This is a genomic window from Streptomyces sp. x-80, from assembly GCF_046549095.1.
In the GTDB taxonomy this organism is placed as follows: domain Bacteria; phylum Actinomycetota; class Actinomycetes; order Streptomycetales; family Streptomycetaceae; genus Streptomyces; species Streptomyces celluloflavus.
This window is the reverse complement of record NZ_JAJPWM010000009.1, coordinates 111196-166829: the sequence shown is the minus strand read 5'-3', so window position 1 is coordinate 166829 and position 55634 is coordinate 111196. Positions and strand designations below refer to the sequence as shown.

General features: G+C 67.1%; 58 protein-coding genes and 3 pseudogenes (2 of these 61 only partly in view). 27 read left to right on the top strand and 34 right to left on the bottom strand.

Going from position 1 to position 55634, the window contains the following annotated elements; all coding sequences use genetic code 11:
• The 5 genes from ACLJWH_RS20135 to ACLJWH_RS20115 form a co-directional block, all read left to right on the top strand.
• Positions 1-462, top strand: the 3' portion of a protein-coding gene (locus ACLJWH_RS20135) for a class I SAM-dependent methyltransferase (RefSeq protein WP_411143108.1). 162 nt of this gene lie to the left of the window's left edge; only the last 462 of its 624 coding nucleotides appear in the window; the start codon falls outside the window, past its left edge; its stop codon occupies positions 460-462.
• A gap of 100 nt (positions 463-562) precedes the next feature.
• Positions 563-1486, top strand: coding sequence for a hypothetical protein (locus ACLJWH_RS20130; RefSeq protein ID WP_411143107.1), 924 nt, complete (start codon positions 563-565; stop codon positions 1484-1486).
• Positions 1487-1593: 107 nt separating this feature from the next.
• Positions 1594-2076, top strand: a complete 483-nt coding sequence (locus ACLJWH_RS20125) for a hypothetical protein (RefSeq protein ID WP_411143106.1) — start codon at positions 1594-1596, stop codon at positions 2074-2076.
• Positions 2073-2816: a hypothetical protein gene (locus tag ACLJWH_RS20120; RefSeq protein ID WP_411143105.1), complete on the top strand. Its 744-nt coding sequence runs from the start codon at positions 2073-2075 to the stop codon at positions 2814-2816. Before ACLJWH_RS20125 ends, ACLJWH_RS20120 begins: the two co-directional genes overlap by 4 nt.
• 120 nt (positions 2817-2936) lie before the next feature.
• Positions 2937-3164 (top strand): helix-turn-helix domain-containing protein, encoded by a 228-nt coding sequence (locus ACLJWH_RS20115; protein ID WP_411143104.1) that lies wholly within the window; start codon positions 2937-2939, stop codon positions 3162-3164.
• Positions 3165-3338: 174 nt separating this feature from the next.
• Here the strand turns inward: ACLJWH_RS20115 and ACLJWH_RS20110 are convergent, their stop codons facing one another.
• Genes ACLJWH_RS20110 through ACLJWH_RS20080 form a run of 7 tightly spaced genes read right to left on the bottom strand, consistent with a single transcriptional unit; the run spans position 3339 to position 9802 of the window.
• Positions 3339-4166 (bottom strand): shikimate dehydrogenase, encoded by an 828-nt coding sequence (locus ACLJWH_RS20110; RefSeq protein WP_411143103.1) that lies wholly within the window; start codon positions 4164-4166, stop codon positions 3339-3341.
• Complete coding sequence (locus tag ACLJWH_RS20105; RefSeq protein WP_411143102.1) at positions 4163-4894, bottom strand: coenzyme F420-0:L-glutamate ligase; 732 nt, start codon at positions 4892-4894, stop codon at positions 4163-4165. The genes ACLJWH_RS20110 and ACLJWH_RS20105 overlap by 4 nt, the downstream gene beginning before the upstream one ends.
• Positions 4891-5958: a hypothetical protein gene (locus tag ACLJWH_RS20100; RefSeq protein ID WP_411143101.1), complete on the bottom strand. Its 1068-nt coding sequence runs from the start codon at positions 5956-5958 to the stop codon at positions 4891-4893. The genes ACLJWH_RS20105 and ACLJWH_RS20100 overlap by 4 nt, the downstream gene beginning before the upstream one ends.
• On the bottom strand, positions 5955-6842 hold the full coding sequence (locus ACLJWH_RS20095) for a hypothetical protein (protein ID WP_411143100.1): 888 nt from the start codon (positions 6840-6842) through the stop codon (positions 5955-5957). The genes ACLJWH_RS20100 and ACLJWH_RS20095 overlap by 4 nt, the downstream gene beginning before the upstream one ends.
• Positions 6839-8065, bottom strand: a complete 1227-nt coding sequence (locus ACLJWH_RS20090) for a methionine adenosyltransferase (RefSeq protein ID WP_411143099.1) — start codon at positions 8063-8065, stop codon at positions 6839-6841. The genes ACLJWH_RS20095 and ACLJWH_RS20090 overlap by 4 nt, the downstream gene beginning before the upstream one ends.
• Entirely contained in the window at positions 8016-8951 is a 936-nt protein-coding gene (locus ACLJWH_RS20085; protein WP_411143098.1) for a Gfo/Idh/MocA family protein, read from the bottom strand. The genes ACLJWH_RS20090 and ACLJWH_RS20085 overlap by 50 nt, the downstream gene beginning before the upstream one ends.
• Positions 8948-9802 (bottom strand): sugar phosphate isomerase/epimerase family protein, encoded by an 855-nt coding sequence (locus tag ACLJWH_RS20080; RefSeq protein WP_411143097.1) that lies wholly within the window; start codon positions 9800-9802, stop codon positions 8948-8950. Before ACLJWH_RS20080 ends, ACLJWH_RS20085 begins: the two co-directional genes overlap by 4 nt.
• Before the next feature lie 342 nt (positions 9803-10144).
• On the opposite strand from ACLJWH_RS20080, the gene ACLJWH_RS20075 reads away from it, so the two are divergent.
• A complete protein-coding gene (locus tag ACLJWH_RS20075) occupies positions 10145-11323 on the top strand; it encodes a hypothetical protein (protein WP_411143096.1) in 1179 nt (392 codons plus the stop codon).
• Positions 11324-11491: 168 nt separating this feature from the next.
• On the opposite strand, the gene ACLJWH_RS20070 is transcribed toward ACLJWH_RS20075, so the two are convergent.
• The 21 genes from ACLJWH_RS20070 to ACLJWH_RS19970 all read right to left on the bottom strand — a co-directional run bounded on the left by ACLJWH_RS20070 (position 11492) and on the right by ACLJWH_RS19970 (position 30313).
• Positions 11492-11986 carry a hypothetical protein gene (locus ACLJWH_RS20070; RefSeq protein WP_411143095.1) on the bottom strand — a complete coding sequence of 165 codons (495 nt, stop codon included), beginning with the start codon at positions 11984-11986 and terminating at the stop codon, positions 11492-11494.
• 11 nt (positions 11987-11997) lie between these two features.
• Entirely contained in the window at positions 11998-13332 is a 1335-nt protein-coding gene (locus ACLJWH_RS20065) for a type IV secretory system conjugative DNA transfer family protein (protein WP_411143094.1), read from the bottom strand.
• Between the two features lie 165 nt (positions 13333-13497).
• The gene (locus ACLJWH_RS20060) at positions 13498-13746 is read right to left on the bottom strand and encodes a hypothetical protein (RefSeq protein WP_411143093.1); all 249 of its coding nucleotides are present in this window, start codon (positions 13744-13746) and stop codon (positions 13498-13500) included.
• Positions 13746-14213 carry a DUF6238 family protein gene (locus ACLJWH_RS20055; RefSeq protein WP_411143092.1) on the bottom strand — a complete coding sequence of 156 codons (468 nt, stop codon included), beginning with the start codon at positions 14211-14213 and terminating at the stop codon, positions 13746-13748. The genes ACLJWH_RS20060 and ACLJWH_RS20055 overlap by 1 nt, the downstream gene beginning before the upstream one ends.
• Positions 14156-15592: an ATP/GTP-binding protein gene (locus tag ACLJWH_RS20050; protein WP_411143091.1), complete on the bottom strand. Its 1437-nt coding sequence runs from the start codon at positions 15590-15592 to the stop codon at positions 14156-14158. Before ACLJWH_RS20050 ends, ACLJWH_RS20055 begins: the two co-directional genes overlap by 58 nt.
• On the bottom strand, positions 15589-17115 hold the full coding sequence (locus tag ACLJWH_RS20045; protein ID WP_411143090.1) for an SCO6880 family protein: 1527 nt from the start codon (positions 17113-17115) through the stop codon (positions 15589-15591). Before ACLJWH_RS20045 ends, ACLJWH_RS20050 begins: the two co-directional genes overlap by 4 nt.
• Before the next feature lie 4 nt (positions 17116-17119).
• A complete protein-coding gene (locus ACLJWH_RS20040) occupies positions 17120-18742 on the bottom strand; it encodes a hypothetical protein (RefSeq protein WP_411143089.1) in 1623 nt (540 codons plus the stop codon).
• Positions 18723-20042, bottom strand: coding sequence for a hypothetical protein (locus tag ACLJWH_RS20035; RefSeq protein WP_411143088.1), 1320 nt, complete (start codon positions 20040-20042; stop codon positions 18723-18725). Before ACLJWH_RS20035 ends, ACLJWH_RS20040 begins: the two co-directional genes overlap by 20 nt.
• A 3-nt stretch (positions 20043-20045) precedes the next feature.
• Positions 20046-20393: a hypothetical protein gene (locus ACLJWH_RS20030; RefSeq protein ID WP_094795183.1), complete on the bottom strand. Its 348-nt coding sequence runs from the start codon at positions 20391-20393 to the stop codon at positions 20046-20048.
• A 51-nt stretch (positions 20394-20444) separates the two neighbouring features.
• Positions 20445-21425 (bottom strand): NlpC/P60 family protein, encoded by a 981-nt coding sequence (locus tag ACLJWH_RS20025; RefSeq protein ID WP_411143087.1) that lies wholly within the window; start codon positions 21423-21425, stop codon positions 20445-20447.
• 4 nt (positions 21426-21429) lie between these two features.
• Positions 21430-21627 carry a hypothetical protein gene (locus ACLJWH_RS20020; protein ID WP_411143086.1) on the bottom strand — a complete coding sequence of 66 codons (198 nt, stop codon included), beginning with the start codon at positions 21625-21627 and terminating at the stop codon, positions 21430-21432.
• A gap of 511 nt (positions 21628-22138) precedes the next feature.
• Positions 22139-24130: a SpaA isopeptide-forming pilin-related protein gene (locus ACLJWH_RS20015; RefSeq protein ID WP_411143085.1), complete on the bottom strand. Its 1992-nt coding sequence runs from the start codon at positions 24128-24130 to the stop codon at positions 22139-22141.
• A 430-nt stretch (positions 24131-24560) separates the two neighbouring features.
• Positions 24561-25121, bottom strand: coding sequence for a hypothetical protein (locus ACLJWH_RS20010; RefSeq protein ID WP_411143084.1), 561 nt, complete (start codon positions 25119-25121; stop codon positions 24561-24563).
• A 90-nt stretch (positions 25122-25211) separates the two neighbouring features.
• On the bottom strand, positions 25212-26357 hold the full coding sequence (locus ACLJWH_RS20005; RefSeq protein ID WP_411143083.1) for a DUF2637 domain-containing protein: 1146 nt from the start codon (positions 26355-26357) through the stop codon (positions 25212-25214).
• Complete coding sequence (locus ACLJWH_RS20000; protein WP_411143082.1) at positions 26354-26779, bottom strand: DUF6195 family protein; 426 nt, start codon at positions 26777-26779, stop codon at positions 26354-26356. The genes ACLJWH_RS20005 and ACLJWH_RS20000 overlap by 4 nt, the downstream gene beginning before the upstream one ends.
• On the bottom strand, positions 26776-27117 hold the full coding sequence (locus tag ACLJWH_RS19995) for a DUF4326 domain-containing protein (RefSeq protein WP_411143269.1): 342 nt from the start codon (positions 27115-27117) through the stop codon (positions 26776-26778). Before ACLJWH_RS19995 ends, ACLJWH_RS20000 begins: the two co-directional genes overlap by 4 nt.
• Complete coding sequence (locus ACLJWH_RS19990) at positions 27117-27758, bottom strand: ATP-binding protein (RefSeq protein ID WP_411143081.1); 642 nt, start codon at positions 27756-27758, stop codon at positions 27117-27119. Before ACLJWH_RS19990 ends, ACLJWH_RS19995 begins: the two co-directional genes overlap by 1 nt.
• Positions 27759-27841: 83 nt before the next feature.
• Positions 27842-28699, bottom strand: a complete 858-nt coding sequence (locus tag ACLJWH_RS19985) for a hypothetical protein (RefSeq protein ID WP_411143080.1) — start codon at positions 28697-28699, stop codon at positions 27842-27844.
• Between the two features lie 251 nt (positions 28700-28950).
• A complete protein-coding gene (locus ACLJWH_RS19980; RefSeq protein ID WP_411143079.1) occupies positions 28951-29520 on the bottom strand; it encodes a WhiB family transcriptional regulator in 570 nt (189 codons plus the stop codon).
• Between the two features lie 8 nt (positions 29521-29528).
• Positions 29529-29846, bottom strand: a complete 318-nt coding sequence (locus tag ACLJWH_RS19975; protein WP_411143078.1) for a hypothetical protein — start codon at positions 29844-29846, stop codon at positions 29529-29531.
• A 68-nt stretch (positions 29847-29914) separates the two neighbouring features.
• Entirely contained in the window at positions 29915-30313 is a 399-nt protein-coding gene (locus ACLJWH_RS19970; protein WP_411143077.1) for a helix-turn-helix domain-containing protein, read from the bottom strand.
• A gap of 329 nt (positions 30314-30642) precedes the next feature.
• Here ACLJWH_RS19970 and ACLJWH_RS19965 point away from each other — a divergent pair, with 329 nt between their 5' ends.
• From ACLJWH_RS19965 to ACLJWH_RS19925, 9 genes and pseudogenes are all read left to right on the top strand, one after another.
• Positions 30643-31089: a helix-turn-helix domain-containing protein gene (locus tag ACLJWH_RS19965; protein ID WP_411143076.1), complete on the top strand. Its 447-nt coding sequence runs from the start codon at positions 30643-30645 to the stop codon at positions 31087-31089.
• 179 nt (positions 31090-31268) lie between these two features.
• Positions 31269-31760, top strand: a complete 492-nt coding sequence (locus ACLJWH_RS19960; RefSeq protein WP_411143075.1) for an XRE family transcriptional regulator — start codon at positions 31269-31271, stop codon at positions 31758-31760.
• 348 nt (positions 31761-32108) lie between these two features.
• Positions 32109-32570 carry a hypothetical protein gene (locus ACLJWH_RS19955; protein WP_411143074.1) on the top strand — a complete coding sequence of 154 codons (462 nt, stop codon included), beginning with the start codon at positions 32109-32111 and terminating at the stop codon, positions 32568-32570.
• Positions 32567-33751 (top strand): MAB_1171c family putative transporter, encoded by a 1185-nt coding sequence (locus tag ACLJWH_RS19950; protein ID WP_411143073.1) that lies wholly within the window; start codon positions 32567-32569, stop codon positions 33749-33751. The genes ACLJWH_RS19955 and ACLJWH_RS19950 overlap by 4 nt, the downstream gene beginning before the upstream one ends.
• 8 nt (positions 33752-33759) lie before the next feature.
• A complete protein-coding gene (locus ACLJWH_RS19945; RefSeq protein WP_411143072.1) occupies positions 33760-34362 on the top strand; it encodes a hypothetical protein in 603 nt (200 codons plus the stop codon).
• Positions 34363-34424: 62 nt separating this feature from the next.
• Positions 34425-34880 (top strand): annotated as a pseudogene (locus ACLJWH_RS19940) (transposase); the annotation flags it as partial.
• A gap of 628 nt (positions 34881-35508) precedes the next feature.
• Positions 35509-36135 (top strand): RICIN domain-containing protein, encoded by a 627-nt coding sequence (locus tag ACLJWH_RS19935; protein WP_411143268.1) that lies wholly within the window; start codon positions 35509-35511, stop codon positions 36133-36135.
• A gap of 376 nt (positions 36136-36511) precedes the next feature.
• Positions 36512-36682 carry a helix-turn-helix domain-containing protein gene (locus ACLJWH_RS19930; RefSeq protein ID WP_411143071.1) on the top strand — a complete coding sequence of 57 codons (171 nt, stop codon included), beginning with the start codon at positions 36512-36514 and terminating at the stop codon, positions 36680-36682.
• Between the two features lie 148 nt (positions 36683-36830).
• A complete protein-coding gene (locus ACLJWH_RS19925; protein WP_411143070.1) occupies positions 36831-37265 on the top strand; it encodes a hypothetical protein in 435 nt (144 codons plus the stop codon).
• Positions 37266-37494: 229 nt separating this feature from the next.
• Here ACLJWH_RS19925 and ACLJWH_RS19920 read toward each other — a convergent pair whose 3' ends face one another.
• Positions 37495-38154, bottom strand: a complete 660-nt coding sequence (locus ACLJWH_RS19920) for an RNA polymerase sigma factor (protein ID WP_411143069.1) — start codon at positions 38152-38154, stop codon at positions 37495-37497.
• An 822-nt stretch (positions 38155-38976) separates the two neighbouring features.
• Here ACLJWH_RS19920 and ACLJWH_RS19915 point away from each other — a divergent pair.
• A pseudogene (locus ACLJWH_RS19915) lies at positions 38977-39739 on the top strand (transposase family protein).
• 221 nt (positions 39740-39960) lie between these two features.
• On the opposite strand, the gene ACLJWH_RS19910 reads toward ACLJWH_RS19915, so the two are convergent.
• The gene (locus ACLJWH_RS19910) at positions 39961-41397 is read right to left on the bottom strand and encodes an IS1380 family transposase (RefSeq protein ID WP_411143267.1); all 1437 of its coding nucleotides are present in this window, start codon (positions 41395-41397) and stop codon (positions 39961-39963) included.
• 475 nt (positions 41398-41872) lie between these two features.
• Here ACLJWH_RS19910 and ACLJWH_RS19905 point away from each other — a divergent pair, with 475 nt between their 5' ends.
• The 6 genes and pseudogenes from ACLJWH_RS19905 to ACLJWH_RS19880 all read left to right on the top strand — a co-directional run bounded on the left by ACLJWH_RS19905 (position 41873) and on the right by ACLJWH_RS19880 (position 47846).
• Positions 41873-42514 (top strand): hypothetical protein, encoded by a 642-nt coding sequence (locus ACLJWH_RS19905; RefSeq protein WP_411143068.1) that lies wholly within the window; start codon positions 41873-41875, stop codon positions 42512-42514.
• 10 nt (positions 42515-42524) lie between these two features.
• Positions 42525-42650: a helix-turn-helix domain-containing protein gene (locus ACLJWH_RS19900; RefSeq protein WP_411143067.1), complete on the top strand. Its 126-nt coding sequence runs from the start codon at positions 42525-42527 to the stop codon at positions 42648-42650.
• A 67-nt stretch (positions 42651-42717) separates the two neighbouring features.
• On the top strand, positions 42718-43209 hold the full coding sequence (locus tag ACLJWH_RS19895) for a transposase (protein WP_411143066.1): 492 nt from the start codon (positions 42718-42720) through the stop codon (positions 43207-43209).
• Positions 43210-43999: 790 nt separating this feature from the next.
• A pseudogene (locus tag ACLJWH_RS19890) lies at positions 44000-44208 on the top strand (cobaltochelatase subunit CobN); the annotation flags it as partial.
• A gap of 496 nt (positions 44209-44704) precedes the next feature.
• A complete protein-coding gene (locus tag ACLJWH_RS19885; RefSeq protein ID WP_411143266.1) occupies positions 44705-45073 on the top strand; it encodes a transposase family protein in 369 nt (122 codons plus the stop codon).
• A 73-nt stretch (positions 45074-45146) separates the two neighbouring features.
• Positions 45147-47846, top strand: coding sequence for a DUF4157 domain-containing protein (locus ACLJWH_RS19880; protein WP_411143065.1), 2700 nt, complete (start codon positions 45147-45149; stop codon positions 47844-47846).
• A gap of 397 nt (positions 47847-48243) precedes the next feature.
• Here the strand turns inward: ACLJWH_RS19880 and ACLJWH_RS19875 are convergent, their stop codons facing one another.
• Positions 48244-48321 carry a winged helix-turn-helix domain-containing protein gene (locus ACLJWH_RS19875; RefSeq protein WP_411143265.1) on the bottom strand — a complete coding sequence of 26 codons (78 nt, stop codon included), beginning with the start codon at positions 48319-48321 and terminating at the stop codon, positions 48244-48246.
• A gap of 433 nt (positions 48322-48754) precedes the next feature.
• Here ACLJWH_RS19875 and ACLJWH_RS19870 point away from each other — a divergent pair, with 433 nt between their 5' ends.
• Both ACLJWH_RS19870 and ACLJWH_RS19865 read left to right on the top strand, forming a co-directional pair.
• The gene (locus ACLJWH_RS19870) at positions 48755-48988 is read left to right on the top strand and encodes a hypothetical protein (RefSeq protein ID WP_411143064.1); all 234 of its coding nucleotides are present in this window, start codon (positions 48755-48757) and stop codon (positions 48986-48988) included.
• A gap of 17 nt (positions 48989-49005) precedes the next feature.
• On the top strand, positions 49006-50034 hold the full coding sequence (locus tag ACLJWH_RS19865; RefSeq protein ID WP_411143063.1) for an IS3 family transposase: 1029 nt from the start codon (positions 49006-49008) through the stop codon (positions 50032-50034).
• A gap of 604 nt (positions 50035-50638) precedes the next feature.
• On the opposite strand, the gene ACLJWH_RS19860 is transcribed toward ACLJWH_RS19865, so the two are convergent.
• Positions 50639-51109 carry a hypothetical protein gene (locus tag ACLJWH_RS19860; protein WP_411143062.1) on the bottom strand — a complete coding sequence of 157 codons (471 nt, stop codon included), beginning with the start codon at positions 51107-51109 and terminating at the stop codon, positions 50639-50641.
• A 514-nt stretch (positions 51110-51623) separates the two neighbouring features.
• Between ACLJWH_RS19860 and ACLJWH_RS19855 the strand changes: the two genes are divergently transcribed.
• Positions 51624-51989 carry a hypothetical protein gene (locus ACLJWH_RS19855; RefSeq protein WP_411143061.1) on the top strand — a complete coding sequence of 122 codons (366 nt, stop codon included), beginning with the start codon at positions 51624-51626 and terminating at the stop codon, positions 51987-51989.
• Between the two features lie 511 nt (positions 51990-52500).
• Here the strand turns inward: ACLJWH_RS19855 and ACLJWH_RS19850 are convergent.
• Positions 52501-53226 carry a DUF5324 family protein gene (locus ACLJWH_RS19850; RefSeq protein WP_411143060.1) on the bottom strand — a complete coding sequence of 242 codons (726 nt, stop codon included), beginning with the start codon at positions 53224-53226 and terminating at the stop codon, positions 52501-52503.
• Between the two features lie 318 nt (positions 53227-53544).
• On the opposite strand from ACLJWH_RS19850, the gene ACLJWH_RS19845 reads away from it, so the two are divergent.
• Both ACLJWH_RS19845 and ACLJWH_RS19840 read left to right on the top strand, forming a co-directional pair.
• Positions 53545-54072 (top strand): peptidylprolyl isomerase, encoded by a 528-nt coding sequence (locus ACLJWH_RS19845; RefSeq protein ID WP_052857304.1) that lies wholly within the window; start codon positions 53545-53547, stop codon positions 54070-54072.
• A gap of 192 nt (positions 54073-54264) precedes the next feature.
• Positions 54265-55182: a rhomboid family intramembrane serine protease gene (locus ACLJWH_RS19840; RefSeq protein WP_411143059.1), complete on the top strand. Its 918-nt coding sequence runs from the start codon at positions 54265-54267 to the stop codon at positions 55180-55182.
• Positions 55183-55419: 237 nt separating this feature from the next.
• On the opposite strand, the gene crgA is transcribed toward ACLJWH_RS19840, so the two are convergent.
• Positions 55420-55634, bottom strand: the 3' portion of a protein-coding gene (crgA, locus tag ACLJWH_RS19835; protein ID WP_052857306.1) for a cell division protein CrgA. Its footprint extends 40 nt past the window's final position; the window shows 215 of its 255 coding nt (coding positions 41-255); its start codon lies off the right edge, out of view; its stop codon occupies positions 55420-55422.

Sequence of the window (55634 nt, the reverse complement as noted above, 5' to 3'; positions counted from 1 at the left end):
TCTCGGCAGCTTGCCAGGTGGGGGCTGACCGTTACTGGTGTGGATTTCTCCGCCGTCGCCATCGACCAGGCCCGTCGGTCGGCCCACGGGAGCACCCGATACGAGCGCTACGAGCAGGCCGACGTGACTGCCGACGCGACCCCCGCATGGCTCCCACCCGCCGGCTTCGACATCATCGTGGCCCGCCGCTCCCTCGCACACCTCGACCAGCCCAAGTTCATGGCCTACGCGCGGCGCTGGCTGCGGCCAGGCGGGGCGATGTACGTACTGACCGCGCGCTCGTCCGACGGCAGGCCCGCCGGTTTCCGCAACTGCGGGATGACCGAGCAGCAGATCGACGCACTGGGCTGCGGGTGGGCCGACGTGACCCACCGGATGGTCAGCCGAAACTTCGCACTCATCCTGCGAGGCCCCCGTGGCGGGACAGGGCCGCACTGCCCGGCGGCATCGGACGGTCCATGACCGGTTCCACGGCCGGAGCCAGGCGGCCGACCGCGCCCGCGGTCGAGCAAGGCAACTCCGCCCGTGGGGCCATCAACCCCATACGACAACGGAGAACGAGATGCAGCACGCACCAACGGAAGGGGCTGCCGTGGCGGACCTGTGGGCCGAGTGCCCGGACGAGGCGCGTCAGGCCGCTGAGCGGGTCGTGGGGTCGCCGGCGAACTGGCAGCTGATGAGGAGGGGCAGCCACGGTACGGCCAAGTGGCGCGTATCGGGGCCGGGCACCCAGCAGGTCGTGGTGAAGGCCGGCGCCGGTCAGGCCGCCGATGTGGTGGCGCGCGAGATCACGGTGCTGGCGTACATGCAGTCCGCGGGCATCACGGCAACCGGATACGGCGACGCCCAGGGACTCACCAGCGACTACACCGCGTGGCTGGTACGGCCTTGGCTGACGGGCCTGACGACCTGGAGCGCTTTCCAGGCCGTACGCGATGGGCACCCCGACGTCGCCGACTACAAACGGGCGTTGACCGCGGCCGTGGACCTGTGTACGGCCGTTGGCGGACTGCACCAGCACGGTTGGGTGCACGGGGACCTCCAGCCGCACCACAGCGTGCACATGGCCGGCACTCGCACGGTGCAGCTGCTCGGCTGCACGTGGGCCTGGGCTCCGGAACTGGCCCCGTCCTCCGCCTACACCGGCGGCCTGGTGCACCTCGTAGCACCCGAAGTTGCGGCCGCGGCCGAATCTCCCACGCGGCCGGTGATCACGTCCAAGTCGGGCGATGTCTACGCCCTTGCGGCCTCACTGTGGTGGTCCGCCACTGGTGACTGGCCTGTGAACTACGCGGCGGCGGCGATAGACCCCACCGCACACACCGCGGCGGTGCTGCGGCGCATGATCGCCGCCCGGCGGCTGAGGATCAGCACGACGAGCGTCTGGCCCCAGCTCACGGAACTGCTGCGCGAGGTGCTCACCGCGGACGCGGTACAGCGCCCGACGGCCTTTCAGCTCGCCCAGTCGCTGCGCAGGCTGATGTGAGGGCACGGCCGCGCGGTGCCCGCCGTGTCGAACGGCGCTGCCGTCCGCCGCCCGCCTGAAGCCGACCGACCACCGCACATCACCACACCAGATACCCGGGACAGCCGATGACATCCTTACGCAAATCGGAGTCGAAGGCAGCCCTGGCCAGGGCACTGGTCGCTGTCCGGCAGCACATCCAGGACCAGTACTCACCCGGCGAACGTCTCCCTCCGACGCACGAGATCGCCGCCGGGCTGAATCTCCCGTATCACTATGCCCTCAGGGCGCTGCGTCAGCTGGACGCCGAGGGCGTCATCGCCCGCACCCATTCCTTCTCGTGGGTCCTCCACCCCGGTGAGCTCAACCCCCGCGACGCAGCGCTGGAGAAGACGGTGCGTGAGCGCATCAACTCCGGCCGCTACACCAGCGGCCAGCCCGTGCCCATCGGACTGCTGGGCACGGAGCACAGCCTCACCGGTGCGCAGGTGCAGCGAGCGTGCCGCCGGCTGATAGCCGAGGGAGTCCTGCGGCACGACGAGCACGGACGCCACGGCCCCGGCCTCTACATCACCGCGCACACCCCGATACCCGACCAAAGGAAGCCATGAAAAAGTCACCTGCCCTCGCAGCACTCGTCTGTGCAGTGGCGCTCGCGCCGCTGACCGCCTGCGGGCCGGACACCGGCCGGACCGCGGCCGACGGCAGCAAACCGCCACGGAGCACCAGCGACACCCGGCCGAACGGCATCAGCTCTCGCTCCGCCCGGGAAATCTATGAGGCGGGCACGAAAGCGAATGCCGCCTCGGGCTCTTTCCGAATGCAGTCCAAGAGCACCGAGACCGAGTCGGATATCAGGGTCTCAGCGACCGAGTGTGTAGGCAAAGTCCATCTGCTGAAAGACGGGGACGGAGTTATCAACGGAGCTTTCGAACTCATCCAAAAAGACAATGACGTATGGGCAAAACTCGACAAACGACTCAGCGAAATGTTCAATCAGGAAGGGGAAAAAATCCCTGCCGATGAATGGCTACACGGCACTCCCAACACTCCACTGCTGAAAATCACCCTCTCCCACTGTCAACGCAACAAACTCACCGCACCAGACCAGGGCGACAGTTACATGAAGAAGGGCTCCGTCGCCTCCATCGACGGAGTGCCGGTCATTCAAGTCACCAGCAGCGGCAGTGGTGGAACAGCCACATACTCCATCGCCACGACGGGAAAGCCGAATCTCATCAAGCGCGCCGTGGACCAGGACAAGCAGACGACCATCACCTATTCAAAATTCGGTGAACCAGTTGGCGCCAAGAAGCCAACCGGAACAATCACCGAAGCCCCCTCTCACTGACTGACGTGAGAGACGCCGGACCAGCCGGACTCCTCGCCGACGGTCGCGATGTGACGGTTGGTCCGGCGGGCGGTCGTCCGCGACCGCCGCAGGAAACCATGACGACGAGCCGTAGCCTCAATGGGGGAGGACCTTCCGATGTCCCGCAAGCGCTATCTGATGCCGGGCCCCGAACGCGACCGTGTCGCCGCCGTTTTGAAGGCGAAGTACGAGAGGGGCGGCACCTCGATCCGGGCGCTGGCCGAGGAGACCGGCCGCTCCTACGGCGGCGTGCACCGGCTCCTGACCTACGCCGGTACGACCTTGCGCCGACGCGGCGGTGTGCAGCGCGGGGAGTCGGCTTCGTGATTCTCCTGCCGCCGCACCGCACCAAGGGCGGCGTCATGCTCGGCGCCGCCGGCCCCGGGGGTGAAGGCCCCTTCGGACCATGGGGCGGGGCAGACCCGGAGACGGACGCGGAGGGGTCCGACGGCAGCAGCATCGGCCGGCCACCGTCGCACCGACCGGCGCGTCCAGTCTCGCCTACGCGCCCGGAGTGACGTCGTCGAGCGCGCCTTCGGCGGCTTTCCGCATCGCAGCCAAGGGCGCCGGGGTGCGGCCGGTTTGGATTTCGACCTGCCGGGCGGCCTGGTGCACGAGCATGGGCAGGCCGCCGATGACGGCGGCGCCTGCGCGGCGGGCGGCCTGGGCGAGCGGGGTAGGCCAGGGTTGGTAGACCACGTCGAGCAGCGTGCTTCCCGCCGCTGGCCACTGTGGCGCGAGCGGGTCGGCGGCGCCGGGTGGGAGGGCGGAGACGACCAGGCCCGCGTGAAGGTGCCGGGCGGCCTGGTGCCACGGCTGGATGCGCAGGGCGATCCCGATGCGCTCGGCCGCGTGCGCCAGTTCGCCGGCGCGGGCGGGATTGCGGGCGACGGCGGTCACCTGGCGGCAGCCGAGGGTGTGCAGGACGGCGAGGGCGGTGGCTGCGGTCGCGCCCGCTCCGAGCACGCAGGCGGATTCCACCCGGGTGATTCCGGCATCGAGGAGGGCCCGGAGCATGCCGTCGACGTCGGTGTTCTCTCCCAGGAGCCGGCCGCCGCGGACGGTGACGGTGTTGGCGGTGCCGGTCGCCGTCACCGTCTGCGAGACCTCGTCGAGCAGGGGGACGGCGGCGCGTTTGAGCGGCATGGTCAGCGACAGCCCTGCCCAGCTGTCGTCCAGGCTGGTGAGGAAGGTCGCGAGCTGGTCGGGGGTGCGGTCGATGGCACGGTAGCTCCAGTCGAGGCCGAGGGCCTGGTAGGCGGCGCGGTGCAGTACCGGCGAGAGGGCTTGGCCGATCGGGGAGCCGAGGACGGCGAGTTGCTTGGTCACGGCCGGTGGTGGAGCATCGCCGCCACGCCTTCGTCGCTGGGCACGTACGAGATGCCGCGCAGGACGGCGACCGGGGCGCCGCGTCCGCGCTGCCCGAGAATGATCCCGGCCGCCGCGGCGATGAGGTCGGTGAAGGTTTCTTCCTGCCGCTTGCCGCTGTGCTCCGTTACCCGCAGGGGGGCCACGCCGGCGGCGCCGATGGAGATGACGGTCGCTCCGCGCCGGTCGGCGCGGCCGTCGGAGTCCGCGATGACCACCGCGACCTCGGCGCCGGTGTAGGTGATCAGGGCGTCGCGCAGGGCGCGGGCGGAGGCGTCCGGGTCCACTGGCAGCAGCCAGGCGCCCTCGGTGCCTGCCCGGTCGATTCCGGCGGACGTGAGCTGGTAGCCCAGTCGGTGCGTAGCGATGATGGGGCCCTTCTCCGTGGCCAGGAAATGCTCGCTGGAGGAATCCAAGATCAACTGCACGATTTCGGCGGGCTTGCCCGTCTTGGCGGACAGCTCCAGGGCCTTGGGCCCGGGGGTGACGCTGGCCAGGTCGACGTACCGCTGCTCCGCGATGGACACGATCTTGGAGGCCACCACCACGATGTCGCCGTCCTGCAACTCGACGCCGGTGCGGGCCAGGACGTCGGTGATGGTGCCTGCCAGGTCGTCACCGGGCTGGAGCTCGGGGAACGGCTCCTCCAGGGCGAAGGCGGAGAAGCCAGAGGTCGGGGCGGCGGTCATCGCGAGGCTCCTGCGGGAGTGAGGACGGCGGTGTGCAGGCGGGCGTGCGCTGCGGCGAGCTGATCGGCCCGCTGCCGGATGGTGGCGTGCTGCCCGGCGGTGAGCCAGTCGCGGACGCGGTGCAGATAGTGCGGCCACAACCGGCGGGCTGCGTCGAGGGCCGGTGTACCGGAGTTGACGGCACGCCAGGCGTCTGCGACGGGCAGCGGCCAGGGCCCGTCATCGTATCCGTCCGGGGACGGGGCAAGACCGTCCAGCGTGGTCAGCATGGCCTGAAAGCGGTCAGGCGAGAGCACGCGGTCGGCGGCCCGGTAGACGGCGGGTCCGCTAAGGGGCGGTGTGGGCGGCGGGCTCCAGGCGGCGGTCAGGTGCAGCAGGACCGGGACGGCCTGGTGGAAGATGACCGGGAGGTGGGGGAAGGAAGCGGCGTGCCGTTTGGGCTCGTCGATCCGTACGGAGGCGATGGGGCCGGTCGCGGCGGCGGTCAGCAGCAGGAGCGCGTCGATGCCGTACCCGTCCACGCATGCCGACACCCCCGCGGGCAGAGCCGCGACAGCGCGGAGCGCGGCGTCCAGGGCAGCGTGGGAGAGGGCGAGGTCCCCGGCCAGCGGCTGGGGCACGTCGATCCCGGTCGTGGCGGCGATCAGCGGGCGGGCGAGATGGTTGGTGAGGTTGGCCTCGTCCCAGTGGCGCGGGTAGTCGGCGATGGCCAGGGCAGCCCCATCGTGTATCCGGTCCAGCAGCGCGCGGTAGACGGCCGGGTCCGGGTTGCGGGTGTCGGTGTCGAGGATCAGCACCGCCTCGGCGCCGGCGATCTCCGGGCGTCCGGTCGCGGTCAGGATCTGGGCGCCCTTGCCCCGCTCCAGCCCGGTCAGCCCGACCTTCCCGGCCCGCGTGGGGGCGGCGGCGAAGTGCGCGGCGGTGTCGGGGGCGTCGGAGGAGTCGGCGTGCACGATGACCGTCCGCGCACCGTCCAGCGCGCTGTCCACCGCGGCGGTGACGGCGGCGATGGTGGCGGGTTCGTTCCGGCTGGGCAGGATCGCGGCGGCGGACGTCTGTGTCACGTGTACTCCTCGGTGATGAGGTCGGCGGCGGTCTGCGGGTCGGGCGCGTACAGGTAGGTGTATGGCTGCTGTGCGAGCTGGGCGATCAGGTGGGTCCGCCAGCGGGCGAGCGGGAGGGTATCCAGCGGCCATACCGGCCCGTACGGGGTTCCGTTGGGGCCGGTCAGCGGGGTGGGAAGTCCGCTGATGTACCGGGCGAGAGCCTCGTGGAGGCGGAGTTGCTCGTTTGCGGAGAACGGTGTGGCCGGCACCAGCAGCGGGCGGGGAACGGCGGGGTGGACGGTGAGTCGGATGACCCCGGCCAGAGGAACGGGGGCGCGGAGGAAGGGGGTGAGGTTGACGACGGGCTTGGGGGCCTGCCACAGCTGCGGGTCCTGCGGGCGGACGGCCGCCGTCGCCTTGCCCGGCAGGATCAGCAGCTCGTCCTCGTGCTCGGCCAGGACGGTCAGGTCGTCACCGGCGTGGGTCCAGCCCCGTTCGCCGAGGGCCAGGGTCACGCTGGTCTTGCCCGCGCCCTTGTTGCCCAGCAGCAGGACGCCGCGTCCGCGCGGTGTGACGGCGGCGTTGGCGTGGAGGGTGAGCATCTGTCGCTCCTGGCGGGCCCGTTCCAGCGCGTTGTACGTCGTGTAGGCGAGCGTCGCGGACCGGGCGGTGGCGCGGGTGAGGCTCATGCGGATCGTCTGCCCGTCCACAGTGACCTTCGGCTCCGCGTCGGCGTAGGCCACCTCCAGGACCGGGCAGTCCCGGCTCTCGGGGCCCGGGGCGCAGAGGTGCCATCCGCCGGGGAGCCGGTTGGCCGCCGTGACGGCCGGGCCCGTGTCCAGCCCCGCAGGAAGCTCCAGGGCCGCGGTGAGGTGGCCGGTCGCCACGGCGGCCGGGTTCACGACAGCGTGGGCGGGTCGAGTTCGGCCAGCAGCTCGGGCACAGGCAGAACGGCGGGCAGGTAGCGCTGGTTGTCCACGAGGTCGGGCACCCAGTCGGTGCGGTGCAGCACCTCGCGCACCAGCTCGGCGTTCGCCGGGTCGGGGTGTGTGGCGGTGATGTCGAGCGAGGCGGGCTCGGGGTAGCGGCTTCCGTTGCGCCACATCACCGCGATGCGGCACGGCCCGCCGGCCTTCTCGGCGACTGTGCGGCTCGCCTCGTCAACCAGCCATCCGCCGACCTTGCCGACATGGTAGGCGGGATTCTTCCCGAACAAGGCTTCGTTGCCGGCCTGCTGGCCGGGGGCGATCAGCCCGGAACGTGCGTTGCCCCGGCCGACCAGCCCGTCCTCGCCGTAGTCGATCGCCGATCCGGAGACGGTGAAGTACTGGCCCGACAGCGGGCCCGTGCGGCTGTTGCGGGTGTTGCACACGACCTTGACCGGGCCGGGCAGACGCTCCAGGAGCTGGGTGGTGAGTTCCTGGGCGGCGTCGCTGACGGCGTCCTCGAACTCCGCGCTGCTGGTCAGGTGTCCGGCCACGGCCGGGACGCACACGGTGACGTTCAGCGCGTGCCCGTCGCGGATGACCAGGGCCTTGATGTCGCTGCCCGCCCACGGCTGCTGCCGGAACCAGGCTTCGGCGAGCAGCGCGACGGCCTCGGCCGTAGTGCGCGGCGCTGTGCCGACGAGGAACCCGGCGTCGTTCGAGAACGCGGTGGGGCGCTCCGGCAGGTCCTCAAGGCTCCGGGGAGCGAACCAGTGCGCGAACTTGGAGGAGTCGGTCGTCTCGTGCTGGGCCTGCCAGGTGATGTGCTCGAACCCCGGCAGGGCGGTGCGCAGTTGCTCGGCGGCGGCGGCTTCGAGGATCTCGCGCACGGGGATCGTGCGGCCGGCGAAGGATGCGGAGATCCGGCCGCCGAAGATCACGCGTACAGGGCGGTCGTAGGTGCCGTCGGCGTCCCCGAAGCGGGCGCGGCCGCCGAGGACGGCCACCTTGTCGAGGTTGTGGTGCAGGATGGCGCCGAACTCGCGCAGGCAGTATTCGCTGTAGCGGATCGAGGCCAGCTCGGCGATGGAGTCGGCGAGGGTGTCCGGATGCCCGACGCCCTTGCGCTCGACAACCTCGACGCCGAGGTCATGCGGCAGTACCGGCCTCAGAGACGGTGCGTGCGGTGCGGTAGGCATGGTCGATGACCTCCAGGGTGCGGCGGAGCTGAGCAAGCGGGAACAGGGACGGATGGCGCGGGTCGGCGTCACCGGAGGGCAGGGCCCGGTACATGGCCCGGCGCAGCTCCAGGTCGCCGGGCGCGGACAGCGGATCGCCGAGCCCGGCTTCGAGGTTCCGGCCGCGCACGTGCACCTGCTGTCCGTCGTCCAGGTGCAGCGTGACCTCGTGGCGCCGCGGCTGGTCGACGCTGTCGACCCGGGCGTCCACCATCAGGACCGCGCCGTCCTCGAACACCACCGTCGCGGTGATGCGATCCTCGGATTCGGCCCACCGCCGTTCGCGGTGCACCTCGGCGGTGCAGGAGCTGATGTGGGAGGGGGACAGTAGGCGCAGGGCGAGGGCCATGCCGTGAATCGCCTGCTGGTGCAGAACGCCCCCGGCGGTGGCGTACCGGGTGCGCCAGGTTCGGTAGTACGCGCGGTCTCGGCGGCACACCAGCGTCACCGCGGCCCGGCGAACCGCCGGTGCCCTATCGAGCAGCCCGGCGAGTCCGGGGGCGAAATGCGGCTGGAAGGCGACGAAGATCCGCCGGTCCAGCGGTGTCGGCGCCAGGTCCGCGGGATCGAGCGTGACCGGCTTCTCCACCAGGACGGCCGCGCCGCGCAGCGCGGCGGCGCGGGCGGCCACCAGGGCGGTGCCGGGCGGCGTGGCCACCACGACCACGTCCGGCGCGAACCTGTCCAGCGCTGTCTCCCACCAGGCGAGCAGCGGCACCCCGGTCGGCGGGGCAACGACCGGAGCGGGGTCGGCGACGCCCACCAGGGCCACCCCTTCGGTGCGGGTCAGGGCCTCGGCGTGCTTGGCTCCGACCTCTCCCGAGCCGATGAGCAGGACCCGCCTCACGCCAGACCGCCCGGCACCGCACGGCGCAGGAACGTCGCGCCGCGCGTCAGCGCGTCGCCCGGAGTCTCGCGCACGTGCGTCTCCAGCGCGTACGGCAGCGCCGGCCGCACCCGGTGCAGGACGGGAAGCAGGTCCGCGTACGGCACGTCGCCGGCGCCCGCGGCCACGAACTGCTTCATGCCGTCGTCGCGCGGTACGTAGTCCTTGACGTGGACGTACTCGACGTACGGGGCGAGGGCCTCGACGGCTGCCGCCGTGCCGTGGCCGACTTCGTACAGGTTTCCCAGGTCGAGCCACAGCCCCAGGCCGGTGTGCTCACGGAGCACCTCCAGGAGCGGTCCCGGCTCGGCGACCGTGCACACGGGCTCGTTCTCCAGCAGCAGCCGCACCCCGGCCCGCTCCGCGGCCTTGAGGGCGTACGTCAGCAGCGGGTCGTCCACGAACGTCTCCGTCTGCTCGCCCACGGACAGGTGGGAGAAGACGCGGACGCGGCCGGTGCCCAGGATGTCGGCGGCGGCGAGCGCACGGTCCACCCAGCGTTCCCGGTCCTCGGCCGGCACCTGGGTGGGGAAGCCGAAGCTGTCGACCTTGCCGGGTGTGACCTCGGGCCGGCACCACTTCCACAGCGGCGAGGCCAGCGCCGCCACAGTCAGGCCGCGCTCCTCGGCCAGGGCGCGGATGTGCCGCAGCCGGTCGACGGGCAGCGTCACCGCGTTGGCGCCCTCAGCCGAGCGGATCTCCAGATGCCCGATACCCAGCGTCACCGCCAGGTCCATGCCCGGCGTCGGGTCGGGGCCAAGCTCATCGGGGTTGAGTACCAGCGTGCTCGCCGGCGTTGCGTCCACGGCCATCTCCTTCTTCAGCGATGTGCAGGGTGGTGGGAACGAGGTGCCCCCGTGCCGGGGCGCACGTCCTCCGGCACGGGGGCAGTAGGTCAGGAACCTCAACAGGCGGTTTTCAGCCGCCGCCGCCCGGCGGAGGCGGCACCGGGATCGGCGGGGGCGGAGGCGGCGGAGGAGGAGGGGGCGGGGGCTGCGGCCCCCAGGTCGGGGCCGGTAGGACAGCGGCGTGCATATTCACCTCCAGCGGTGAGAATCGAGCCCCCACCATCCCCCCGGCCCCCGCTGGGACGACATCCCGCCAGCCGCCCCAAATCCCGGACAGATACCACCCGTTGGACAACCCTTGGACACATGCCTGTCCCCGCTCCCCGGCTCTCCCCCCAGCACGTACGCGCCGAGCTGCTGCGACTGCGCCAAGGCCCCGCCCTCGGCCACCCCGGGGCAGTCACCGCGCTCAGCGTCCAGCTCCGCGCACTGCTGCTCGCCCGCACCCCGCCGCTGTCCCACGCAGCGAGCGAGACCACACGCCTGGTGGCAGCCCTGCGCAGAGCCATCGACGCGCTCACCCCGCACGAGCGCCACTACGCCGCAGCCGACTTCAACCTGCTGGGCGAGCACTCCTGGCCGAGCCTGACCGAGCGACAGGAATCCCTCGCCCGCGTGCTGGGCTGCTCCACCAAGACCGTGCACCGCCACGCTGGACAGGCACTGGACACCCTCGCCCTGCTCATCTCCGACGGCAGTTACGTCACCGAACCACTCCCGCCGGGCAGCGACGCCCCCACCACCACCGCGGGGACGGCCACAGACGACGGGACGGGCCAGTTCTTCGGCATCACCGCTACCTCGCGCGTGGACGTGATCTGTTCCGCCCTCTCCACTGCGGACCGGACGCGAGCGCGGCCCAGCGACCCGCTGTACGCCCGCTACGCGGGCTTCGCCGACCTCGACGCCCTGCTTTACGTCCGCGTCCACCTAGCCCAGGGCTTCCCGGCCGCCACCATCCGCGACTTCCACCCCAGCGAGTACTACAACGCCGAACCCGACTGCCTGATCGTCCTCGGCGCCCCCGACCGCAACATCGCCTACGCCGAGGTCGGCCCCCACCTGCCCTACCGCCTCACCCCGCCTCCGGACCCGTCCATCACCTTCCCCGACCACGGCGACGTCCGCCTGGCCCCGAGCTGGGCGCCCGAGGGCGAACTCCTTGCCGACCTGACCGTCATCACCCGCCTCACCCTCGACCAGGGCACCACCGTGGTCCTCCTCGGCGGCTGCCTCACCCTCGGAGTTCTCGGCGCCGCCAAATGCCTCCTCAACGGCGAACGTGGCCGACGCAACACCGCTTACCTCGACGCCCTCGCCCCCGGCGGCGACCTCATCACCGTCACCGCCACCCGCAAGATCGGCGGCATCACCGACACCCCCGACCTCACCGCCGCCGAACCCCTCCTCCTGCTCACCCGCGACCAGGCAGGCGGCCGTTTCACCACCCGCCTGGACAACACCGCCCGCTACACAGCCAGATAACTGCGCCAGACGGCAGTTCTCCGCAGCCCAGGGTGTCTCACGCGGAACGGACACTACGTCGACGGGTACCTCCATGGCAGTGGTCGGGGTATCCCCCGGCGCCGGAGATGAACCGGCGCGGGATCTGGGCCGCGTGATCACGCTGGATGACGCCAGGGTGCGGGCTCATCAGATCAACTCCTTGATGGGGGCGCCGGCTTCCGGATCACCGGCATCCGCAGAGCCCCTCGCCGGCCAGGCGTCCAGTTGGAAGCGTGCCGGCCGGGCGTCGTGGCGGCCGATGCGGCATTCGTCTCCGGTCTTGCCGAGCGCGTTGTTCATGCGGATCAGGAAGCGGTCGTACTGCTCGTGCCAGAGCACCACTGAGCCCGCCTCCTGGTAGGCGTCGGCGCGGGCAAAGGCGAAGGCCGCTATTTCGTAGGTGAGATGGTCGTGCTCGGGCCAGCAAGGCGGGATGACGTGTTGGGGCTGCCAGGCGTAGGTAAAGTTCAGCCAGCGGCACACAGCGTCGAGCCATTCCGGCAATGGCGCGATCAGCTCGGCCGACAGGGCGCCAATATCCCACGGTGACGGGCCGTCCACTACCGACTCCTCCGTACTCCTTTCCGCGATGTACTCGGCGATCAGCGCGGGCGGCTCAGGGAAGGGCGCGAATCGAGCCAAGGGATTTACGGTCATACGGCAGCCCCGGTCCGGCGGTTCGCCCATGCGGCGGCGTGCGCGTCCGCCTGGCTCTTCTTCGCAGCGGCCTGCTGAGCGCGCACTGTCTCGTTCGCTGTGCGGAGTGCGCGGACCTGGGTTTCGATCTCGGGCCAGGAGTCCCAGGTCCACATGCCGTCGAGACGGGTGATGACGGGGGGCAGGTTGTCCGCGAGGACCAGTGCGTGTCCTTCGGCTAGGCCCTTGATCTCGTCGCTGCGAAGGACTGGTTCCAGTGCCGTGTGCGTCGCGGTTGACTGCCCTCCGCGTTCGCCGCTGGTGTTGGTCTTGGTGGTGCGGACACGTTCGACCTGGCCGCACAGGTCGGACATGTCCTTCAAGAACGCGGGGTCTTTCGCCCCGCCGAATACGACAACGTTGTTGGTGAAGGCGGCCAGTTCATTGGCTGTGTCCTCGCCGAAACGGGCGCGGGCTGATGCCCATCCCTGGAGGCCGTAGATCACGGTGATGCCGCGTCCGCGGCCGTCGGCGACGCGCTGTCGCAAGGAGGGGATGGGGGCCACGTTTGGTGCTTCGTCCAGGGCGCCGAGGAGGGGTGGGTCGAGGCGCCCGGCGGGGGAGGTGATGGCGTGTGCCTCCGCGATGTCCAACAGGTCCTCCGTCACTGCCGTGGTCAGCGGAGCGACGGAGTTCACCTCTGAATCCTTCCCCAGAAGGTAGAGGGTGCCGCCTGCGTCGAGGAACTCGCAGAAGTCCGTAGGGTCTTCTCCGTTTCCACGGAGGGCTTCGATCACCGACTGATGCATGAGGGGTTCAAGTGCCGCGTCGAGGGTCGAGGCTGTGTTGCCCACGGTCCGGCTGTCGCCGGTACTCGCCGTGCGGAGCATGTCTGCCCATCCGGGGCCGGTTCCGGGGTGGGCGTTCAGGATGCCGAGCGGGGCAGGGTCAGTCAGCTTCCGGGCCCACTTCAGCACCCAGTCGATGCCGGCTCCGTCGAGGGCAGCCGCATGAAGGAAGGCTGCGAGGACCTTGGCGGCCTGCCCTTTGTAGAAGGCGCTGCCCTCGCTGGACTGGCCCGCCGAGCCGGGGATGCGAGAGCCGGCGACGAATGCCTTGGCCCGCATCATGGCGATCTCGGTGTCCGCCGCTCCGGTGATCGGTGACCACCGGAATCTTGGCAGTGAGGGGGCGATGTTCTGCGGGTCGAATGCCAGGACCGGGCAGTCACCGTGTCGCCGGGCATCGAGGGTGAGTTCCACGAGGTCCGGCTTGGTGGAGGTGGCGACGACCGGCCCCGGCCACCGCCGGATGAGGGGGGCGAAGAACCGCAACGTTTTTCCGCTGCCCATGGGACCGATCACTCTGCATGCCTTATCGGCTCGTGACCACAGGTCGACGCCCTTAGGACGGCTGGAGGTGCCCAGGGCATAACCAAATTCGTAAGGAGAATGGCGCATGGCGATATTCCTATGGAGAGCGAGAAATGGTGACTGGAACGGGAGTTTCAAGGCCGATCAGCCCTTGGACAGCTCCACGGGAGTTGCGGGGCTGCCGGGCTTGCCATCGTCGGTAAACGACGGTCGTATCTCCGTGGCCCTGAGGGCTGCCTTGGCGGACAGTTGGCGCTTGAGCTGGCCTTTCGATGTGAATCCAGCATTGCGGCGGGCTCGCGCTGATGAGATCCACATGATCAGCAGCCCGATGCCGCAGACGGCGGTGACGGCGTAGAGGGCCACGGAGAGCCCGTTTGGCAGGAGATCCATCAGGACGCTTTCTTCGCGGCGCGCGCGGCGAGGTAACGCATCCTGCGAGCGCAGAGGCGGGAGAGTGGTGCGAAAGGCCCCGTGCCGCGCGGAGGTGCGTGGTGAAAGGCTGTGTGAAGCTCTTCCGCCGCGCGCCAGATGTGCCCCACAGCGGCCCGTGCGTGGCCGCCGGCTGCGTGGGAGTCGTTGAGGTCGAGTTGCTCGGCAAGGCGGGCAGTGTTGCGGGCAGCGCTGAGGAATTCAGCGTGCAGGGAATCGATGTCGTCCCGAACAGTCCGCACGTGGGTCTGTTCTGCTGCCGTCGGACGGGTCAGATTGCGGTCTAGGGCAGTGAGTGTCAACGGTTTCTCCCATTCATACAGAGAGCGGTCTTGAGGTCCGGCTGAGGAACGTGTAGTGCTGTCGGCTTTCAGCCCGTCTCCGGAGATGCGGTTGACAGATCCGCCATCGATCCGGAGGAGAAGCACAGATGCTGTTCGGCTTCCGTCAGGAGATGCTGGACACCCGGATAAATGACCTCTCCTACCTTCCATAGGGCGACGCCCCTGCGGAGGCGCATGATGTGCTCGGCTGTCCATGCAGGAAGCCCCAGCCTTCTCGCCGTATCTTCTGCTTCGGATTTCTTCATGCTGTACACGACGACGGTGTCTGCCATCTTCAGTGCGGCTTGTGTCTCCGGGCTGTCGTCAATGTCGGAAAGGTGATGGACGATGAAGAGACACGACAGGCCGTACCCTCTGGCGAATTTGAGGAATTTCTCCAAGAGGCCGGCGAGCTGGGGGGTTCCGAGGATGTGCCAGGCTTCCTCGCACACCAGGATGCGTTTGCGCTGGGTGTAGCGACGGCAGTCGGCCTCCGGGTTGGCGCCGAGTTCCCAGGCACCGGATGAGGAATCGACGGTTACCCGCTCGTGGTGGCTGGGCTCGGTGCCGCACTCGCACATGGGCCGCAGCCAGACTTCCTCCAGGAACACCGAGATGACCGCGACGAGGATGGTCATGGCGACGCCGCCGGAGGGGACTTTGGTGAGGTCGAAGACCACCATGTCCGCGTCCAGGTCGATGGACAGGCTGGTGGGCCCGTCCAGCATGCCGGTCAGGTCGCCGGTCGAGTCCTGGTCACTGCCGCACAGCCGGTCGAGAACGTAGGACGCTTCCAGGCCGTCAGCCAGCAGCTCTTGGCGGGTGCGCTGCTTGGCCCTCGCATCTGCCTCGTCCGGTGCCCGCAGGCACGCGGCGACGTCGGCTAGGACCGGCGGGCGGCTGGCTTCGGCGGCGCGTTGATGGGCTCGGCGGATGGCGATGCGCAAAGCGGATCCTGCGAATTCGTCCAGAGGCTTTCCCAGGCCGAGTTCGACAATGGTGCGGAGGAGTTCGATTTGGCGCTTTCCTGCGATGGCCGGGTCCATCGGATTGATACAGGAGGAGGTTGTTCCGCCGCCGGGTGCGAACTTCACGGGAGCGTGCCCCGTCAGTGAGCGTCCGAGGGCCGCCCATTCGCCTTCTTCCCGCTCCTTCTGCTCCTTTGTGTCGAGGACCACTACTTTGCGGCCGAGCCGGATTTGCCGGGCGGTGTAGGTCTTGGCCAGTGCGCTTTTGCCCCGTCCGGTATCGCCCATGAAGATCGCGTTGCCGCCGGGCAGCCCGTCGCCGAAGGCGAAGAAGGGGCAGTAGATGAAGGCTTTGCCGGAATAGAGTTCCCGGCCGATGACGGCGCCCGCTGTACCCAGAGTGGGAGGCGCGATCGGCAGATAGAGGGCCTGGCTGGTGGTGGTCTCCGTGTAGAGGGGGCGTCGGACGGATTCGTGCAGCGGTGTCAGCGGTGCGAGGTCGAGAAGGTTGGTCACTTGATGCCCCCGGCGAACGGAAGGGTGTTGGCGAATGCCCTCGCGTGCTCCAGATCGAGCCATTCGATGCGCAGATGGGCGCTTCGGGCGCGGGAGGCGGTGGTGCGTTTGGTCCGCGACAGCTCGTCCGCACTCCGGGCGGAGACGCTGATGTACCCGACGACCGCGGCACCGGCCGCGCCGGAGCTGGCGAGTGCCATGCCGCGTGAGCTGGTGGCGTCGGAGGCGATGCGGTCGCGCGGGTCGACGTTCTTGCCGCGCGTGGCGTTGCGGTGCATCTCCGCCTGGTTGTTGGTGTCCTCCCTCAGCATGCGCTCGACAGCCGCGTCGTTGGGCTCCAGGTTCTGGGTGATCGCCACAGTGCGGATCACGTCGGGCATGCCGATGAGCAGGGGAGAGAGGAAGTCGGGGCCCACGGGCGTGGTGGGCCATGACGTCACGGCGGCTGTCGCGTGGTACCAGCTGCTGGTGGATCCGGCGGCGCGGGTCGCCACATGTTCGCCCCCGCGGACATCGACGTTCCTGGGAAAGGCGTGCGCCCGGGGCAGATGGGTGTCCCAGATGGCGTGGTCGGGATCGTAGCTGTTACGGATGAAGGCGGTAAGTCTGCTTTCGTCAAGGGGGGCGATCACGGAGAGGTCGGCGTCCTCACACCGTTCCCACAGTTCTTCCATGTAGGAGCCCATCGCGGCGGCAACGCCCTCGTCGCCGGCACCGCGGGCCGACGCGTCAGCGGCAAAGTCATGACTGAACTTCGCGTGTGCGGTGATGTAGTACCGGTGTTCCTCGGCAGAGGTCGACACGGCGTTGGCCAACGTGTCGTAGGAGTCCTTGAGCCACTGGGGGGCGTTGGCGGTGGCGGCGGATTCGTCACGTTGGGCGATGAACCGCTGATGCGCGCTGGGGTCGCTCTTGAGCTGGCGGGCGAGCACCTGAATGCGCTTGACCGGGTGCTCCTCCGTGTTGCCGAAGGCATCGAGCAGCCCGCCCCACCGCTCCAGGGCCACTTCCTGCTCGCTAATCTCCTTGCCACCGAGGCCCGGGGAGGCGACCTCCAGCGTGGCGGTGACGCACCGGGATGCAGGCTGAAGCACCACAGTGGCCTCCTGCCCCCGTACCGTCACCGGCAGCCAGGTCATTCCGGCGATGCCTTCGGGCTCGGCGAGCGCGGCGTCCGGTGCAGTGCCATCCGGCCGGACTCCGGCCTCGATGGCGGGAGAGACCCACACGCCGCCAGTCCTCTGTAGAGCCTGACGGTGGTACCGCTTGATCCGCCACCAGCGGTACAGGGTCCGCCGCTGAGCGGTGCCCTTGGGCCGGTACGGCGCGTAGACGACGAGCAGCGCGAGCACGAGGGGCGTGACCAGGCCGAGCCCGGCCAGCACGGGAACAGCGGAAAGCGCATAGCCGCACACGAGCCCCGCCACGGCGCCGCAGCCGAGCACGACTTGTTCACCCAGGTCCCGGCGTCCGACGAGGCCCGTAGGGCGGTGCTTTCCAAACTGGTACGTACGAGCAGACATTTGATCACTGGTCCTTGCCGGTGGCGGGCTTGTGTGAAGCCGCCGGGCCGGACGGCTTCGTGGGCATCGGGATGGTGGAGGGACCAGCACCGGACGTAGTGCCGGAGCTGGCGGGAGGAGCCGCAGGACGGGGAGGCGGCGGGCTGGTGGCCGGTGGCCCCGCAGCTGTCTCCGAGCTGGGTCCGACGACCGAACCAGACGGCGTTCCTTGCGGACGTGCTGAGGCCGGAGCACTGGAGGCGGCCCGGCTGCTCTGCTGCCCGGTACTCGCACCACCGCTGGACGCCGCATCCGGCCCCTGGGCCCCTGGCGAGCTGGCCGCCTTGTTCTTCGCAACGTTCACACCGGCCTTGACTGCCGCCGCAGCAGCACCCACCGGTCCGGCAGCAGCAGCGCCGCCGCTGGCGCCCGAGCCGGCCGCGGCCTTGGCGCTGGCCGTACCCGCCTGACCGCCGCCCACCGTCGCGGAGTTGGCCGCCTTGCCGCCCGTTGCCTGCGCGCTGTGCTTGGCCCCGGCCGACTTGCCGCCCCCCACCAGCGAGTCCTGGATGTGCGTGGACATCGCCCTGTTCACGTGCTGGGCAGGACCGTCGACCGCGGCAGCGGGGCCGGAGGAGGAGGCCGCCTTACGGTCGTGATGGAGCTGAGCCATCTCATCGCCGAAGGACGGCACCCATTTGTAGAGCGTGGCGGATGCGAAGACCGCCAGCAGCAGGATCAGCGAGCCCACGAGGATCTTGGAGACCGCATCGCTCATGCTGCCGGTCGAGTCGCTGAGAATCGCGCCGCCCAGCCCCAGAAGTGCGAAGAGCACCGGTTTCGACAGTCCCAAGGCGAGGAGGGCACCGATCCACTTCTTACTCTTGCCCCACAGGTCCCGGTCGACCAAGCCTGCGTTGACCAGCGGTCCGAGTGCGACACCGACGTAGATGGCGGCACCGCGGATGAGCAGCTCGATCCACATGAGCAAAGCCCCGGCCAGCATGACCAGGTTGACCGTGATGAGCTGACCGAGGCCGTCACGGGGGTTCAAGGCCAAGATCTTGAGCAAGTTGGCGAGGAAAGGCGTGAAGTTCGCCGTCGCGTACGGTTCGAAGACCGCTGTGACCTCGTCAATCGCCCGCATGAGCAGAGCGATGGCGCCGGGAGTGATGGCGTTGACAACGAACTGGAGAACGAGGAAGCCCACCGCTTCGGACACAGCGGTGCCCAGGGAAACGCCGCGGACGGCCCGCTTCGCGACGGCGACCAGCCACAGGGCCGCGGTGAACAACGACGAGGCCGCGAAGATCATCGCGTACTGCTTGAGGAAGCCGGGACTCGTCAGATCGACCTTGGTCGAGTCCTGGATCAGCTCCAGCATCTTGCGCAGGAACCAGATGTTCGCCTCGGTCAGCTTCTGGAGCAGGAAGCCCAGAGGATCGCTGACGAAGTCGATCGCCGCCTTAGCCTCGCAGACGAACGGAATGGCGCAGAAGGGGTTGGCCACCGCCGACGGGACGAAGACGAAGCCGACGGCGACGTTGACCCACACGAGGGTGTGCAGTCGCCGGCCAAGGGTGCCGCGCGAGGGAGTTCGCTCCACCACCAGCAGACCGGGGGCGTCGTCACGCAAGCGCAGACGCATCAGCGACACCCCCCACGTCGGCGAAACGGCTGGCCGGTGCTGCCTGTTCTGCGGCCGGAGGCGAGGGAACCAGCGGCTCACCCTGAGTGACCGCAGTGGTCTTCCATGTGCCGTCGACCCAGACGAGGTCGACGTTCATCCGCTGAAAGGCCACCCGCGGGCGCTCGGACTCCTCCGCGCCGGCGATACCGCCGACCGAAACCGTCCACAGTTCGACGCTGGCAGCCTGGTCCGAGCCGGACAGGGACCGCGTCGCCAGGACGGCGGTCCGTGTGACGAGCTGCCCGCCGTCCGCGGTCTTTCCGTCATCGCCGAGCTGACGGTTGTCAGCGACCAGCTGCGCGGTGGAGTCCGCGTCCTCGATAACCGCCGCGCGGACGGACGGCGCAGTCGTGACGACGAGCATGCGGTGGCGCCAAGCGGCATCGGTGAAGAACCGCGGGTCACCGTAGAGCACGACAGCATTGGCGGCCGCAGCACGAGCGCCCCCGCTACCACGGGCATACGGGCCGGGCAGACCGCCTTCATCGGTACCCCTCAGGACAGGATCAGCGGCCTGGCCGGGCGCATACTCGGAGAAGTCCGAAGCCGCATTGGTGGCCTGCTGGGTGGAGAGAGGAGCCACGAGCCCGCTACCCGACGACAGCGAAGCCACCTTCCAATCACCCTTTTCCCACAGAAGGTTGACGGTGACCGACTGGAAACCACCCTTGGGTGGGGCGTGACCAGCGGCACTTCCCCGCACCGTCGTTGTCCACAAGCGAATTGCCGACTTGTGGATATCGAAGGCGAGCACACGGGACGACAGCACTCCCGTGCGACTGATCGCCTGCTGCGGATCCAGCTTCTTGGCGTCGCCGCGCAGCTCCGTGGCTGCACGGCCCGCCGCCTTGTCCGCTTCAGCGGTGGCGGAACGGTCCGCGGTCTGCGCGTTCATGACCGCGAGGGCACGGCGACGCGAGGAGGCATCCGTCAGGAAGCCGGTGCTCCCTCGCACGGTGGCGAAGTTGGCGGCGGCAGCTTTCGCGCCGGCCGCGGTGCGCGGATAGCCGATCGGGACTCCGTCGAGGACCTGCGCGGCGGCCACGTCCTTCTTCGGCTTCTGCCCCGCGGACGGTGCCGACACCGGAGCGGGGCCGGTCTCGCCGCCCGTGGAGAGGCTGACAGCGATGCCGAGCGCGGTGAAGACGGCCACCGCGCCCGCGGCGATTCCCCAGCCCTTTGCACTGGAGCGCTTCTTTGTGAAGTCGTCATGCGGAACGGAGGCGGGCCTCCGCTCGGGACGGGTGTGCGGAGGCATGGGTCACACACCCATGCTGTAGACGACCGTGACGAGCGTGCCGAAGGAAGCGACGAGGAAGAAGACCAGTGCCCCTCCGACCATAAGGCCCTTGCCCTCTGCGCTCGACATGGCCGAGTGGCCCTCACCGAGCCGGCCTCGCGACTTGGCCAACCCCATGAAGAAAGCGCCCGCCCCGGCGACCAGAGCGCATGCGGCCAGCACGCCGAGCAGGACCTTGGCCGTCGAGCCGAGCTTCCCGAAAGGCCCCCAGTCCGGCTTCACTCCGGAAACGACATCCACGCCGGCCGCCAGCGTCGTGAGGTGCTGGTGCAGGGCCGGGTCGGAAGCGGACACGAGAAGGTGGTGCATGGTGATTCCTTTGATCGCACAGAAAGAGGCAAATGGGTGTGAGTGGTTGAATTAGCCGATATGGCGCATGGCGAGGATCTGAGGCGTCCAGTAGCTGAGGGGCTTGATGCGTACCTGGGCTCCAGTGCGCGGAGCGTCGATGACCTGCGATCCGCCGATGTACATCCCGACGTGCTCGGGGTGAGCGGCCGATCCGACGGAGAACAGCAAGTCGCCAGGCTGGAGTTGGGACACGCTCTTGACCTCGGTGCCTATATGGACCTGGTCATAGGTGACGCGCGGAAGATTCACGCCGGCACTGCCCCACGCCATCTTCATCAGCGACGAGCAGTCACAGCCGCCTTGACCCGTAAAGGGCGATACACAGTTGCCGCCCCACCGGTACCACGTACCCAGAGCCGTCTTGGCAGCGGCGATGGCGCGCGCGGCCCCCTTGCCTGCGGGCAGCGGGTTCGGGCCCACGGCCGCAGCCCACTTCTCGGCGAGGTCACGGATCGCCTTCACGTAGCCGCGCGTCTCCGCATAGGGCGGCACACCGCCGTACTTGAGTACGGCGCCTCCGCCCGCGTTGTACGCGGCGAGCATGTTGTCCGTGCTGTCCCCGGGAACCTTCTTGACCTCATCGGCAAGGACACAGTCGTAATACGCCTGTGCGGCGATCGCATCTTCCGGGTCGAAGACATCCTTCTTGCCGTCCTTGTTGCCGTCCTGGCCGTACTGGGCCCAGGTCCCGGGCATGAACTGCGCGATGCCCAAGGCTCCGACCGGCGACTTGGCCCGGGGGTTGAACCCGCTCTCGCTGAAGAGCTGAGCGGCGAGCAGCGATTCCGTCACCTGCGGGCACTGGCCGGCGTGCTTGTGGATGACGGCCCGGACCCAGGCGGGAACAGGGGCATCCGCCTTCAGCCCCCCGCCGGGACCAGTCTCCGCCGCGGACGCGCTGCCCGAGACGCTGAACATCATCAACAGCCCGACACCGCCCACCGCCAGGCCCACGAACAGCGCGACGCACGCGCCTACGATCTTCTTCATCGCTTCAGGCCCAGGGCAGGGCGGTGACCCGCCAGCCGTCGCGGGTGTGCTCCAGCCGCAGGGCGAGTTGCTCACTGCTCCGTCGCGGGGAACCGGAGCCGGGTGTGAGGGTGAGGCGGTAGGCGACGCGCACCAGCGCGGAGGCGGCGGTCGAGGCAGGAGCACCGTCCGGAACCACCACCGAGACCACCTCAACGGTCACCCTCGCCTGCTCCTCACGCAACGCGGCCCACGGAGCGTCCTGCCCGCTGCGTTTCTGCGTCAGAACGCCGACCAGATCGCCGGACGCGTACCGCGCAGCACGGGCTCCGGCATCGGCATACGCGTGATCGCGGCCGTCGCGGGCATCGTGCTGCGCGAACGCCGTCGTGAACGCTTTCGCTGTTGCCTGTGCGCTGGGGGCAAGGACGTGGGGTGGTGCGGGGGAGGCCAGGCTCTCGGGCGCGGACGTCTCGGGGACAGCAGCGGAGGAAGAAGCAGCCCTCGGGCGTGTGGAATCAGTGCTGCCGGGAGGGCCACTGCCGCATGCGGTCGCCAGGGTGGTCAGAGCCACGACCGTGGCTGTAGCGGACGATATCCGCGCAAAGCGGGTGGATGAAGGCATGGGGAACCGCAACCTCTGACCAGGAAGAGCAAACGGGAAGTGGAGAGAAGAGCGGGTGTTGCGGCCCGGCAGCTGGATTGGGCCGCAACACCCTCGCAGGAGCTGGGGGTTACCCCTGCGGGCTGTTACCGGCGTTACCCGGCGCCTGCTGGCGACGGCGGGCCATCCACACCGTCCCGCCGCCTACGGTCAAAAGCGCGGCAGCTCCTGCGATGGCCCACGGCGTCATATCTGCGCCGGTGTGCGCCAGGGCGCCGTCCTTCTCCGGTGCTTCCGGACCCTTGGGCGGGGTGTCCTCGTGCTTCGCAGACGGCGGTGTGCTGCCAGGCGTTGAAGGCGTCGGGCTGGGAGGTATGGCCGTTTTGCTGTCCTGAGCCCGCACCATGACTTCGCTGTCCGCCCGCGCGGTGAAGGAGATGGGCTTGGCCAGCTTGTCGTACCCGCTGGGTGCCTTGGTCTCCGTAAGCAGGTACTCCGTACCAGCTTCCACGGCCGCATCCAGCTTGAGGGGCTTGGACTTACCATCGGCTTCCGTGACGCCGGACGCCACCTTGGTGCCCACGACCTTCTTGCCTGACGGATCCACCTTGATGGTGGAGATGTCGAAGCCCATGCCGGCGAGCGTCTTGCCGCTCGCCTTGTCGGTCTTCAGGACACGCATGGTGGCCGGGATCGGATCGTCGACCAGCGTTAGGTTGACGACCGCGCCGGCCCTGGCGATGAACCGCTCCGGCGTGCTGTTGAGCTGGTAGTGCGCAGGGGCCTTGACCTCCTTGGCCCAGTACGCGTTCCCCGCGCTGACGTCCACCCCGAGCTTGATCTTCGCCAGCCCGTCCTTGCCCGTGGTCACGTCCGCGACCTTCTTGCCGGGCCGGTGCTTCCCGGAGGCGTCAACCTCGTCTGCGTCGATCTCGACCACCGCGTTGGCGAGCGGCTTGCCCGTCGACTTATCCACCTTCTTGAGGACGAGTTCGGCGTCCCGGAACGGGTCGATCACGACAAGCGGCTTAGCCGAGCCGGACTGTCCGGCGACAATCACCACGTCCTGATCCGGCACCAGGCCGTGGATGTCGTCGCCCGTTGAGGTCTCGTGCAGCCGGTACTTGCCCGGCGCCAGGCCCTCGAAGGCCAGGACACCATCCTCGTTGGTCTTGCCCTCCGACACGGCCTTCCCGCCCGCGTCCAGGAGCTGGAAGGCGACCCCGACCAAGCGCGTCTCCTCCGGGTCACGCTTGCGGATCTCCAGTCCGCCGGTGGCCGACTTGACCGTGACGGCGGCCGAGTCCTGGACCGTCGACTTGTCCCCGGCCAGCAGCATCCGTTGAGCGCGGCTGTCGTGCGGGTCCAGGCTCTTCAGCTGTGATCCGGGGAGGTTGGACGAGGTGCCCTTGACCGTGGCCGTGCCAGCCTTGGACGGCGTGAACATCCAGGTCGCGCGGCCGTCGTTGCCCGTCGTGACGGTGACGTGCGACGAGCCCGTCCCGAGGTCCACTCTGACCCCGGGCACGCGCTCACCGGACAGCTTGGACGTGACCTCCACGTCCACCGACACGGACTTGCCTTCCGTGGTCTCCTTCACCTTCGGCCGGACGTGCAGCTCGTACGGCCCGGCCAGCCTCTTGGCCTCGGCGAGGTAACCCAGTGCCAGCGAACGAGAGTTGGAGGAGACACTCGGGTAGGAGAGACGGGTCTTTCCACGCGCACCGTTGATTCCGTACGGGCCGCCCGCGAGCAATTCGTACGTGGCGGCATCGACGGCTGCGGCCTGCGCATCGGAATGCGTCTGGCCGTACTTGCCGATGATGTAGGAGGCGTACGCGACATTGGCGTCCGGAACGCGCTGCCCGGTCTCCGACGATGTCCACTGTGAGACAGGTTTCGGCCCGAAGTAACCGCCAGCCGCATCAGGACCACGGCGAGAAGGGTCAGCACAGTACGTTTCGTAGTCACCCCAAACGCGTAGGCCCGGCGGCCCGTACGCGCCGATGTGACTCGCGGCTGCGTGCCCTTCGGAATCCGGGATCTGAAAGCCCGGACCGTATTTGTCGGACGCACCCGCAGTCGGGGCCCAAGCCAGGGTGCCCACCACCCCAGCAGCCACGGCGACGGCGGTCAGCCGGGATGGGGTGGGCATGCGTGAACGCATGAGGTCGTGCTCCTTACGTAAGCCCCCGGTGAGGAGGGCCTCGGGACGGGAGCCGCTTCAACCCGCCTGAGTCAGGGAACGGCTCCCCTTGCGAAGGACCCGTTCGCCGAGTCCCTTATCCGCCTGCGGCCGTGTGCTCGGAATTCTGCTCTGGAACACGTCGGCCGCCCTGCCTCATATCATGGTGAATCAACCCCTCCCAGCGCAGGGCAGATTGCGGGTATACGGAATCGGCACGGCCATCAGAACGCCTTTGGCATTGGCCGTGCCGAGATCCTGACACTGGTTTGGGGACATCTCGAATTGGCGAGATAAGTTGGAACTGCGTTCCATGAATGGAGTTCCAGCAAGTCAATCGCGCTGGGAAACCACCGAATTTTTGTCGCTACTGCGAGACCGGCACGAGATGCCGGATCGCCACACCAAGCCACGGCGCCGCAGCTCCGGACAGCAGCACCGGGGCACACACGCTGTACGAGAGCTCAAGTGCCTGGTGCTCGGGGCTGACCGTGATGCCGACTAGGAGAACGTGGTCGAACGGCAGCCAGGCGCCGAGCGCGTTGGCAGGGTTGATACGGAGCCCATCGGAGGTGAGGACGACGCGCGCCGGGGTGTGATCACGCCACCGTGCCTGAGCATCGGCCTCCGCCTGCTGGCGACGCCGGGCGTCGAGGCAGTGGTTGGGCACCCAACGCCGACCGAAGGTCGGGTGGTCCTCGAAGTACCCCGCGCCTCCCCGCGGATAGACGACCTCCGTTCCGTAGAACCGGGCCGTGCCGCACACCACGTCCGCGAACGCCGTTTCTCCAGCGTCGAGCACCAGCCCCGGCACAACGACCGGCTCCAGGAGACCGCCGGCCCGAAGGCGGAGTTCGAGGCGGGAGGCTGCTTCCACGGCCTCAAGTCGGGCGGCCTCCGCCGCTGCCGTGCGTCCGTATCGCCTCATGTCCTACTCCCTTCCTGGACACGACCCCGTGGATGCTGAGCCGGGAGAGATCCGGCGCGGCAACCACAGGGCGTCACCTACGAAATGAGATCACCACAGCGAACCGGCAGCGGAGCTCGGAGCCCCCTTCTCGGCCCTGTCCTCTGCCCCGCGCAGGACCGCGACCAGTTCGCCGAGGCGGTCGTTACTGATCGGCTGGTGGGCCCGGACAGCCTCCTTGATCGCGTCACGGCTGACCCGTCCGGCCCGGAGGGAAGCGTCCCGCGCGATGGGCAGCAACTCCTCCATCCACGCGTTCACGGCTTCCCGATCCGCCGGGGCTTCCTCCCCGTCCGGGACGGAGACCTTCTTGCCGTCCACAGGGGAGTCGGGCACCTCCGAAGCCAGCGATCCGCCGCCCGCTGGATCGGTGGGGAGTGAGGCCCCGTGCGGGCGGATTTCACCTTCCAGGTCGGCCTCTGCGTGTTGTCCGTCCGGGGCACTCTTCACATGCCCCCTTCCTGGGGACGGCGAGTTCGCAGCATCCCCAGGAAGGGCCGCACCAGCCTGAACAGCCTTGTCCTCACTGCTCTGTCGGCCGTCCGCCGGGGCCTGATCGCGGTTGTCCGGTGCGGACGGACCAAGCACCGGCACCAGGCCCTGTGACGCTATCCGGGTGCCGTCGCCTGGCTTGCTGTGCATCGCGTGCGCGCTCGTCCGCTCCGTCTGTACGGCGTTGCGGACCGGTCCTGGACGGCTCTTGGGACGGTCCGGGACGGACGATTCGGCCGTCCGCGCCATGATGATGTAGAGGTGCACCGAGCCCGCGAGTGCAAGCGGTGCGAGCATCGAGAGGGCGCCAACGACGCCGTCCCCAAGGTGCAACGGAGACTGTTCGGGCTGCGGACCATCATTGAGCGTGACCGCATGCAGTGCGTTCGCCCAGAGACTCGACCCGGTGGCCGCGAGGAAGAGAATCCAGGCGTACAGGCGGGCACCGAACCCGCTGTGCCGGAGCAACACCAGCGCCCTCACGCCGTATGCAATGAACCCGTCGATGAAGACCGGAAAGAGGTACGACAGCTGTGGCCGAGCGTGAATGGCGATGGCCACCTGACGCAGCGCGTCATACGAGAACGCGAAGCCGGCCGCACCGAGCAGAATGATCGCCGTGCGGTCCCAGACCGACATCCGGCGTAGCTGGTAAGCGGACCTCGCAGGCACCGCGGATGCCTTCTCTATGTGGTCGCTGCTCATGCCTGAGCACCACCGTTTCGAGGGTTGATTTCCTGCCAGGCGGGAGTCCGCGAAAGCAGCTGACCGAGCTGTTCGAGTGAGGTCACGTCGTCTACTTGCTGGCTGGGACACGAGATGCATGAACGCCGCAGCGCCAGCCGCTCCGTCCCATCACCGTTGCCGCTGTAGTAGAGCTCCAAGTGCTGTCCGCCCACCGTGTCCAGGGACACGAGCGCCTGGAGATGTTCTTCCAGCCGCAGCACTTCCAACGGCTCCCATTCGAGCGTCACAGCTTCGTCGCCCAGCACACTCCGGGCGTAGCGCGAGGCGGCCGTGACGGAGCGCGGGCCCCAGGTACGGAAGGCACTCTCCCGTGCCGCTGTCCGACGCTCCTCCGCCGTGATGAGCAGCTTCGCCGCAGCGAACATGATCGGGTGCGTCATTGAATTGGACCTTCCAAAGAGCGAGCGGTGCGGTGGGGAACGGAACCGTTCGCCAGGTAGAGCAAGACATCGGCATGGCAGGGGGCAGTGAGTGGACACGTGCACACGAGGTCGAGCCCGTGAAGCGCACGGGCGAAGTGCTCGGCGTAGCACTGGCCGACAGGCCCGCGAAGCGTGGCCGCGAACAGATCCACAGCCTCTTCCGCCGACATGGGCGTCCGGTGCTCGGAGGGGCTCGTGTCGCCGGCCCGGAAGGGGTTGGCGTAGCGGCTCCCCTGCCCGACGTACACAGATGTCGCGGGCAGCTGCGAAGCGGACCCGTGGAGACGGATTGGCATCATGCTGCCCCCCGTCCGCGGCGACGGTCGTCCCCGATCATCGGGACGAGTGCGGTCACCATCTCCGCCAGGCGGCTGGCCACTCGATCGCCGACGAAATCAGTCAGGTCGGGTCCGTCTGCGTCACGAGCGGGCAGGTTCGACGTGATGATCGTCGGAAGGCAGTGGTTGTACCGGTAGTTGATCAACCGGTACGTGATCTCTTCCGTCCACTCGGACGTCTTGGAGGTACCGAAGTCGTCGAGGAAGAGGTACTGCACCTTGGACAGGCGCCCCAGCTCTCGTTCCGAGGCGCCCGTGACGTGGCTCGGCCGCAGAGATCCGTACATGTCAGCGCTGTTCACGGCAACCAGCTCGAAGCGGTCGGGGCCGCCGGCCGCGATACGTAGCAGGGCTCCGTATGCCTGATGGGTCTTGCCCGTACCTGTGAGACCGGTCAGGAGCATGGCGCCCGCCGAAGCCGGGTCCGTGCGGGCCCGGTCTGCCCAGGCCCGGACCTCCGGAAGCGTCGCCTCAGCGTCGCGGAACCGGGGCGGGGTAGCAGTCTCCCAGCGCGTCATCGCGTACTCGACGCGAGCGCTGTGGTGCCACACCGCATCACCGGGGCCCGTCGCGTCGGGCAGCGGTGCGGGGTCGGACATGAGGTGAATTCCCTTCGCAGCGATGATCCGTTCAATGGCGCGCATAGACCCGGCGTGGCCTGCGCGTTGGGGCTCGGCCATGGTCAGAATCCGTTCTGGTAGGCGCTCGGCTTTGCCGGGTTGCGGTAGGGCTTCCAGGCGCCGGACTCGCGCCGGAGGGGGACGACGTTGCCCTGAGCGGCCTCGGCCGGAACCTGGGACGGCAGGTCATCCCAGATGCGGAGCAGGTAGCGGGCTGACTGCGGGGGCCGGGCAGGATCCCATCGCCGCGCGATGACCTCAACCAGCCGTTGAGCGCCCCACCGAGCCGACAGCGCTGTTACCCGGTCCCATTCGGCCGGGGAGAGCCGCCAGCCGACGAGCATCCCTGCACCCTCCATGGCCGCCACGACCTCGTGGGCAGTTGCTGGGACATCGACCACATCGGGCTGGTGCCGCTTCGACACGGTGACGGAAGCTTGCGAGCTAGCTTGCTTTTTGGTGGTGGTAATACTCCCGTAGGGAGTATTACCACCACGCGTACGCGAGGAAGAGATTTCCAACTTCACTGCATCAGATTTCCAACTCGCAGACTCTGCCGGACCGCTGCTGGAACGTGGTTCATGGAACCTTTTTCCGGGGTGGGGGTCGAGCGGGGGTGGAGTGAGACCTTCAGTCTCGGAGTGCACCGGCGTTGTCGACTCCTGGCCCAGCAGAATCGAGTAGCTATTGGTTTTATTTGCCCCGCCTTTTTCATGGCTCAGTTCCTCAAGCGAAGCCAACTCTTTAAGGCAATTGGAAATTCCGCGTACGGAAAGCCGGGTAAGTCGAGACAAGTCAACGAGTGACAGGCTTGCCTTTCCCTGGTCATTGGCTTCTTTGGCCAAGGCGAGTAGCACCAGCCGCGCGCCGCCGCGCGATTCTGACAAGCTGTAAACCAGGTCCGTGACGATTTCACTCATCGGGCGACTCCAGCAGCTCCGGCTATACTCCGTTGTCCAAGAAAGCCAGATGGTGGGGCGTCTTCAGGAACCTGCCCGTGAGGCGAAGGAGTGCGTACCGGTACTGCGGCGGGTGCCATTGCCTCGGCGGCGCTTACAAGTTTGGAGTGCATCCGGAAGGGTGCCGGCATTTCAGGCATGGGAGAGTGCTCCGGTAAATGGCACAAGATTTCTTGTGTAAAGGAATGAGTATGTCCCTGCCGCTCTGGGAATCAGGCAGCGGCGGAGGAGTTCTCCGAATCAGCAGCCGACACGAGGCTCAACCGATACCTGGATGCAAGCTTCGTCAGGTGCTTGTGCGAGACACCGAGCGCGCGAGCGACAGCAGCAGCATCGACTGCCGGATCGCAGGCGAAGCGGCCGATGACCTCTCTTCTCTCTGCGTCTGTGAGGAGGGCAGTAGCTCCGCGGAGAGCCGCAGCAACGGCCTCGCGGTCAATCCGCTTGTGCCACTGTTCCTGGAGTTCGACCCGCTCCGATGCCAGCAGCCCGGCCCGTATGCCGTACTCGTCATCGTGCTTGAGCCCATCGACCAGACACCGGGCCGCCACCGCCAGCGGGCATTCCGCACAGATGTTCAGAGCGCGAGTCAGAGAAATGCCGATTTTATCCCGCACGTGCTGCGGGTCCTGCCGCGGACCGTCGAGCCAAGGAACGAAGGTATCGATATCCTGGCCAGAGCACCGCGCATTCTCGGCCCAATGCGAACCCGGGGCCTTTGCGGCAGTGCTGAGCAAGGGGCGCCAATTACCGGTGCGGGCCGCCTGCACAAGACCGCTCACGGTTGTACTCACTGCGGTCCCCTCGTCGTGCCGCTTTCGGGCATAGAAGCCATTCCTACATACCGGGCGAACACCAGGAACTTTCCATCATTGGTCAGCGATTTAGCTTCGTAGGCACCCGCCGGCCGAAAGGCGGCCAGAATGCCATTCCGCACCTGATAGGCCGCTGTAGCGGCATCGCTCCTCTTGGTGCGCTGCTGAATCTGTGCCCACTGCCCGGGGTTCGCCCGAAGAAGCGTAGCGGTCTCGGAATGCCGATAATCAGCCCCTGAGGGGCGGCGATAAGGCTCGGGAAGGGCCTCGACAAAAGTAACTGAATGGGTCACCGGGGTACTCCTGGCGATTTGAGGAACCTTAAACCCTGCTAGGAAGAGGCTCCGAATAATATGGGAGATTAGCGGCGCGCGCGCGAACGTGAGCGAGAAGACGGCGTAAGGGCAGACAGGTTAATCCCGTCGTTTCCCTTGCCTTTCTCGGCTCCATTCGGGTGCACGGCGTACATCTCTGAAATCGCCTTGAGGTCTTCCTCGGAGAAAATGACATACCTTCCCATCTTTCGATGGGGAAGCGCACCGATACGGTCACGCAGCCAATTTTCAGGAATACCCAGACGCCGGGCAGCTTCCGCGTAGTCGACATGAAGCCGCGTATCGGCCAGCGTGGGGAGCCGACGGATCAGCGCTTCGATGCTTTCCGCTTCTGCGATCAGCCTCAGCATGGTGGCGAGCCCTTGCAGCTCCAGCCCGCCGGAGGCGAGAGCCTCCACAGTGGGTGCCTCCGTGGGGAGTCCCATGACACAATCACTCCTTGAGCAGGCGGGCATAGCCGCGCCTACTTTCGGTAGTGGCAGAGCGTCGCTCCGCCACTACTACCCAAGTGCGACCGCGGGTTGCTACGCCGTGTGCGGTCTGCACTGTTTCGTGTGGGGGCACTGCCCCCAAGTCTGGCTCACCGGTTTGGAGTTGCAGCTCCGGCCGGTGAGCCAAACGCGATTGACGGTGGCCGCCGATGGCGCCCACGAGTCGTTGTATCCGGACGGGAAGCTCCGCCCTTCAGTGTGATCACTATATCATCATTTCCGACCCATCATTTCCGTCTCTTGACTCGTGGGATACTGGCGGCGTGAAGAGCGTTGAGGACTTCAGCCCCGCCGCGCTCCGCGCTGCCCGCCTTGAGTGCGAACTGTCGCAGGCCGACCTCGCCAAGGTGATCGGGGTCTCCGTGAACACCGTATGGCGCTGGGAGAAGGGGAAGGGGGTCCCGAGTTCTCGACTCTTCGGGGCGCTCGTGGAGTGTCTCTGCGTCCCCCGCTCGAAACTGCTTGCCCCCCTGTCACCCGATGCCGACCTTGCGACATTGCGGGCCCGTGCCGGCCTGCGGCAGGAGGATGTGGCTCGCCAACTCTCTGTTCAGCGCTCCGATGTCTCCGAGATGGAGCTCGGAGTGGCGCCTATGAAGCCCGAGTGGGCGGTCGTGCTGCATGAGTTGTACGAGGCTCCCCTGGAACGGCTGGTGCGGGCTCAGGGGGTCACCGAGGCTCGGTGGCAGGCCCGGCGAGGCTCGCCGTGACGTAAGTTCACCGGATGACGGCACCCCCCGAGTGGCGGCCATCCAGTTGACTGGATGACCTGCTGAGCATAAGTCGATCACTTGTGCGCTTGTCAAGCAGACTTGATTGACAAATCATTCACTGCGGTATGTATTATCCAGTTGACCGGATGGAGCGATGGAGAGAAGTGTGAGCCGAGGTGACTGAGTCCTCGCTCGGTCAGAAGCTTGGGCATCTGATCGAGACGCTGCACCCTGCTGGTCGCGGGCCGTACACCTACAAAGAGCTTGAGACCTTGATCAGGCAGCGCGCAGGAGAGGGGGACCCCACCCCTTCGCACGCCACCATCCAGAGCATTCGCACCGGCAAGGTCACCAACCCGAGTGTGGACAGTCTGAAGGCACTCGCGATGTTCTTCGGAGTGCCCGTCGGCTACTTCCTCGACGACGCGGTCACTGAGTCTGTGGACAAGCGGATTCGAGAGATCAAGGAGTCCGCGGATCGCGCCCGAGCGGCTGACGAGCTTGCTGACGCCCTGGAGAACCAGGAAGTCAGGGCGGTTGCGTTTCGGCTCAGCGGCCTGTCGGCCCGGTCCCTGCGCGGCGTCAAGAGCATCGTGGAGGGGCTTCGTGAGGCTGAAGGGCTGCCCCCGGAACCACCCCACTCGCGGGGCAGCGGGCGCCGACGCTAGAGGCCGTTTGCTAGTGCGCTGTACCCGTTTGCTTAACTTTCGCCCGCTGCGCATAGGGTAGTACCGACTAAAAACGGAACATCACCTTCCGGATGGCAGCGGTGCCCGGTTGTGGGGAAGGGTGGGTCGACCATGGTGCGGCGGAGACGGCGACGTATCGCGTCCTCCCTACTCGATGATCTGTCGATCCCAAGCCCGTTTGACCTGCAAGTCTTCGTTGACTCCATTGCGCAACAGCGGGGGCGTCCACTGCTCCTGCTTCCGCTGGACGGCCCGGCACTGCCAGAACTGCCTTGCGGTATATGGCTGGGCCTCGATGAGGCGGACCTAGTCTTCTACGACGCTACGGTGTCTGATGTCCTGCGAACGCAGATCATCCTCCATGAGATCGCCCACATGCTCCTCGGGCACACCACTCCTGAGCTGACCGTGGCGGAAGAGACGAGCCCCGAAGAGCTCACCAGAGCGGGGGCGTACTTCGAGGAGATGCTCTCGCGCGTTTCAGGAGCTGAGCCCCCGGACATCCCTATCGCGGAGATCATCCGTGCCGAGGCTGCTCGGGCCCAGGTCCTGGCCGCAGCCGCTGACCCCGTTGACGAGTTCGGCGTGGCCACGGACCGCATCCTCAACCTGCTCGGCCGTACCGCGTTCAGCAGCGCTAGGGAGCGCGACGCTGAAAGCCTCGCAACGCTGATACACGAGCAAGCCAGCCGGCGGTCGGAAGTCACGGCAACCCAAGCTGATGCCGTCGGCACTCTCGGTCGCCTTAGCGACACATTTGGCCATCCCGCACGAGTCCGGAAGAAATGACCGCCATCAAGCTGACCATCGTCGTACTGCTGTGGATGGTTGCCCTGTGGCGCCTCCCCGCAGCAATCCGCCGACCCCAGCAGCGCTCCATGTGGGTCGCGTTCACCGGGCTGGCAGCCGCAATCACCTCATCCGTGCCGCTTCTGGCCAGCCAGATCGACAACGTGACCGGTGTCAACAACGCATCCGTGCTTGCCAAACACATGGTGGGGATCGTCGCCATCGGCGCCGTGCTCGACTTCGTCATAGCCATGGCCCACCCGCACCTGCTCAAAGCATCGCGCAAGCCCATCATGGTGATCAGCGCCTGCATCATGATCTTGATGGTGTCGCTGTACTCCGCGGTGCCCCAACCCACCCGAGTAGAGAACTTCTACGAGGGGTACCGAGACAACGCCTTCGCAGTGGGCTACTGCCTCACCTTCGTTGTCTACCTGGCACTCGCGACGGCTATGGCCTCTTGGATGTGCCTGAGCTACAGCCGCTACGCGGCCCGCAGCTGGCTACGTGCCGGCCTGCGGCTGTTGGGGGCGGGGACAGGCATCGGGGCCGTCTACAGCCTGTTCCGTGCCGCGCACCTCATTTCCTTGCTGTGCCGGTCCGGGTTTACCTTCAGCGACGCTCAAGTCCAAGTGATCGCCGACGCGATCGAATACACCGCCATCGCCCTGATCATCATCGGCAACTGCATCGCTCCCGTAGGTGTCCTGAAGGACACCGTCGCTGACTGGAACAATGTCCGTCGGCTGCGGCCCCTATGGGCTTCCCTTACCCAAGCTGTCCCCGAAGTGGTGCTCAAGACGACCCTACGGCGGCGCCCTAGGGTCATGCTCCACCGAGTCGTGATCGAGATCAGAGACGCAGCCCGCACTCTCTCTGCGTACATGACAGCCGAACTCCGGGACAGGGCCCACACCGCAGCGGCACCTCACGGCCACGAGGACGACCGTCTGGCGCTCATGACAGAGGCGCTCTGCCTGAAAGCTGCCCGGCAGGCCCGCCTGGATGGTCTGCCTGCTCTCGAAGAAGAGCGAGCTTCGAGCGCCGCTGAGCAATCTCGATGCCTGGACCTTGAAGGTACGGACTTTGACGCAGAGGTGGAGCGCCTCGTGCAGCTGTCCATCGCCTATCACTCACCCACCGTCAATACCTTCGCCACTCAGCTGACGACCGCTTCATAGGGCTTTCCATGACCAGTACCGAACCTCCAACCACGAACCCCGACCTCAGTACCGCGCGACGCATCACCGATGCGCTGGAGCCAAAGAACTGGCTGCTCGTCATCACCCTCGCCATCGGCTGGCACGCCGACCGATGGACAGGCATCGCATGGGGCCTGATCGCTGGTGTCTTCTCTGCCGTGCTGCCCATCCTCTGGATCAAGTGGGGCGGACGACGAGGCTACTGGGGAGACCGTCACATCAGGCGACGCCAAGACCGACTGGTGGTCATCCCCGGCATCATGGTTTCGGTCCTCTCCGGGATTGCCCTCATGCTGATCTTTGACGCACCAAGCGAAGTCCTGGCCCTGGTCGTCGCCATGATGGCGTCGCTCATAGTGTTCATGGCCATCACAGCCTTCTGGAAGATCTCGTTCCATACCGCCGTGCCCGCCGGCGCGATAGCCGTTGCAACGCTGGCCTTCGGTTCCTTGACGTTGCTCGCCTGCCCGTTCATCATCGTCGTCGGCTGGTCCCGGGTCGTCCTCAAGAACCACACCCTTGCCCAGGTCGTGGCTGGCGCAGTGGCTGGCGCCGGAGTTGCTGCCGTCGTCTTCAGCCTGCTGCGCTGAGTTGCACGTGGCCGTGCCCCAGGACCAGCGGCGCTCATCCGGCGCACGGCTGTCTCCGTCGGAGCGCGAACCTCCTGGTCCGCTACCTCAACCAGGAACGCGCCGAAGGTGACCGGCCCGTGACCACCCCCCGCCGCGCCACCCGGCTCCTGCTCACCCACCCCGAACACCTGCGCACCAAGGAGACCGCCCTCCTGGCCGCTCTCACCGCCGCCTGCCCCGAGATGGCCGAACCCGCCACGCGCGTCCACGAGTTCGCCGAACTGCTCACCCCGGCCACGGGCAACGACGCGAAGCTCACCGAGTAGATCACCGCAGTCCGGGCCGCCGACCTGCCCCACCCGCAGACCTTCTGCAACGGCCTCGAACTCGACCACGCAGCCGTCAACGCCGGCCTCACCCTGCCCTACCACAACGGACGCACCGAGGGCGTCAACACCCGCACCAAGAAGATCATGCGGCAGATGCACGGCCGAGCCGGATTCGGCCTCCTCCACCACCGCATCCTCCTCCAATGAGCAGAACGCAGCGTCACCACCGACTACGGAACAGAGCCGTTAATCAGACACTCCCCCCAGCGCCCGATCACGATGCGGAGGCGCGAGCAGTCGCGCCCGGCCACATGGTGTGGAGATCGTCGAGGACGTAGTCGTAGCTGTGGCGCCAGCCTTCGGTATGCGGTGCGGTACCGGTCAGGTGCGGGTGGTCGACGGCAAGTCCGGTGTGTAGGTGCGGTAGGACTTGTCCGGCCGATCATGTTCGGAGTCAGATGACGAGTGCTGCCGCGGTGGCGGTGCCGAGGAAGACGTAGCCGCCTCCTGTACCACTGCGAAGTGATCTCTATCAACGGCCCAGCCACCGGCTCAAGAACCGCCTCAAGGTCATCGAGCGGGAGACCGAAGTAGCCTGACAGCTGGGGACGTTCCTCCGTACGCCACGGGGGGCCCAAGGTCGTACTCCGACAGCAGGCCAGGGTGGAGGTCCCGGACCCTCTCGGACGCCATCGCCATCGCCTGTGAGACGGGGATCCTCGTGCGGGCATGGCAGGCGCACGACGGCGGGCGGGAGGGTTCTGGCGCTTCATGTGGTGCTTCCTGCGCCCCCGGCACGGGCGGTTTGGCTCATCTCCTCAGCGCTGCCCGTCCGATGACTAGAACGGCTCGGCCGTCCAGGTCCGGCGCCAGTTGTCAGCGCGGGAGATATCCCGCCGTGAACGAGGGAGGGATCCGAGTGATCGGCAAGATGAGTAAGGTTTCGTGGCGGTCGGTGGTCACGGCAGCCGCAACGACGGCAGTCCTGTCCGCCCTGATGGGGGTGCCGCAGGCCTCCGCAGCATCCGGGGCTTCCACCCAACAAGATGAGAGTTACCGGATCTTGACTTTCGCGGACAAGTGCTTCACGGTCCATAATAATAGCACCGCGGACAGTGCCATGATCGTCCAGTTCCGCTGCGAGGGCCTCAACTCGCAGAACTTCACCTTCCACCCGGTCGGTGACGGGCGGTTCGAGATCAAAACGTTCGCGGACAAGTGCCTGACGGTCCGGGAGGAGAGCACCGCGGACAGCGCTCGGATCGATCAGTTCCGATGCACGGACCTCTACTCACAGAAGTTCCGCATCCTCCCGCTCGTGGACGGGCGGGTCGAGATCCACACGTTTGTGGACAAGTGCCTGACGGTCCGGGAGGAGAGCACCGCGGACAGCGCTCGGATCGACCAGTTCCGATGCACGGACCTCTACTCACAGAAGTTCCGCTTCGTGTCGGCGTCCTGAGCACCCGTTCCTACGTGACAGCTGCGTCCGGCGGTGGAAAACAGTCCAAGGTCGCCGCGGCAGCGTAGGACGGGTGCAGGTGCGGAGGGGCCGTGCTGTGTCTGCCGCGCGGCCCCTCCTGTTTGCCTCGGTCATTTCAGAATGAGATAGATGTGTCGACTGGCGGCTGACGATCTTCATGGGCAGAGTCTGGAGGGTATCTGCTGGCCTCGTCCCTGATGAACTGCGGGAGTACATAGCTCCGTTGCTGCCAACACACTCGGCTCGCTAGACCGACATCCCGGCCAGCTTCGGGTACCCGACCGGGTCGTGCTGGACGGCATCGTCTACGTCCTGCGTAAGAGGTGGTGCACGTTCGCTTGTACGCCGACAGCAGGTGAAGATGTCGACGCTGGCCGCGTTGTGCACCACTCTGGAGTGCACCCCGAACGACCTCATCGAAGTCGACACCATCCCGGTCGAGCGGCCGGCGGCCCCGCCCCGGCTCGCCCCCGCTCAGCCCAATGCCGCAGGGTCCGCCCGGGGCCGGTCGATGCCACCCCTGTGACCTGCGGACTTCACCATGGGCAAGAAAGCAACGGGACTGCGTCACCTGCGGTGCCCCGGTCGGCTACCTCGACCGCGAGCAATGCTGCCGGTGCTGGCGGTCGATGAAAGTACAGGCCGCGAAGCAGACGTGCCCGTCGTGCGGCAAGGTGCGAGTCCTGCAGGCGGACACCGGCCGGTGCGTCATCTGCTTGCGCGTCTGCGAGCAGTGCGGCCATCCCGTTCGCACGGCCGGCAACCGTCTGTGCCGGAACTGCCGATGCAAGGCCGAGCAGCTGGAGGCCCAGCAGCCATGTCCGCGCGGCGGCAAGCCGGGCTATCTGCGCGAGGCGACCGGCTGGTGCGGGCCCTGTTCTCACCCGGGATCACCGAAGCAGCCGCCGCGGATCTGCCGCGAGTGCGGCCAACTGCGGTGGCATGCCGGGCTGGGACTGTGCTCCCCCTGCTGGCAGAAGCACCCCGGACGCCCCTTCATCCGCGGTGAACACCTCCGCGAAGGGCTCACCGAACTGCCCTCGTGGCTGGACGACTTCGTCGCCCATGTCGCCGCCTGCCCAAGGAGCCACGGGGAAGGGAAATTCTGACCGGCGTGCTCTACGGCAACAAGGCAAAGCCCCGCAACGGCTCCTGCACCAGACTGACCTGCGGGCTCAACGTCCCAACGGACAACCGGCATCAACGGGCGGGCGCCACGGCCATGTTTTCACGCCGGTCAAGGCGTTCCCCGACAGGGACCAGAAGGACTGACCTGCGAGAATTCAGGATGAAAGAGGCTCAGCGAGATCACCAGCCTGGGCCGCGGGACGAGTACCCTTATTGAGGCATGTGGAAATTTTGGCGCATTTGGGACCTGGCGCGATAGATGAGCATTTCCACGGCTTTGGGTGTTATCTTCAGAATAGTTGCGATATCGCGTTGCGGATAGCCGATCGCATATGCGATCAAGGCCAGGCGAGTGCGCTCATCGACTGTTGAGAGGATGTCATGAATAGCAAGTCGAGTCATGACAATGAATTCCGGGTCGTTGCTGTAGGTGCCGAGCAAGTGCTCGATCTCGGCTAGTGAGACATCCCTGAATTGAAGTGACTGGTTTTCCCTGAGCCAACGGCGATATTCGTTTGGGAAGCACAACAGGCATTGCCCGATGAAAAAGGTGCTCAGGGTGGACCCCTGAGACGGATCCCAGCCATGTCGGCTGCCGATATTGTTGCGGAATTTTTTCACGGCCACCGCTACGGTCAGGCCGGCGATTTCGCTGACCGTGTCTGGATCGTTGCGCAACGCCAGGAAGGGGAGGCGGAACGGTCCGATTTGGTGGAGCTTGCGAAAGATTGACCCGTCTGATATCCAAGCGCACATAATTCGATAGCTGCGCTCGACAAGTAGATCATCAAGCGTGTCAAGTTCATAATGTTCAAAAATGCTATTGTGTGCGGTTTCGGCGGGGCGGTTGACATCTTGCGCATTACCCATTCCTGCCTCCAGTCGCCGTCCTCGCCTGCCGGGCCATCCGCTACGGTGCATTCTCGCGATCGTCCTGATCACATAGATCCGCGACTGCCTCGGCACCTGGAGTGCAAAGCGGAAATGTTCACCTGGATCGCTATCACTGATGAAATCATCGTGAAAGTTCGTCTCGCACAGTGAAATGTCAGAAGGCTGGTTGCCGACAACTCGAACCGGCGCCGAGGAAATCGCGCGACACTAGCTTGCTGAAATGCCCGCTCAGGCGGCGCGGTGAGCAGTGGCTCACATAAGGTATGAAATTCGAGCGAGCGGTGTTCCAGTGGCGTTCGAATGCTTAAGCTGCCGCAGTGCAGGCCGGGGTGGCGGACGGAGGCTCATGATGTACTGGCGAGTGGCCTGCTGTTGCACTAGTGAAGTTCCTGGCTTGTAGGCCAATAGGAAGAAGGTTTCTGCACTGCGCCGAAGAGGCTCTTTGTGTATATCTGCATGAGATGCCCGACGGTCTGACAGGAATCTCGAAGCCTCTCGGAATCTTTTCATGATCCACGCCGTAATCGATCTTATTGGTCTATGTCTGACGCTCTTGCAAGCCCTCGACTTCCTGGATGTGGAGAAGTATCGACCGGTGAATCCACAACCAAACCAGTGGCGAGTTTGTCACAACATACTCTGACAATTCTGTCTGTCGAGGACCTGCCCTGCCAGGACGATGGTCAAGGGGGTGTGGCCACAGCTGGCTCATACGGATGTCTTCGCCATCTTGCGGCCGACCTGACCAGCGCTGAGGGTTGTCCCGTAACTGCTGGTCACGGTTGAGGTGGTCTTGGTGTGGCTGGTGTGGTCACGGCGTCGGAGCCGTCTTGGTCAGCCCCGTTCACCGGGTTGAGCCCGCGCGCTTTCGGGAAGCTGGTGACGGTTCTGCGGCGGGAGGGTGCGGACGCGGTCCGCAGGGGGCCGGCCGTGGAGTCTTCCGCTGGAGGACCGGGCGCTGTTGGTCGCGGCGTACTGGCGCACGAACCTGACCATGCGCCAGCTCGCCCCGCTGTTCGGGGTGTCCAAGTCGGCGGCGGACCGGATCATCGACCACCTGGGGCCGATGATCGCGCTGCAGCCCCGCAAGCGGTTCGCCAAGGACACTGTGCTCACCGTGGACGGCACCTTGGCTCCCACCCGCGACCACACTGTCGCCGAGCAGTAGAAGACTACCGGTACTCCACCAGCCATCAGGTCGTCATCGACGCCGGCACCCGCCTGGTCGTCGTGGTCAGACGACCGCTCGCAGGAAACCGAAACGACTGCAAGGCGCGGGAGGAGTCCGGCGCCAAGGCCGCCGTCGGCAAGACCCTCACGATCGCCGACGGCGGCTACCCGGGCTCGTCATCCTGCACCGCCGCGAACGCGGCCAGAGCGAACTCCCGGACCGGAAAGAGGAACACAACACGTCCCACAAGCAGGTCCGAGCCGCATCGAGCACGCCTTCGCCCGTATGAAGACCTGGAAAATCCTCCGCGACTGCCGCCTCACAGGCGACGGCGTCCACCACGCCATGCCCGGCATCGCACGGATGCACAACCTCGCCCTTGCCGGATAAGCCAGCGGGCCGTACGACGTCCCGCCGTACCCGAGGCAGCTCGAAGAGCATTTACGGGACAGCCCTTAGCCTCGCCGTTTCGGTTGGGGTCATGAGATGTCGCTGATCGGCAGCTGTCGGGTGGGCGACGCGATTTCAGTGCTCGGGCATGGTGGGGGCCCGGCGCGGTGGTCGGGTTCTCCAGGTCCTTCGAGTCGTGGGCGGTCAGGGGAGGTTGCCGGTCAGCCGGCCGGTCGGGGCAGCGTGTCGAGGCGACGGAAGGCCGTGGCGAGTTCGTCTTTCCAGGGCCAGGTGGCTGATATCCGCAAGTGCAGACGGCGGCCGCCGCGGGTGAGGCGTGCGGCGACGTGCAGCAACCGGTAACGGAGCTTCTTCGGCTCGGCAGCCGCGAGTTCTCCGTCCAGCAGCAGGACGCGCATCCACGACAGGAGGTCGATCGCCGTGAGGCTGAGTTCGAGCCAGGCGGAGTTGATGTGGAAGTCGCGGGAGGGGAAGCGGCCGAAGCCGGTGGTCTTGCCGCACCGGATGTGGTCCTCGACGGTGGCGTGCCCGCGGTGGCGGACGTCCAAGAACTGGGCGGAGCCGCCACCGGAGTAGGAGGTGTCGGTGAGAAACACCTGATGACGCCGGCCCTCGTCCTGGTCGAACAGGGACAGCTGGGCTCCGGGGTGCGGCCGTTCGCGGCGCACGATGACGCGGGTGCCGTTCGGATAGCCGTCCAGATCGATCATGCCTGTCAGCTCGGCGACCTCGGCGCCCTCACGCAGCGTTCCGTCCTGGTCCAGGGCGGGATACCAGAGGCGGTCGGGCATGGCCCGAATGGCGCGGCGGAGCGGTTCGGTGATGGCGTATCCGACCGAGAAGAAGGTGTGGATTCCTCGTTTACGCAGGTCGCGGACGTGGGCGAGGAAGGCCTTCGCGGATCCGGCGCCGTCGGTGCGGATGAGGATGTCGGTGCCGTGCCGGTGGGCGTCGGGGATCTGGGCGAGTGCCTGATCGAGCACGGTGATGTGGTCGGCGGCGGTGTTGGCGCCGGCGTTCCCGGGCCGCAGCCGGCCGGACAGTGCCTCGCCGGTGTTGGCCAGGAAGCACAGCAGCGGGTGGAAGCCGAAGCCGCCCTTATAGGTGGGTGCGGCCTGCGCCTTCTCGGAGTGGCAGGTGATCAGTGTGGCGTCGAGGTCCAGGACCAGACCGGGCAGCGTGCGTCCTGCGGCCCGGGCCGCGGGGATGCCCTCACCGTGTTCGGTAGCCTGCAGCCAGGCGACTTCCCGGGTCTGGGCGCGGGCAGAAGCCAGCGAGGCGAGGACCGTCTCGTCGACATCGGCGAGCAGCCGCCATGCCGTCGGTGTCGAGGCGATGGGGCCGAAGACTGCTGCCTGGTTCCGCAGTACGGCAAGGTCAGCGATGGCCTTGCCGCCGTCGGCGAGCATCACCGCCAGGTCGGTGGCGATCCGGCCTGGATCATGTCCGGTCCCGCGCGGCCGAAGCGGCCTGAGAGCGGTGGAGTACGCGGCGGTCAGCCCGGTGGCATCAGCGAGATCCGCCAGCAGCCGTGCCCCGGCATGCCCGACCACCCCCGAACCATCGGCACTGACCTGAACCTTGGGACGCAACCCGATAGCCTGCACTTGGAAAGTGCCCTCCGCCTGGACCGACAGAACCCCTCAGCAAGGTTCATCGTCCCAGGTCAGGAGGGCACTTTCGCATTTTCGCCTCAACAGCTGTCGTACCCAAGCGAAACGGCGAGGTTAGCCATGAGACGACCAGCCCCCAGAGGCCGTCAGGAATCGGCCGCCCCGACAGCGTTCTCGCCCGAGGACACGACTGGGAGAGCAAGATCTTTTGACACCTGCTGCGCGCCGGGCGCGCAGCAGAGCTCGCGCGCCCGGCGCACGCTTCGAACCGGTGCCGCCTCCTGACCACACCGCACTCGTTTCGGCGCGGACCTTCCTCGAGTGCCACGCCGCGCCTGCAGAGTGATGAGCCCGTGATTGATCCGTAAGCCTCGATGCCCGTCGTGGACGATGCTCTCGCCAAGGCCTTCCAAGGCGGGCAGGAAGAAGCAACTACCTGCGGGAAGGCGCAGATTGGCGGCAGAGAGGGATTTGAGAATGGGCGCTACTACAAGGAAATGTGACGATCGGGATCGAACCCGTCGGTGTGTTCGGCAGGCTGCCCGGCACGAAGCCGACCACCAGGAAGCGGTCGATTAGACGGGACGCCGCATTTGCGGTCGAGAGCAACGAGACCGTGCTCCGCAGCTTCTACGCCCACTCTCCGAGGCCGGAACGGTCCGCTGATCAACCCGTTCCTGCTGGCCACGGCGCCCGAGTGGACGAACACCACAATCCGATGACGCCTTGGCACTCGCAGTGGGTGGGCCTGTCCCGGCCGCAGCGGATCCTGCGTCAGATCCCCGATGCGGTGTTCAACGTGCTGTTCGCCCGGCTGTCCTTGGACCGCGACCGAGCCCTGTCGCCTTCTGGATCTCCACCGGAGCCAGGCGTCCGAGCTGCTCGGGTGCTGCGCTCCGGCACAGGTCCGGGGCGCCCGTTGGAAGTGATGTCCGACACCAGCCTGTTGCCTGGCCCGGTGGCGGTGAAATCGCGTCCCAGCAGGTCCGGGGCGGGCCGGGCCTTATTGTCCGGGCGGCGGGTCAGACCACGTGGTCTGCGCCGGGTGATGCCCTGGATGTCGTGGTCAGTGGTGTTCCAGGCCATGGCCGACCACACCCCGAAGACCTGCTCCGCTGTGGACCCGCCGCCTGGTCGGTGAGCTGATCCGGATGGTCGTCGGAGTCAGCATGATCGAGCAGGGCGTGGGTAAGTGGCTGCGGCGGCATGGTTTCTCCCCGCAGCGGCCGGAGCGGCGCTCCTACCGCCAGGACCGGGGAAGGCCGACGCCTGGCTGACCGGCGAATACCCCGCCATCGCTGCGAAGGCCAAGGCGGAGAAAGCGGTGGGGGCCTGGGCAGACCAGTGCGGTTGCGTTCGGACACCGCACCGCCTGGACGGTCCTGGGCACCGAAGGGGCAGACCCCTCTCGTCCGTGTCAACGGGCGCCGGTTCAAGGTGAACATCATGTCGGCCCTTGCCTCCAGCGGCGCTTTGTGGTTCACCGTCTTCACAGGTTCGTTCACCGCGGAGGTGTTCATCGCGTTCCTGGTCCGGCTCGCCCGTCAGGCCGGCCGGAAGGTCCACGTGATCGCAGACCGCTACCCCGTCCACTGCTCGAAGAAGGTCGCTGCCTGGCTGGCTGGGAACAACAATTGCGTCGAGCTGCACCTGATGCCCGGCTACGGCCCCGAACTCAACGCCGACATCAAGCACCACGTCCACGCTGCACGTGCCCGCTCAGCAGACGACCTCGCCCACGAGAGACCGGCCGGTTCCTCCATCAGGCCGCCAGCGCCAACCCGCATCGTCCGCGGCTACTTCCACGCCCGCCACGTCCGCTACACCCTCGAATAGGCAACCAGACGGTTTCGGCTCAATACCAGCAGCAGCCCACGATCTGGTGCCAACTGGCCCCCGATGACCCACTGCGCTGGAACTGCGCCGGCCGCTTCGTCCGATCAACTACGACGCCGCGCGAGCGATGTCCGTCCGCGTGAACACCACGCTCGGGTCAGGTGGGTCGCTGCAAGACCTACGGCATACGACGACCTACCGGCTCGCCCGTGACCCTCTCATGCCGATCACGGGCTCCATAGCCCCTTGGACATGGCTGTCTATTCACGACTCAGCGGTACGTCACTCCCACCGCCGAGCACGTCGTTGAAAGCGTCCCTGGCCAGCACCGCCACCAGGCCGAGAAGCCGACAGAGCCCCCGACACTGCGCTACCGGCCGGAAAGCCTGCACCTGCTGTTTGGCCGGGGACGCCCATGACCACCAGCGCCATCACGAATTGACTCTGAAAGACACCTGGAGGCAATGGTGTACTCCTGCCAAAACCACTACGCACTCTCACAACAGCACAGCGATGTGGGGCAACCGCGGCTTGAGGCGCGACGAGGATCCAGCAAGCCCCTAGCGCAGATGATGCGTGAAGCAACTGCAGAGCTTGATGAAGTCCTCGACTCGCTCCTCTATTTGATTCAACAAGTGCGAGAGACGCGGGAGCCCATCCGAGGGGTTCATGAATGCTTCGCCCAGTCCTTCAGCGACGTACAGACAGCCCTGATCAGGCGCGAAACCCTAGAGCGGATGACGAGGGAGATCAACTACGGCAGCAGTAGCTCGTGTCCGCCGGCAGGGCCTTGATCCAGTCCCCGCGCGGCATCGGCGAGAACCCGGTCGCCATCTACCACGACCGGACCTTCCGCCGAGCCACCACTGCCTGGCCGCCTACCGCTGGACCGCCGCCTCCCAGGAGGACGCCGGCCTCGGCGCGCACACTGTCGTCCACCTCGGCAAGCACGGCAACCTGGAGTGGCTGCCCGGCAAGACCGCCGCGCTCTCCGCCGACTGAGGCCCGGACGCCATACTCGGCGAACACGATCTTGACGAGTTTGGCTGGTCAGCCGTGACGTCAGGAGTGTTTCGGCTGTTCGTGACGGTGTGAGCAAGCGGCCGCGGATCGTGGACGACGAATTCTGGGCGGTGGCCGAGCCGTTGCTGCGGCTGTGGCCCGAGCGTTCGCCCGGGTCACAGCCGGTGTCCGACCGGTTGTGCCTGTAGGGCATCCTGTACGTGCTCTACCAGGACGTCAGTTGGCAACTCCTCCTACTGGAGCTGGAGTTCAGCTCTGGGCAGACCTGCTGGCGACGACTGGGCCGGTGGTACGAGGCCGGCGTCTTCGACCGGCTGCATCGTCTCCTTCTCGTGAGACTGCACGCCGCCGACGAGCTCGACTGGTTCCGGGCCTGCGTGGATGCCTCCCACATCCGCGCAGAAAAAGGGCGAACCGGGACCGGCCTATCGCCGGTCGACCGCCGGAAAACGGGCAGTAAACACCACCTGATCTGGCCGACCAGGCCTACCAGGGAGCAGGCTCGGCCTTCCGTATCCCGTACTACGGGCACCGTGAACTCCGCGGGCACTGCAAGCGGTTCAACCGCGTCCACGCCAGGCTGCGGACTCCCAAGGAACGCGTCTTCGCCCGGTTGAAGATCTGGCGCGTCCTCCGCCGGTCCCGATGCTCCACCAGCCGCGTCAGCGGCGTCGTCCAGGCCGTCCGCACCCTTCTTACCTGCAGCTGTTCAGGATGGAAGAGCTTCGATAACTCGGTTATTTTCTTCCCGCGATACCGGTTGAATATTGCCCTCTGCTCTCCGTGTTATCGCGACGAATCGTACTGCCTTTTCGGGTATCTGTATCTGATTTCTCACTGATTGGTTGGTGATTCCTGTGCCAGTAGTTCGTGATTCAGTCGCGCGTCGTGTTCGAAGGGAGCTGAGTGGAGGTGTGGCGCTAGAACAGAAGGTGCGGTCGTGGCTTGAAGGTAGCTTCGGCGTGGATATGGGGCAGGTGCGTATCCACACGGGTGCCGAGGCTGACGGGCTGGCCCGGGCATTCGGGGCTGAGGCGTTTACGGTGGGCGCCGATATCTTCTTCCAGGATGGCTGTTTCAATCCGGGAAGCGGCGCGGGGCGATGGCTGCTGGCGCATGAGGTGGCGCACGCGGTGCGGCAGGGCGGTGGGTCTGGAGCGGCTGACGCGGAGTGGGTGCAGCCGTATGACGACCTTAGTGAGTACGCGGCGGACGAGGCTGCCGCTCTTGTGGTGTCCAGCCGGAAGGTGCCGGGCCCGGCGGCGGCTCCGCAGCGGCTTACGGATGTCGCAACGATGCTGGTTCAGTGCCATTCCTCCTGGGAACACCGCATGCTCGGCGACTGCAATACCAACTCGCTGGACGTGGTTGCCAGATCTCTCAACAAAAGTCAGGGTGATTCCGGGGCGTTTCTGAGTAAGATGCGTCAGCTCTTGAGGCTGTGGCAGACGAATCCCGAGGACGTAACGGAAGCGCAGATGCGGGAACAGTTCCCCGACATTCGTGCCATCAGGCTGCAGGGCAGCGGTCTGCTCGTCACCTATGGAGAGTTGAACACTCTGGCCGATTACCTGCCCCAGCCAGAGGTCCTGGACGCCCAGCCCAAGAGTATCTTGTTGCCCATCCTGCAGACTATGCGTCAGGAGACATTCGACAAGATTGGGGCGGACTGGCTCCTGTTTGAGCCAGGCGTGACCTTCGAGGGTAGTGTGGTCAGCTGGGGATGGGAAAGGTGGATCGAGAAGATTCTCGTGACCAGGAGGCTGGATGCCCTGACAACGAACGTTGGCGCAGAGGGAGTCGGCCATTACAATGGGCTGCTTGCCCGTAACGCGTGCCATTTCGCACCGTATTCGTGGCATCGCTGGTATCAGTTCCACATGATCTCCCGGGACTACGCGATGCAGTCTTGGAATGCGGGAGAAGGGTCGAACGGCGAGAACCGATACAAGGCGTGGCTCTATCACGGTTATGCCGACCATTTCCTGCAGGACTCCTTTGCTGCCGGCCACCTCGTCAACAAGACCTCGGTCATGCAGTGGTTCGTCGAATGGCTCGACGAGGGGAGGGTGGATATCTCCACTGGGGACTGGGATCAGATCAAGACGATGACGACAGCCTTGCAGCCCGGGCTGGCCCCGCGCAGCATGTACACCAGCTGGCCCTATACGGGTACCGTCAAAGACCCCGAAACGGCACAGGAGATGAGTACCTACGAAGCACGTAGGGCCGCCTCCGGCGTATCCGGCCCTGACCTCGGCACCGCGTACAGTAATTACCTGACCTTCCTGGCCAACAGCGTCACCCAGATGTCCTCGGGGGCCGTCCATGACTACTACAATGAGCAGTCCCTGTGGGTCTCCTCCCGGGCACGTACGGTCCCGTTCCAGATCTGGGGCGATGACACCATGCTCAAGGGCGGCGACGGTGTACGTGTCGCCTCCGAGACCGCAAAGTTGTCCCAACAGGCCCTCCTCAACATCCTCGCCTACGGCAATGACGGTGGCATCCCCCCAGAGGTCATCCGCGACCAGTTCCCCACCAAGGCCGGAACCAACTCATCCAGTGTCATTGACCTGCAGGACTGGCAGGCCTCGGTGCGTGACAAGGCAGTCAATGATCTGTTCGGCTCTGTGGACCTGGGCGTTAAGTTCGCTGCCGTCTGGCTTGCAGAACCCAGGTTGGGCAAGGTCTCCCTCGACGACAACGTCCCTGCCCGTCATCCTTTCCACCACTGGATCCGTAGGCCAAGCGGCGTCTGGGAGGAATCAGGCTACAACCCGGACTGGAGTGCCTCGACCCCGCCGGCTCTCCATGAATACAACAACCAGCTGTACGCTGTCTTCGCCGCGTCTGACGGGACCTTGATGTGGAGTCGCTGCAGTCCCGGGTTCTGGCGATGGGAAACTGCACAAGCGCTGGGCCCCGTAGGCCAGTCCTTCGCGTCAAACTTCGCCCCGACGCTGACCGTCTGGAATGGCCGACTGTACTGCGCCTACATCGACAAGGACGACCGCACCGTACAGTTGAACAACTATAACGGCTCGGTCTGGAGCACCCCTGAGCGCGTCCCGGGCACCGGCAGCTCAATCGATTCCATGACGCCTGCGCTTGCCGGAATCGGGAGCAACAGCCTATTTATGGTGTTTCGGGGAACCGAAGGGGCCGGGAGCACTCATTTTACCGAATTCAATCTTATTCCGGCAGGGTGGCGTGAGCCGCAACTCATCCCCGACTGGAATACTGCAAGCCCTGTAGCGGCCTGCAACGCTAACGGTTTTCTGCGCGTCGCCCGCAGGGGGGCCGAATTCCGTATGAATGTCGCCACTCGTCAATCAGGTGTCTGGGCCAAGAATCAATACGGTGACGTAGACATCTGGCGTACCCAGGCCGGACCAGCGATGGCCACCGACGGCTCATCGCGGCTGTGGATGGCATACTTCAACCAGAATGGCCAAGTACACGTCGGGCGCGGCACCGCATCCCCTGCTGGCAGTACCGACTGGACCCATGAATTCAGCATCACCAGGGAGAACAGCATGCCTGAGACGCCAGGCCTCGGCACTTCCGGCGGCCCCGGCGGCGAGGTGCATGTGATGTTCCGCGGGGCGTGACGGCTGACCTCTTGCACCCTGGGTCGCCGGGGCGACAGTGAATCCCCTCGCTGCTAGCGCGGTAATCGTTCTCAACTCGTCTGCAGACGAGGGCGCTTCACTGTTTCCTTTTATCCTGTTGGGTTCGGGGCTGTGGCCGGGCATCGGGTGCGGCTCGAGGCGCTCGGTGTTTTTCTCGGGCCGGGCCCGGAGGGTCTTGCTGCGGTGGCCGGGTGCCGGTCGGCGATCACGACATGATGTTGCCTTTGAAAGCTGTGGCCGTTGACCCGCACCAGCGGGGTCTGCCCGGTCGGCCCAGGACCAGCCCGCCGGGCCGGTCCTGGGCGCTGGCCGCACTGATCGGCCCGGCCTGCTCCCGTTTCGCCCGCACGGCGGTCGCCGGATATTCCTCCTCCGGTCAGGCCCGCACTGCTTGCGGCTGCTGCCGGTACGAGCGGTGGGCAGGCCGTTGCGGCGTGAGGCCATGCCGGTGCAGCCATGTGCGATGTGCCCACTCCCTGCTCGGTCGTCGACACCCCGCACACCAGCTCGATCAGCACCCTGACCGAGGCGCGAGTCCACAGCACGCCGGTGTGCCCGATATCGGCCGGAGTGTAGTCCGGCTTCGTCTGCACCACCGCCCCGCGCGCCAAGTTGTCCGGCAACTCACCCGTCCCGGCCCGTGGCTGGCGCACCACAGCCGGCAATGCCTGCCGCCCACCAGCCTGGAACGCCCTCCACGAGGTGCCGACCGACCTCGGGGACACCCCGAACATCTCCGCGACCTGTCCGTAGGCCCCGACCCGCCCGGACTTCAGTGCCGCGATCACCCGCAGCGGCAGCTCCTCCTGCGCGGCAGGTGTTCAGCTGCCGCATGTCCCCGCCCTCGGTCACACCCCACCAGCGAGCAGGAATCCCGTAAGGGCGCTGTGCTGCAGCGCGAGCGGCTGTACGACTCCCACGTCAAGGAGTGGCGGGCCGCGCTGGTCGACCGCCGGACTTCCCCGGCCCGGCCGAAGAAGTCGGCCACCGAGGCGGAGAACGAGAAGCTGCGCCGCCAGGTGGAACACCTGGAGAAGGAACTGGCCCGGAACAAGGCCGCGCTGGAGATCCTGGGAAAAGCTTCGGCGCTCTTGGAAATGATCTCCGAGAGCGCGGACTGACACACGCCGCCGGTCCCGTGGCCGACGAGGCGTTCACCGGCATCGAGGGTGAACTGGGCATCACGTCCGCGTGCCGGCTGACCGGCCGCTCGCGGGCCACCCACTACCGCAGGCTGCAGCCACCCGCCAGCCGGCAAGCCCCGCGCCCCACAGGTCCAGCCCGCGCCCCACAGGTCCAGCCCGCGGCCCTTGGAGCCGAAGAGCGCGCCGCAGTAGTGGAGTTGATGAACAGCAGCGAGTACGCCGAGCTGCCACCGGCTCAGATCTGGGCCCGCGAACTGGACGCCGGACGCTACCACTGCTCCGTCTCCACGATGTACCGGATCCTGCGCGAGAAGGGACAGTCGGGCGAGCGCCGCCGCCAGGCCACCCACCCCGCCAAGACGGTCCCCGAACTGGTCGCCGCCGCCCCCTCACAGGTGTTCACCTGGGACATCACCAAAGCCGCCGGCCCGGACAAGGGCATCTGGTATGACGCCTACGTCGTCATCGACATCTTCAGCCGCTACATCGTCGGCCACACCGTCGAGCGGGCCGAAACAGCTGAGCGGGCCGAGGAGCTGATCCGCGAGACCAGCACCCGCAACGGCATCGTGCTCGACACCGTGCACGCGGACCGCGGCACCTCCATGACCTCCAAGAAGGTCTCCCAGATGCTGATCGACCTCGGCGTCACCAGAAGTCACTCACGCCCCAAGGTCTCCAACGACAACCCCTACTCGGAGGCCCAGTTCAAGACCACGAAGTACATGGCCGACTACCCCGAGCGATTCGATTCCCTGGCCCACGCCCGCGAATGGTTCGACACGTTCATCGCGTACTACAACCATGAGCACCGGCACTCGGGCATCGGCTTCCACACCCCCGCCAGCGTGCACTTCCACACCGCCGACGAGGTCCGCGACCAACGCGCCGCCACCCTCGCCAAGGCATACGCCCGCCACCCCGAACGCTTCAGCCGCCGCCCCCGACCGCCCGAGATACCCACACAGGCATGGATCAACGACCCCGCTAAACGCAGAGAACCCACACCACAGACCTCATAGCCCCACCACCGTCTCACTGGCCTTGACATCTTCCGACGGAGGGCGCTGGGCAACACTGGAAGGCGTAGCGGAAGTCCGTACGCCTGACCCAGACAAGACGTGATGACCGAGGCCCAGCAGTCGTCATCGCCCCTACGAGGGGTACCGACTCGAATGGGCCGCCGGAACCCTCGTCGTGCCCACCGCCCCGGTCGGGGAGCGCCTGAACGCCGAGGACTGGGGACTCTTCGACGGCCCGGCCGATCTGTCCGCCGCACCGACGAATACCTCGGCGAAGGCTTCGCCCGGTCACCGCCACCCTCCCGCCGGCCGCCGGAGCCTCGAACGGCTGGCGCTACGGTGCGATGCCGGTCAATGAGGGCACATTGCTCATGCGAAGGAGCTGCCTGTTCATCCTGTCTGCTTTTCTGGCAGGGTGATTAAGGGTCCTGCCGGGGCACTAGGTTTTCTTCAGCAACGCATCTTGACCCCGTGCTGACATGTCAGCACGGGAGCACGATCGAGGCGGATCGAGCAGGGTTCAGGAGGATGGAAACGGGGCCTAATGTCCGATTCTCCGGCGTTTTCGCAGGTCGGGAAGGTAACAATTTCGGGTTCGACTCCCCTAGGCTCCACATCCAGAGAGGCCCTCTGAACTGCGGAAACGCGGGTCGGAGGGCCTCTTCTCGTGCTTCCGGTGGGCGCGAAGTGGGCGCGCCCGCTCGCTTACGGTCGCAGGCACGGCGGCGGGCATCGAGACCAAGGAGCGCAGGGACGGGGGCGGCCGGCAGAAGGCGTCGTGGGTGGCGTTGGCCGGCCCGTCCCCATGGACGAACACGACCAGTCCGTGCGGGAGCTTCCCGCTGGCCGGGCGAGCGAGGACCCCGTTCAGTGGCCGCGCGCCACAGGCGATCGTCACTCGCTCCTCGGCGAGGCCGTAGTCGTTCTGGTAATTGATCCACCCGTCGGCCAAGGCATGGACGAGGGCAAGAAAGCCGCAGGCCACAAAAGCCACTTCGGCGTCGGTGCACCCAGCCTCCTCCTGGCGGTCCGGGGCATCGCTGCCGGTATCTGCGACCTCGTCGGCGGCATCCACCTGCTCTCCGGCATCTCTCCGGCATCGCCGTCGCCCGCCCCGCATCACCAAGTCATGGGCCGACGCCGGATGCCGCACCAGAGTCACCGACCACGGCGCCACCTCCGCCGCCGACGTCGAAGTCGCCCGCCGCGACCGCGTCTCGACCGCTGCGTGCGTCGGGCGAGGTGTGCACGGGCCGCTGCGTACAGGGCTCTGGCGCGGCGGTTCGCGCGGGTCGGCGTGGCGCGGTGGGCGAGCGAGCAGGGGCTGGTCAGCCGTGGTGACGAGCATCGGCCCGGCAAGGCGGCGCGGCTTCAACAGGTTTTTACTTACCTCGCGTTCTTGACGTTTTCCCAGGGGAGTAGCCTCTGAAGAAAGGTACAAATGCGGCATACGCACTCTGCTCCTGGGCGGCCACCCAAAGGTGGTGTCGCGCTCGGGGCAGCTCTCGAACCGTTGGTTCCCGCGCGCTGCGGGGACTGTTCAGCGGGTGCGGGCCGCTCGATCCCTAGCGATGAGAAGGTGTGGACGTATGCCCACGAACCGATTTACTCGGGCCATCGCAGTGGCCGCAGGAGGTCTCCTGCTGGCCGGCGGAGCCGCCGTTGCCACAGCCGGGACGGCGTCCGCTGCCCCGACGCATGCGGCATTCAGCTACTCCAGCCACGACGGCGGACACGGCTACGGCGACCACGGCGGCTATGGCGACTGGGGCTATGGCTACGGCGACCACGGCGGTGGTGGCTACGGCGACCACGGCGGTGGCTACGGCTACTTCGTCGGTGACCACGGCGGTGGTGGCTACGGTGACCACGGCGGTGGCTACGGCTACTTCGTCAGTGACCACGGCGGCGGTGGCTACGGCGGTGGCTACGGTGACCACGGCGGTCGCTGGTAACCATCCCCCTGTGAGTCGGCCCCGCCCATGTGCAGGTTCGGCGGGGCCGTCATCACGCTCAGGCGGGCCGGCCGGAACGCTCCGGACGGAACGTCGTGGGCGGCCTGAAGCGCGCAGGCACGGCTGTCCCTCTGCCCGGTGATCCGGTGCCAACGAACCTTGTCGCGTGCCATTGCTGACGGAGAGTTCTGACTTACGGCGCCGCGAGGCACCTGGCAGCGGGGCGACGGATCACTGTGTACGCAGGCCGTGTCCGCAAGCCGCGTACACGGTGTGCCCCGTATGTGTCTCGTATCCCGGTGGTCTCAACCGGGGTGCGGCGCACGGCGGCCGGCGCCGCGTGGGGTGGGCGGCGGCGACGTCGGTCGTGGTGATCAACCCCATGGTGTGCCGGGCCGCTATGCCGGTTCGAGGCAGGACGGCACCAGGAAGGGCTCGCCGCACCGACGGCCGTGCCCGCCACTCCTCCCGGGGTGGCGGGCACGGCCGTCGCTGTCGTGGCCGGTCGGCCTCAGGCCGGGGTGGGGCCGTCGCGTTCGTCGGAGTCGGGTCCGGCGCCGTCCGGCTTGGCCTGGGGTTCCCGGTCGGTGGCGGCGCCCCCGCCGCCGTCCACCGCGCTCAGCCGGCCGCGGTCGCCGACCTCGGTGGGGGCGGGCGGCTCGACCAGCCAGTCCGGGTTGGCCTGCTTGTCCCACCACTTCCACGCGGCGACCGCGCCGACGGCCAGGACGCCGACGATCGTGAGCCGCTTGGCGAGCTTGCCGCAGCAGGCCCTGCGGTGGTGCTTCTTGGCGAGCTTCTCGATCTCGGCGGCGGTCACCTGGCCGCGCAGCGCGGCGAGTGCGGCGGCGCCCCGGGCGAGGGCCTCCTCGCGGACCGGCTCGGCGGCGGCGCGGGCGCTGAGCACCGCGCTCTCCACCCGCGGCGCCGTGTACTCGGCGGCCTGCCGGGCGGCCTTACGGGTCCGGCAGGCGGCGCGGTTCGCCGCGGCGTCCACCTTGGGCGGCAGGGCGCCGCGCGCGGACTCGAGGCGCGGCTGGAGATGGGTGTCGTAGTGCGAACGGGCCTGCTGCGCGGCGTCGGCCACCTTGGGGGCCATCCGGGTGCGGGCCTCATGGGCGTAGTGCACGGCGGTTTCCCTGGCCGTACCGGCATACGGAGCCACCACCTCCGCGGCGTGCCGCACGCTGTCCTTGGCCGTACCGGTCGCGGTGCGCACGCTGTCCTTGCGGGTCACGGGATCCTCCTCCTCGGTGGCGTGTCCGGGGCTTTGGGGGCTGCTCCCCCAGGTCTGCTGGGTCGCCTGTCCACCCGATTGACGATCATGCCCGGTCACGCGTCGTACGGCATGCGCGAGCGGGCATCCGGGTCATTGCGGACCTTCCGGAGCCTTGGGACGACAATGCCACGGTTCGGCGTTGTGTGTGCCTGGTTCCACGGCCCCGGCGCGCGGAAAGAGATCCGTACGAAGGCTGCCGGGAGGTGGCCGCACGACGCGCGGGCCGGTCCATGCGAGGATCGGGAACCGTCAGTGAAGACTTATGGAAGGTAGATCGTGGCTGAACAGCTCTACGCCACCCTGAAGACCAACCAGGGCGACATCGAGATTCGGCTCCTGCCGAACCATGCCCCCAAGACGGTCAAGAACTTCGTCGAGCTCGCCACCGGTGAGCGGGAGTGGACGCATCCGGCGACCGGCAAGAAGTCCAAGGACAGGCTGTACGACGGTACGGTCTTCCACCGGGTGATCAGCGGTTTCATGCTCCAGGGCGGCGACCCGCTGGGTAACGGCACCGGTGGCCCCGGCTATGAGTTCGGGGACGAGTTCCACCCCGACCTGGCCTTCAACAAGCCCTACCTGCTGGCCATGGCCAACGCCGGTCCGGGCACCAACGGCTCGCAGTTCTTCATCACCGTCGCGCCGACCGCGTGGCTGACCGGCAAGCACACCATCTTTGGTGAGGTCACCACCGACGCCGGCAAGAAGGTCGTGGACGCCATCGGCAACACCCAGACCAACCCGCGCACCGACCGTCCCGTCCAGGACGTCGTCATCGAGTCGGTCGTCATCGAGACCCGCTAGTCGGGTACGCCCCGGTCCGGTTCGGCCCGGTCCGCTCCCGTCCGGCCCGGCACGGTCCGGCCGGAATCGCGGGCGTGGACCGAGCGCGTCCCGTTCCGGGGAACCATTACGCCCCGCCCGGTCGTACACCGGGCGGGGCGGTGTTGTTACGCGCCGGCGGGCCGACGCCGGAGAGGACGAGGTAGGGGACCGATGGATCAGGTGCCGGGCAGCCCGCAGGAGCCGCACAACGCGCAGAGTGGCGACGGCCTGCCGGGCTGTTACCGTCATCCGGACCGGCCGACCGGCATCCGCTGTGCTCGCTGTGAGAAGCCGATCTGCCCGGACTGCATGGTCAGCGCCTCGGTCGGCTTCCAGTGCCCCGACTGCGTACGCGGTGGCAGCGGCACCGGACACTCGGCGCACGCGACGGCGCCGCGCACGATCGCGGGCAGCACGATCGCCGCCAACCCGCGGCTGATCACCATGATCCTGCTCGGCATCAATGTGGCGGTCTTCGTGGCCGTCTCCATCGGCGGCCGGCTGAACAGCGATCTGGTCGCCCGGTTCGACATGATCGGCCTCGCTCTGGACCCGGCGCTCGGCGGGCTCGTCGGAGTCGCCGACGGCCAGTGGTACCGCCTGGTCACCGCGGTGTTCCTGCACCAGGAGATCGCGCACATCGCGTTCAACATGCTGTCGCTGTGGTGGCTGGGGCCGCCGCTGGAGGCGGCGCTCGGTCGGGCCCGCTACCTCACGCTCTATATGCTCGCCGGTCTGGGCGGCAGCGCCCTGTCGTATCTCCTCGCTGCGCAGAACCAGCCCTCGCTCGGGGCGTCCGGCGCGATCTTCGGGCTGCTGGGCGCGACCGCCGTCCTGCTGCGCCGGCTGAACTACGACATGAAGCCGGTACTGATCCTGCTCGGCCTCAACCTGGTCTTCACATTCCTGTGGCCGAATATCGCCTGGCAGGCCCATGTCGGTGGGCTGGTCGTGGGCGCCGCGGTGGCGTACGGAATGGTGCACGCGCCGCGCGACCGCCGGACGCTGGTGCATGTCGGGACGTGTGCGGTGGCGCTGCTGGCGATCATTGCCGTGGTGTGGGTACGGACCCTTCAGCTGGTGGGCTGAAGGGCCCGTTCCGTCAAGTTGTCCACAGTGCGTGGTGGATCTTGTGCATGCTGTGGGGAACATCCGTTCCGGATCGCACTGACCTACGTTTCCCCAGTCAGGACAGGGGGTGAGGGGGGGGCGGGTGCGGGTGCCACCGATCACACCGGCGTCAACCTTCCGGAAGTTATCCACAGATCTTCTGAAGTTTTCCCCGGCTGTGGATAACTGTGTGGATGGCCTTGGGCAGGGCTTGCCCTACTTCCACTGTGTGGATACGCCGAACCCCACCGCGATGAAGCCGAAGCCGCACACGATGTTCCAGTTGCCCATGGCCTTGATCGGGAGATCGCCTTCGGACACGTAGAAGAGGATGATCCAGGCGAGTCCGATCAGGAACATCGCCAGCATCAGCGGCGCGACCCAGCCACGGCCTGGGTTCATCTTCAGGCTGGTGGTCTTCGCCGGCGGCG

What these genes read in the sequence shown, in the direction of transcription:
- ACLJWH_RS20130 (WP_411143107.1), top strand. Translation starts at nt 563, where the DNA reads ATGCAGCACGCACCAACGGAAGGGGCTGCCGTGGCGGACCTGTGGGCC.
- ACLJWH_RS20125 (WP_411143106.1), top strand. Translation starts at nt 1,594, where the DNA reads ATGACATCCTTACGCAAATCGGAGTCGAAGGCAGCCCTGGCCAGGGCA.
- ACLJWH_RS20120 (WP_411143105.1), top strand. Translation starts at nt 2,073, where the DNA reads ATGAAAAAGTCACCTGCCCTCGCAGCACTCGTCTGTGCAGTGGCGCTC.
- ACLJWH_RS20115 (WP_411143104.1), top strand. Translation starts at nt 2,937, where the DNA reads ATGGGGGAGGACCTTCCGATGTCCCGCAAGCGCTATCTGATGCCGGGC.
- ACLJWH_RS20105 (WP_411143102.1), bottom strand. Translation starts at nt 4,894, where the DNA reads ATGACCGCCGCCCCGACCTCTGGCTTCTCCGCCTTCGCCCTGGAGGAG.
- ACLJWH_RS20090 (WP_411143099.1), bottom strand. Translation starts at nt 8,065, where the DNA reads ATGCCTACCGCACCGCACGCACCGTCTCTGAGGCCGGTACTGCCGCAT.
- ACLJWH_RS20080 (WP_411143097.1), bottom strand. Translation starts at nt 9,802, where the DNA reads ATGGCCGTGGACGCAACGCCGGCGAGCACGCTGGTACTCAACCCCGAT.
- ACLJWH_RS20075 (WP_411143096.1), top strand. Translation starts at nt 10,145, where the DNA reads ATGCCTGTCCCCGCTCCCCGGCTCTCCCCCCAGCACGTACGCGCCGAG.
- ACLJWH_RS20065 (WP_411143094.1), bottom strand. Translation starts at nt 13,332, where the DNA reads ATGGGCAGCGGAAAAACGTTGCGGTTCTTCGCCCCCCTCATCCGGCGG.
- ACLJWH_RS20060 (WP_411143093.1), bottom strand. Translation starts at nt 13,746, where the DNA reads ATGGATCTCCTGCCAAACGGGCTCTCCGTGGCCCTCTACGCCGTCACC.
- ACLJWH_RS20045 (WP_411143090.1), bottom strand. Translation starts at nt 17,115, where the DNA reads ATGTCTGCTCGTACGTACCAGTTTGGAAAGCACCGCCCTACGGGCCTC.
- ACLJWH_RS20040 (WP_411143089.1), bottom strand. Translation starts at nt 18,742, where the DNA reads ATGCGTCTGCGCTTGCGTGACGACGCCCCCGGTCTGCTGGTGGTGGAG.
- ACLJWH_RS20035 (WP_411143088.1), bottom strand. Translation starts at nt 20,042, where the DNA reads ATGCCTCCGCACACCCGTCCCGAGCGGAGGCCCGCCTCCGTTCCGCAT.
- ACLJWH_RS20030 (WP_094795183.1), bottom strand. Translation starts at nt 20,393, where the DNA reads ATGCACCACCTTCTCGTGTCCGCTTCCGACCCGGCCCTGCACCAGCAC.
- ACLJWH_RS20025 (WP_411143087.1), bottom strand. Translation starts at nt 21,425, where the DNA reads ATGAAGAAGATCGTAGGCGCGTGCGTCGCGCTGTTCGTGGGCCTGGCG.
- ACLJWH_RS20010 (WP_411143084.1), bottom strand. Translation starts at nt 25,121, where the DNA reads ATGAGGCGATACGGACGCACGGCAGCGGCGGAGGCCGCCCGACTTGAG.
- ACLJWH_RS20005 (WP_411143083.1), bottom strand. Translation starts at nt 26,357, where the DNA reads ATGAGCAGCGACCACATAGAGAAGGCATCCGCGGTGCCTGCGAGGTCC.
- ACLJWH_RS20000 (WP_411143082.1), bottom strand. Translation starts at nt 26,779, where the DNA reads ATGACGCACCCGATCATGTTCGCTGCGGCGAAGCTGCTCATCACGGCG.
- ACLJWH_RS19995 (WP_411143269.1), bottom strand. Translation starts at nt 27,117, where the DNA reads ATGCCAATCCGTCTCCACGGGTCCGCTTCGCAGCTGCCCGCGACATCT.
- ACLJWH_RS19990 (WP_411143081.1), bottom strand. Translation starts at nt 27,758, where the DNA reads ATGTCCGACCCCGCACCGCTGCCCGACGCGACGGGCCCCGGTGATGCG.
- ACLJWH_RS19985 (WP_411143080.1), bottom strand. Translation starts at nt 28,699, where the DNA reads ATGAGTGAAATCGTCACGGACCTGGTTTACAGCTTGTCAGAATCGCGC.
- ACLJWH_RS19970 (WP_411143077.1), bottom strand. Translation starts at nt 30,313, where the DNA reads ATGGGACTCCCCACGGAGGCACCCACTGTGGAGGCTCTCGCCTCCGGC.
- ACLJWH_RS19950 (WP_411143073.1), top strand. Translation starts at nt 32,567, where the DNA reads ATGACCGCCATCAAGCTGACCATCGTCGTACTGCTGTGGATGGTTGCC.
- ACLJWH_RS19945 (WP_411143072.1), top strand. Translation starts at nt 33,760, where the DNA reads ATGACCAGTACCGAACCTCCAACCACGAACCCCGACCTCAGTACCGCG.
- ACLJWH_RS19935 (WP_411143268.1), top strand. Translation starts at nt 35,509, where the DNA reads ATGACTAGAACGGCTCGGCCGTCCAGGTCCGGCGCCAGTTGTCAGCGC.
- ACLJWH_RS19920 (WP_411143069.1), bottom strand. Translation starts at nt 38,154, where the DNA reads ATGGGTAATGCGCAAGATGTCAACCGCCCCGCCGAAACCGCACACAAT.
- ACLJWH_RS19900 (WP_411143067.1), top strand. Translation starts at nt 42,525, where the DNA reads ATGGTCGTCGGAGTCAGCATGATCGAGCAGGGCGTGGGTAAGTGGCTG.
- ACLJWH_RS19855 (WP_411143061.1), top strand. Translation starts at nt 51,624, where the DNA reads ATGCCCACGAACCGATTTACTCGGGCCATCGCAGTGGCCGCAGGAGGT.
- ACLJWH_RS19840 (WP_411143059.1), top strand. Translation starts at nt 54,265, where the DNA reads ATGGATCAGGTGCCGGGCAGCCCGCAGGAGCCGCACAACGCGCAGAGT.